The following is a 43,519-nucleotide window of genomic DNA, read 5'->3' as shown; positions in this document are numbered from 1 at the left end:
TGAGGGGCACATGTTGCACATATTAGTATTTACTATTTTATAGTACCATATTCTAAGCGACCTGTGCTAAAAATACAGCGGAAGTAAACGCTTTTATACGAATTTGATAAGTCGCTGTAACACTTCTGTAACATAAAAGGAGGATTTACCATGTCTAAGTTAATTATTCAATCAGAAAAATGCATTGCTTGTGGCAAGTGTTATCTCAATTATCCACAAGTTTTTGATTGTGAAGATGACGGGATAGCCTTTGTGCAAGAAGATGCCACTGAGCAAGATCAGAAAATGGCACGTTCTGCCATCTTCGATTGTCCCACTCGCGCTATTGAAGAAGTCGATCATACCCTTTCTCCATCTCAGTAGCTATAAAACAAAAAAAAACGGCCGGGATTAATACCGGCCTTTCTATTGCTTATTGGTAGCTAGCTAGCAAGAGCCCTCTCTTAATCAGATAAGCCTTGAATTGGTTGTAAACCAAGGCGATGATAATTCCTAAGATAGCTCCCTTAAGTAAGTTAAATGGCACAATGGCTACTAAGACCATTTCTATCATATTTTTGATTGGCCAATGCATAACCTCTACATAGATAGGTAGTGCAATGAAATAATTGAGCAAGCTCATGACCAAAGTCAAGCTAAAGGCCAAGCTGATACATGTGAGCACAATCTGTTCAAGTTGCCAAGTGCCCTTCTTGTGACGCAGGTAAAAATGCAGAATCAACATCATGGTCATGGTGCCAATGAAACTCATGCTGACCCCTAGCGGAATCCCTGCTTCTCCTCCCTTACGTAGGTATTCAATGAAATCACGGATGAAAGCTACCACTGCAGCCCCAATTGGCCCATTAATCAAGAGCCCGATGAAGACCGGCACATCACTAAAGTCGAACTTAAGAAAAGGTGCCGATGGCAACAAGGGAAAATCGAGCAGTCGGAAAACCACTGCCCAGGCCCCTAAAATAGCCAGTAATACTTGACGTGTCAATCGCATGTTTTTCATAGATATTCCTCCTTTTATTCGTCTTCTAGAAGCCAAAAAAATACGCTTACTTGGGAAAGTAAACGCAGCAAAGACAAATAAACTCTATGAATCTATCTGTTAATTAGCTTACTTCTCCCATCCAGACTTTACTGTCGGTACTGGAATTTCACCAGTTCAACCTAGACCCTAAGGTGCCAGGCTCGTGGACTTTACCACCGGTCGGGAATTTCACCCTGCCCTGAAGACTAATTGTATTATTCGATTGATGGCTTTATTATAGCACAAGATGCCCGACTTGACTAGTCGGGCATCTTCTTATTTAAAATTCCGCGTAGGTTTGGTCTTAGGTTGGCCTTTTCTTGGTTTACGAGCAGCGCTTGACGCAGACGATTTACGGGATGCTTTCTGACCATTTGGCCGTCCCATGATACGTTTGGGTTTGGGCTGTACAGCTTGTTGGCCACCCTGCCCCTCACTTTGACTTATTTGCTTGAGCTTATTGACTTCATGAGCTGTTAACTCTCGCCATTCTCCTGGTAAGAGATTACCCAAAGTCAAAAAAGCATAACGCTCTCGCTTGAGCTTGTTGACTGGGTGCCCCACCGCTTCAAACATGCGCTTAACTTGGTGATTCCAACCTTCACGAATGGTCAATTCTACAATTGCCGTCTGGTTATCCAGATTCTGGCTTAAGAGCTGTGCCTTGGCTTTGGCTGTTTTCTTACCATCTAACACGATACCCGCTTCAAGTCGAGCAAGTGACTTTTCAGATGGAATCCCTTTGACTTTGGCCACATAGACCTTATCAATTTGGTGGCGGGGATGCATAAGTTGGTTGGCAAAGGCCCCATCATTAGTCAGGAGCAAGAGCCCGGTCGTATCATAATCCAAACGTCCGACTGGATAAATCCTCTCTTCAATGCCTTGAATATAGTCTAGGATGACTTGTCGATTCTTGTCATCAGAGACAGCTGTAATCACATGTCTTGGTTTATTAATCAGAATATAGCGGGGTTCTTCCCGATAGATTGGAACACCATCTACTTCTATACGGTCCTTACTGGATACCTGGGTCCCTAATTCACGAACTGTCTGGCCATTAACGCTGACCCGGCCTTCTGTAATCAAGCTTTCACATTTACGGCGGCTGGCAATGCCCGCATGGGCCATGACTTTCTGCAAACGATCCATCTAATCTTCCTCCCCTTCTTCTAATACGGGATTAACTAAGGGGGCATCTTGATAAGACACCTCATCATCTAGGCTAATCTGCCATTGCTTTGTATTAAATAATTCATCCGAAGTGACCTCGTCATTGAGGTTAAGTGGTTCAATATTAGGTAGATCTTCCAAGGACTTGAGACCGAAGTAATCCATGAAGTAGTCCGTCACTCCATAGAGGACCGGGCGTCCTGGCGCTTCTAGTCGACCAATCTCACGAATCAAGTCGCGGGCAAGCAACTTCTGTAGCATGGTAATACTGGACACGCCGCGAATCTCGTCAATCCCCATACGCGTAATAGGCTGGCGATAGGCTACAATGGCTAGTGTCTCAACTGCCGCTCGACTGAGCTTCTGGGTAAAGGGCGAGTGAGCATAGGCCTCCACATCAGGAGCTAACTCAGCCTTAGTCACCAGACGGTATTGGTCATTGTAGTTAACCAATTCTACAGGTGACAGTGGGTCTTCCTGTAAATTCAATTGTAGTTGTTGCAAGGCCTCTGTTACTTGACTTAAGGGTAGCTGAAGGCTAGCAGCCAAATCTTTACGACTGACCCCTTCAATTCCTGTTACAAAGATAATGCCATGCAGGCGGGTTATTAATTCCATCTATTCGACTCCGTCTATCTTTTCAATTTCAATTGGTGCCAAGGCCTCGGCCTGGTAGAAAACAATAAACTGCTTACGCACTAGCTCCAGAAGCGCCATGAAGGTTGTGATAATCTCTGGACGACTGGCCTTGTCAATCAACTGTTCAAAAGACAAGCGTTCTTGTCGCTCTAAACGTCCTAACCGTGTCAAGATATCCTCCATCTTCTGCTCAACCGTCAAAGGATCATGATGAATTTGGCGTTCCAAGGGCTGACGAGCTAGTTGGCGGGCCAAGACATCTTGCATACGTGCCACTAGTTGATCCAGGCTAATCTCACCTTCTTGAAGCGGGATCTGCTCCTGATAGTCCGACAAGTCATCAGCTTGTTTAGAGAAGAGCGCTGCCCGAGCCTCTTGACGCATTTCTAGCAAGGAGGATACATCTTGGAATTGTTGATACAAGAGCAGTTGTTGCACCAACACTTGACGTGGGTCACCAGGCTCATAGTCGCCATCCAATTCAGCATCCGGCTCGATAGGTAGAAGCAGTCGACTCTTGATTTCCAAGAGCGTGGCAGCCATCACTAAGTAATCGCCGGCTTGATCTAACTCTAACTCTTGCATGGAGTGAAGATAAGCCAAGTACTGACTGGTAATTTCAGCCATAGGGATATCATTAATATCCACTTTCATCTGTTTAATTAAGTGCAATAACAAGTCAAAGGGCCCCTGAAAAGAGGCCAATTGGAGCTTGAGCTGCTGCTTGTCCTTGGTCACGGAGCTATCTTGCCCCTGATGACCTTTAAGATTCTTGGTGTTCTTGGGCATAACGACTGCTCCATTTGACAAGAAGTTCTGAGGTCAGACGTGACCCTAAGAAGGCTGTATTAGGATAGCGCTCCTTAAGTTCGCAGAAAATCTGATAGCCTACAGACTCATTGCGGAATGATGGTAAGAGGGCAATACGGTCAATGACGACTGACTCAGGATCTTCTGACTCATTGCCAGGCGATTGGAAGGTTTCAACCCCAACCAAGCCAATGAAGTTATCCTGGTCTTGCTCTCGATAGAGATAGATTTCCTTGCTATCAGATTGCCGGTAGGTTTCCAAAATCGACTGCAAGAGGTCGGTTTGGTGCTGCCCTTCCTCTAAGGTATAGGACAGCAGGCCGAGAATAATCTTTTCATTTTTATTTTTAGATTTAATGAGCACGGCGTACTCCTTTCCTCCCTAGCAATCTGGCAAGTCGCTTAAAGTAAAGCTAGGGTATTTTTAATTAAGTTCTTAAAGCGTGGTTTTACCTTAGCAGAGATTTCCATTACTTCCTCGTGGTTGAGGCTAGACTGCATGCCACTTGCTAAGTTGGTAATGCAAGAAATCCCTAAGACTTCCATGCCACAATGTTTGGCCACAATTGCTTCTGGCACAGTTGACATCCCAACAGCATCGCCACCAATGGTCCGCATGTAGCGAATTTCTGCAGGCGTCTCATAAGATGGACCTGTTACCCAAGTGTAAACCCCTTGTTGGAGATGAATTCCTTCTTTGGCAGCAGCTTGACGTAAGATGGCTTGACCTCGCAAACTATAAGTCTCTGTTAAGTCAACAAAACGTGGGCCATGAGCATCTAAGTTTGCGCCAATCAGTGGATTGTTGCCTGCCAAGTTAAGGTGATCCGTAATAATCATTAAGTCGCCTGGTTGGAATGAAGTATTAATCCCACCTGCTGCATTAGTTACAATCACAGTTTCTACCCCAAGTTCCTTGAAGATACGAACTGGATAAGTCACAGTGTTCAAATCATAACCTTCATAATAATGGAAACGGCCCTGTAAAATCAAGACTTTTTTACCTGCCAAGTCCCCATAAACTAATTGACCAGCATGGCCAGCAACTGTAGAGACTGGAAAATTAGGAATATTTTCATATGGAATGCGGATAGCATTTTCCACATCTTCAGCAAGCTCTCCAAGGCCACTACCTAGGATTAAACCAACTTGTGGATAAGTTAAACCCTGGTCTTTTAAGTATTGAATGGTTTCTGTAAACATCTATTTTCCTCCTTGCTGACTATGTCCTAATTTAATTGACTTAAGAATGAAGAACCTTGTTCGGTCTTGGCAACGCCGAAGTTATCAGAAATGGTGGCTGCGATATCACTATAGTAACGCGCCTTGAGCTCACCTGCTTGCGTGAAGGATGGGCTGTAGGCCAGAATTGGCACATATTCACGGGTATGGTCGGTTCCACTATAGGTTGGGTCGTTACCGTGGTCGGCAGTAATTAAGAGTAAATCATCTTGACGTAACTTGCTATAGATTTCTGGCAAGCGGTTGTCGAAATCTTCTAAGGCTTGGGCATAGCCTTCTGTGTTACGGCGGTGACCGTAAATGGCATCAAAGTCCACTAAGTTAGTGAAGGACAAACCGGTAAAGTCACGGTCCATAATCTTCAGCAGTTGATCCACCCCGTCCATGTTAGACTTGGTTCGAACTGCATCCGTAATCCCCTTAGTATTGAAGATATCGTTGATTTTCCCAATGGAAATCACATCATAGCCGCCTGCCTTCAAGAAGTCCAGCGTTGTATCCGCAAAAGGACTTAAGGCATAGTCATGACGGTTGGCGGTGCGAGTCCAGTTGCCAGGTGTCCCAATGTATGGACGAGCAATAATACGTCCCAACATGTATGGATCTTCTAAGGTAATCTCGCGGGCATACTCACAGATACGGTAAAGTTCTTCTAATGGAATAATTTCTTCATGGGCGGCAATTTGTAAGACAGAGTCTGCAGAGGTATAAACAATTAGGTCCCCTGTCTTCATTTGGTGTTCACCATATTGGTCAAGAACTTCAGTCCCAGAAGCTGGGGCGTTGCAGACCACCTTACGACCAGAAAAGGCTTCAATACGCTCGATTAGTTCATCAGGAAAACCATCAGGGAAGACGCGGAATGGTGTTTCAATTTTAAGACCCATGATTTCCCAGTGACCGGTCATAGTGTCCTTACCAGCTGAAACTTCTTCTAACTTAGTCCAGTAACCCTTGGAGGATGCCACAGGTGTCAAGCCAGCCAAAGGTTCAATATTAGCCAAACCTAGCTCTACCATATGAGGGACCTTTAGCCCTGCAACTTCAGCAATATGGCCTAGAGTATGGCTCCCTAAATCGTTGAAGTCTGCAGCATCTGGAGCTTCACCAATCCCAACAGAATCTAAGACGATTAAATGAATACGTTTGAATTTCATACTTTTTCCTCTTTCCCTAGACGGTCAATGAGTGACTGCCATTATTTTTTTAATCCATCTCTGCAGATGGAGGACTACAAATCAAGCACGTGGGAAGTACTTACGGTAGACTTCCTGCAAACGTTGCGTGCTGATATGGGTATAAATCTGTGTCGTTGAAATATCCGCATGGCCCAGCAGCTCCTGGACCATACGCAAATCAGCGCCATTTTCTAAGAGATGTGTTGCAAAAGAATGGCGCAACATATGGGGTGAGACGGTTTGTTTAATGCCAGCTAAGGCCACATACTTATTGAGATTTTTCCAGATTCCTTGACGGGTGAAGGCCTTGCCCCGTTCTGTCAAAAAAACTTCTTGCGGACTAGCAGAGCCAGCTAATCTTAGGAAGCTAGGACGGACCTGTTCCAGATAGGCCTCTAGCCATTCAATGGCTTCATCAATCAAGGGAACTAGACGCTCCTTGTCCCCTTTACCTAGGGTTTGGATAAAGCCTAATTCTAAGTGCAAATCTTCTAATTTAAGCTGAACTAATTCTGTTACCCGCAGACCCGTGGCGTACATGAGTTCAAAGATAGCCCGATCACGCAAACCATGTGGACTGCTGGTGTCGGGGGCTTGAAGCAAGGCTTCAATCTCCCTAGCAGTTAAGACTTTAGGTAGATGTCTCCCTTGTTTAGGCCGATGGACTAGGGACATGGGATTCGTTTCCAGAATGCCCTCTTTGCGTAAAAAGAGGAAGAACTGCTTCAAACTGGATAGCATACGACTAGTCGAAGATACTGCATAAGAGGCTTGGCTGAGTTTTGCTAGAAAGGCTCGAACCGTTAGCTCATCAATCGCCTCTATTTTGTCAATCCCCTGCTCCGTCAGATAGGCCTGAAACTTAGCCAAATCGCGCCGATAACTCTGAATGGTATTAGCGGACCGGTTCATATCTAAGAGAAGATAACGTTCAAAATCCTGGACGGCTTGCTTAAATCTCATGGCCACTGCCTACTGAATCAGTCTCAGGACTTGGGTCTTCCGTCAAATAAAGCCCGTCCCCCTTGACTTGGCGAATGAGGCCTTGTTTCATTAAGTTACCGACGGCACGTTTAAATTGGGCCTTAGAAATACCAAGCTGAGTCTGGATAGTCGCTGGATCTGATTTATCATGAAGTGGCAAATAATGCCCTGGCGATTTTCTTAAGATAGCTTGAATCATACCGGCATCATCATCCAAGGCCTCATAAGCCCGTGGCTTGACCGATAAATTAAGGCCGCCGTCCTCACGAACGCCAATAATGCGAGCTTGCAAGACTTGACCAAGACGTGGAGTATCAAGAGTCTCACTTTCATGTAAGAAAGCCGAGTGTCCACCGTCTGTAATACAAAGTGAACCCGCTAACTTAACCTTATAAACGGTAGCGGTGACATTGAGATTCTTCATAGCACGAGCTGCCCGCTTAAAATAAGCCTGCATAGCTTCAGGTTCAATCAACTTACCCCAGAAACGATTCTTAGCATCCACTTGATAGGTCAAGAACAATCGATCACCCTTCTTAGGCCAGAGAGCTGTATTAAGGGGGAGGTCATCCAATGACACGACCACTTCCTTATCATGCAGACCAATGTCCACAAAGACACCTAAATCCTTACGAGTGCTAACCACGCTACCCCAGCCATAGACTTCAGGCCGAATAGCCGGCAAATCAACTTGAATGACTTTCTTGCGGGCCTTAGTCTCATAGATAAGGCCTTCAAGTTGATCACCAACTTGGTAATTTTGTGTATCTATCTGCCCCGGCAGAACGGTGAAGGTCTCACCTTCATATTGTGCGAAAAAGTGACGCTCATTTTTGTCACTGATGCGGGCCTTGACTATTTGTCCGTAACGAACCACCTCATCGCCTCCTTTTTTTCTTCTACATTTTAACACAAAAAAGTCAAAATATAAAGGAAAGTCCAAGCAATCCGACCAAAGCCTAGCCCTAGTGCCTTAAGGGAAGTCTAAAAATCCCGCTTAATAGTAAGCGCCATCATAAATTGCTTGGCTATTACCTCCTAAGCAAGTATAAAAAGAGAGGCTGGAACAAGTTCCAACCTCTCAATTAATTATTTGGCGTATTCAACCGCGCGCGTTTCGCGAATAACGGTTACTTTAATATTGCCTGGGTAGTTCATTTCTGCTTCAATCCGGTTGCGGATATCACGAGCGATTCGTGAAGCGCCAGCGTCATTGACTTCGTTTGGACGAACCATGACACGAACTTCACGCCCAGCTTGAATAGCAAAACTATTAGCCACTCCTGGGAAACTATTAGAGATTTCTTCTAATTTTTCCAGACGGCGGATGTAGCTCTCCAAGGATTCACTGCGGGCACCTGGACGCGCTGCTGATAAGGCATCAGCGGCAGCTACCAAGATAGCAATAGTCGAAGTTGGGTCAGTATCACCATGGTGGGAAGCAATAGCATTCACTACTACTTCTGGCTCGTTATATTTCTTGGCAATCTCTGCACCGATTTCAACGTGTGAGCCTTCAATCTCATGGTCAAGCGCCTTCCCAATATCATGCAGAAGACCTGCACGTTTGGCTAAGGCCACATCTTCACCTAACTCACCTGCCATTACACCAGCAAGTTTGGCAACTTCAATGCTGTGGTTCAAGACGTTCTGCCCATAACTGGTTCTAAAGGATAGACGACCAATAATCTTAATTAAATCTGGATGGAGAGAATGAATCCCCACATCAAAGGTCGCTTGCTCCCCGATTTCACGGATTTTCTCGTCAATCTCGCGACGCGCCCGATCCACCATTTCCTCAATACGTGCTGGATGAATCCGGCCGTCTTGAATCAGTTTCTCTAGCGCCAACTTAGCAATTTGACGGCGAATTGGGTCAAAACCGCTTAATACGACTGCTTCTGGCGTGTCATCGATAATTAAATCAATCCCGGTTAAGCTTTCCAAAGTACGGATGTTGCGGCCTTCCCGCCCGATAATCCGACCTTTCATGTCATCACTTGGCAAGTGTACTACCGTCACTGTATTCTCAGACACAATGTCCGGAGCACTCCGTTGAATGGCTTGTAAGATAATGTTTTTGGCATTACGATCTGCTTCATCTTTAGCTTTTTGCTCTGCATTACGAATCATAACTGCAATTTCCTGGGACAAAGCTTGCTCTGTCTCAGTCATAATGATGTTTTGCGCCTCTTGACGCGATAGGGTTGCTACCCGTTCTAATTCACTTTGTTGGGCAACGACCAATTCTTGAACCTTCTCTTCTTGTTGAGTCAAGGCCTTTTGACGTTTTTGATAGTCTTGTTCCTTGCTCTCAAGATTGAGTTCACGTTTGTCTAAAATCAAACTCTTTTGGTCCAAGGTCTCTTCCCGTTGAAGGAGCCGTTTTTCCATTCCTGTTACTTCGGTCCGACGTTCCTTCAATTCTTGTTCTAATTCATTACGGTACTTGAGATTTTCTTCTTTGGCTTCGAACAAGGCCTCCCGCTTGAGGGTCTTAGCCTGTGCAATAGCCGCATCAACAATGGATTCTGCATTAGCCTTAGCATTTCCGATGTGCTTTTCATCGCTTTTCTTCTTGAAAATATAGCCAATCACTACCCCGATAATTAAAGCAACGATTACTGCGAAGGTGAGCTGCAATAGGTCCATCGTATCACCTCCTATTAATCTATTCATTATTATCGTTATTCATTTCAAATTTTTAGATGATTTCAAAATAAATAATGTGTCAACCACACCCTCTATCATACGGTTTTATGGGCCGTCTGTCAATCCCTAGGCATGGCCAGATAGACCTAACAAATTGCCTGCAATCCCTATTATGAAAGCCTTTAGACATTCTTAATCAATTTATAGTGAAAACATTTCATTAAAAAGAACACACCAGAAACGCATTTGTCTTAATTAGTTAGTTTCACTAATTAAGACAACAAGTTTGTTCAATGCACTTATCTTAATTAGCATTAACGCCCATTTTCTCTACCAATAATATAAAAAAAGCGCCCCGGAGGGCGCCCTATCCTCTTCTTAGAGAATACCGTCTTTGATAAGTTGTTCTGCGATTTGAATGGTGTTAGTGGCCGCCCCTTTACGGATGTTGTCGGCTACCACCCAAATGTTGAGACCGTAAGGAACTGACTCGTCACGACGAATCCGCCCTACATACACTTCATCATGGTCTTCCACTTGTGACTGAAGTGGATACTTGAGGTTAGCTGGATCATCTAAGAGGATAATACCCTCTGCTTCTTGGAAAGCTTGACGAATTTCTGCTAAGTCAAAGTCTCGTTCCAATTCAACGTTAATAGATACAGCATGAGAGTGCTTGATTGGAACCCGAACCGTAGTAGCTGTTACGCGTAAGTCTGGCATGCGTAAAATTTTTCGCGTTTCCTCCATCATCTTGATTTCTTCTTTGGTGTAACCAGACTCGGTGAAGACATCAATGTGCGGCAAGACATTATCATTAATCGAATATGGGAATTTTTCAGTCGTATGGTTGACCAAGTCATTAATGCCGGCTTGGCCTGCTCCTGATACTGCTTGATAGGTATTGTAGATGACGCGCTTCAAGCCGTATGGTTGTAGAACAGCTAATGGCACGACTGACTGAATAGTCGAGCAGTTAGGGTTGGCAATCAGATGGTCTTCAGCCTTCAAGACATCGCCATTGACTTCAGGTACTACCAAAGGAATCTTAGGATCCATGCGCCAAGCACTGGAGTTATCAATCACATAGATACCTCGACTAGCGGCGATTGGCCCAAAATGCTTAGAGGTCTCTCCTCCTGCTGAGAACAAGGCAATCTCAATCGGTGCCTGGAGGGCATCTTCCGTTAACTCTTGAATAACATAGTCCTTGCCAGCATAACTCAAGGTTTTGCCCGCTGAACGCTTAGAAGCGAATAAGGTTAAGGTCTCAAAAGGAAAGTTTCGTTCGTGTAATACTTGCAGCATTTTACGTCCAACAACACCAGACGCACCGCAGATGGCCACATGATATTTCTTAGTCATGGGGTGACCTCCTCTAAAATTATTTACCCTACTAGCTTAAAGATTATAGGGGCAAAAGTCAATCCCTTAAGCCTAGTCCCCAAGCTAATTTATTGACAATTTAGGTCTTTATTGATAGAATCTAGCTATCCTTTAGGGGATGTCACGGTTTCGACAGGTATTGTTCGAGCTTTTGACGCGTCAGGAGGGTTGCGTCCGCCTTAAAACGCTACAGTTAAATATAACTGCAAACAACCAAAACAACTCTTTCGCTTTAGCAGCTTAATAACCTGCAGCGAAAAATCAGCCTAACATCGCCCATGTGCTAGTAGCTGGTTTTATTTAAGTGGGATACGCGTGATTTATCCGTCTGTTAAATCACGAAGAGATGATCAGACTCGCAAGGATGACAGCCTGTCTAGTGGCGGTCTCTGCGCTAAATCAAATAGCTAGACTATTGGCGTAGACTTGATTGTGGCGAGATATTTGGACAGGGGTTCGATTCCCCTCATCTCCATAACAGACTAAATCCCTCAGCAGACTCTGCTGAGGGATTTTTTGCTATTCATTAGACACCTAGTCTATCTACTTATCATCGCTTGTTTGACGGGGTTTCCGCTCACCCCAATATTGGTAATAATCTACCTTGAGGGCGCCATTATAGAGCTTACGTTTTTTGGTAGCCTTGGCCCCATAGTAGGTCTCGAAAGCTTCGTCACTGGTTAAAATATACTTACTCCAGGTAGGCATTTGGCTATAGAGCTTGCCCATGTCTGCATAGAGGGTGTGAACCTGCTCTTCCGTCAACATACGGTCACCATAAGGTGGGTTAGCAATTAATATACCGTAATCCACCTTAGGCCGGTAGTCTTTAAGTTGCATTTGCTTAAAGGAAATCGTATCTGCTACACCGGCTTCTTGCGCATTGGCCTTAGCAATTTCAACCATACGGTGGTCAATGTCGCAGGCTTCAATGTCCATCATAAGGTCTGGTTTGGCCTGAGCTTGTGCTTCCTGACGCGCCTGCTGCCACACTTGACCACTTGGATCTAAACTAGTCCAATGCTCTGCCGCAAATTCTCGCTTAAGGCCTGGCGCAATATTGCGACCAATCAAGGCTGCTTCAATGGCGATGGTGCCCGAACCACAGCAAGGGTCGTATAGAGGTCGGTCAGGATACCAAGTCGTCAACATAACCAAGGCCGCCGCCATATTCTCTTTGAGTGGGGCTGCCCCCTTCTCTACCCGGTAGCCACGCTTGAATAAGGAGCTGCCAGAAGTATCCAGGGTTAGGCTGACTTGGTCTTTGACTAGAGAAACTTCGATGGGATAGACTGCACCCGTCTCAGGCAAATTGGTCCTGCGATGGTAGTAGGACATGAGTCGGCTAGCAATAGCCTTTTTAACGATTTTCTGGCAGTTAGGCACGCTATGTAACTGGGACTTAACGGATTTGCCGGACACAGGAAAATTAGCATCCAAAGGCAGAATGTCTTCCCATGGCAAGGCGTAAGTCAAATCATATAGGGCTTCAAAGGTCTTGGCCTGAAAACTAGCAAATTCAATCTTAATACGGTCAGCCGTTCTTAGCCAGAGATTAGCCTTAGCAATATCCTGGACATTCCCAGAGAAACGCACGCGCCCATTCTCCGTCTGAACTTGATAGCCTAGCTGCTTCAATTCTTGGGCCGTCACGGACTCAATGCCGGCAGCAACGGTAGCCAATAGGTTATAGTTTTTCATCAGAGGCTCCTCATCTTTAACTTGTCGTTGCGGGCAAGACAATCCTGCCCTTAGAAAAAAAGCCCTCCTCACCAGAGAGGGAGAAGCGCCTTTGTTGTATTAAGCAAAAGCCTATTAAGTAAATTTCGATAAGCCATGTTCTGTCACTTAAGGGAAATAGGCTATGCACCTTAAGTGGGGTAATCATCTGTCTGCCAGTCACTCAGTGACCCGCCTCTTCCATCGGTTCATTTCCCTAGGAAAAGTGCCCCGACCAGTCTCCCTAGAAAACTAGGTTACTATTTGGGTTGCTCGCTCGAGGGGTTTACCGCGTTCCACGCTAGTTGTTTCCAACCAGCCTCGTCTCTGTGGCACCTTAGAGGTTACTCAGTCATAGCCGAAGCCTTAGACCTTTTGCCTGCCGTTAGCGCTAGGCACTACCTTAGCTTATGGTTTCGCTAAGCACGAACACTACAGGCATCTCAGCCTGTGCGAGCATGGACTTTCCTCAACTATTACTAGCCGCGATTACCTAAAATCTACTTGAGGTTCTTTTATTGGAAACGTGTCACGTCTGAATAAGACATGGTGTTGTCTGTGCTACCAATCTTAGATCCAAAGACATGTTTCTCTAAGTTAGAGAGACGCTTGAGGATATCGAAGTTAGTGACACCAGAGCCTGGTGAGGTTGGCACATTGTTCTTCTTAGCCAAGGCAAGTTGCTTGGTCAATTCATCAATTTTGCTGATTAGGCGCTCATTTTCATTCTTCAAAGTCGCCACATCCTTTTGGTAAGAATCGTAGTCACGGATAATGCTATCCAAATACTCATCTACTTCAGATGCTTTATAACCACGAAAATCGCGGGTAAATTCTTTTTGTAAAATATCTTTAGCGGTTAAATTTTTTTCTGCCATATCGCTCATCTACCTCCATCAATGATTGCTTCTTTCTCAGAAGAATTAATGATTCTATCTTAAATAGAGAAGTCTATTCAATTTATTATGCCACGAAATGCCTAAGAATGCTAGCGAATATACGTTCGCACCCTGGTTAATTGTGCACTTTTAGTCACATAATCTAGCCCCATAAATCTGAGATCTGGACCTTGATTAACTATCTCTATTATGCCACGCAAAAGCCAACTTGGCTAGCGAGGCGATGTCCGCGTCCAGCTAACCGCCTTATTAAGGCTCGATTTTGCTAACTGGTCGGCTGCCTGATTTTCCTTTTCAGCTATCCATTTGACATAGAGATTGGGAAAGTGATCCAGTCGACTTAGGATATGATCTAAAATAGGAGCATAACGTGCATCCTTAATATAGGACTTTTCAATGGCTCGAATAGCCACTTGACTATCGGCATGTAACCAGATAAAGTCCTGGGTCAGTCCCAATTCTATCAACCAGTCTAGGGCGTGAAGGATGGCAAAAAATTCTGCTTGGTGATTGTCGGCCACCTCTTGGAGGAAAGCAACTTGTTCATAGAGTTGATCAGGCCCTAGAATCCGAATGGCTAGGCCGGCCGATTGATTTTTATAGGCAAAGGCAGCATCCGTATAAACCTTCAGCATTTTTTCGCTCCTTATCGGTTATTTGTCTACAAACTATTAATGTATTGTGCTATAATATAACTAGTATAGCACGGATTTAAGTATTGACAAGAAAGAGGTGGCAAAATGAGTGATGTAATTGAATTTCCGACCAATGCGGACCAATATTATCGCAAAGCACTCAGTGCCCTCAAGGTCCATGACTTTGGCCGTGCACAAGAATTCCTAATCAAGAGTTATGAGACAGATCCTCAGGTTCATGTCTTCGAGGAACTGATTAAATTATATATTGCTCGGGGACAAAAAGCTGACCTTTTGAACTGTTGGCAAACTTATTTCCCTGATATAGAAGCCGTTAATGATTGGAATGTTCTCCTCTTATATGGAGCTAGTCTGTCCCTCCTTTACGACTTAGACGCTGCCCTCTTGCGGCTCTATCAGCTTCAAGCACGCTTCCAAGCAGCTGGATGGGACAGTGAAGACCTCTTACCATTCATTCATCAACTCAATCATACCCAGCGCTTAGCCCGGCGCTTGGAGCAAGCCCTGGATCAAGGTCAGGAAGCCATTGAGACTTTTATCAATCAAATCTATGACGGCCAAGGATTTGAGTTACTCAGTTTCCTTAAATATATCTACGACCTGCCTTTAGACAAGGCCTTGCCTTTCTTTAAGGCCATTCTGACTCATCCAGACCTACCTCAATATATCAAGAGTGACGTCTTACATTACCTACTCTACCAGAACTATCCAGGTAAAGTGACCTATAACTGGTTTGGCCAAGTCCATGAATTGACGGTAGCCAAACTTCAAGATTACCGTCACCAGTCTTCTTATGTGGCCGGTCTTCAAGTCATCGAAGACTACTGCGAACAATTCAATCCTCATCTCATGATTGAATTTTCTCAGCAGTTCGTCCTTCAAGCCTTAGCCGTTTACCCCTACTTTGAAGAGGCCTATGGATCAGCTAAGGAGTGGTTCCAGCTTTTCTTAACCGAGAACGATTTGCCTACTCCTTATGACCTAGTACCAGAAGCTAAGCATCGCCAGACCTATCAAACTGTCGCAACTGAACTCTATCAATTAATCTACCAAGAACAATAGTCTTCAGACCAAGAGCCTCCTATCGCAAACACGTGATAGGAGGCTCTTATTTAAATGCTGTGAGCTTAAATCCCTTGTTGAGCAGCAGGACTTAGGGGCTCTTCCCCTTCTTCATCATCTTGAATAAGATGCTCACAGTTGATGTAGGCGACAATATCCTTGAAATTGACGATGGTGCGGCTAGTACAAATATCCTTCATAGTCTGATCTGACCGGAGCCAATCGATGTCGACGACAGCGCTGTTGGTCAGAAGTTTACGGATGGTCCCCCGCATATGGACCTGCCGGAAGGTAAAGCGTATTTGGTCACCAATCTCAGGACGAATCTGTTCACGGACTCGCTGAATCATTTGGCAACCCGTCTCGAAATTGACATGCAAGAGGGAGGCTATCCGAGACTTAGTGGTCCCCCGTCTCAGCTCACGTTCTATGAGCTCACGCTCTGACTTAGTGACTTTGACTCTCATACGACCCACCCTTTCTGAATGAAACCGTTTCTAATTCCTATTATAGCACTTTTGGCGGGCTTTTTATAGCTTATCGCTTAAAAATTTACCATTCTGACAAGAATTTGTAAGTTTGTTTCGAATTTTTGTTTGAAACCGCCCCCATTTCCTTGTTATAATGGAAATAGCTTATAAAAAAAGGAGCGTTAACCATGAATCAATCCATTATTACGACCCTTGTTTATGAAACCAAAGTCTCCATCGGTTCCTATTTCCACCTGGTCACTGACTGGTTCGCCAGCGACCAAGAAATCAAGACTGTCATTATCGACCAAGACCATGTTTATTCCAAGATTCTGTCTCTCTACCCTAATGGTTTTGTTATGTACCTCGAGCAAGACCAAGATGGCTCTATTTACCGGACCAATTATCCTCTGATTCAAGCCAAAGATGCTGACTACTATACCGTTCAGTGGGATGACTAACTTACTAGGATAGAGAGTTCTAAACCTACTTGATTTTGCTAAGTGACTCCTTTATACTCAGAGTATTCATTCTGACTATAAAGGAGTCACTTATGCATAATATGACCACTGGGTCCCCCCTCAAACGCATTATTAACTTCTCCATTCCGCTCCTAATAGGTAATATTTTCCAGCTTGTCTATAATATGGTCGACACTTTTATTGTTGGACGCACCATGGGGCGCGATGCCCTAGCCGGAATTTCAGCTTCTTCTAGCGTCATGTTCCTGATTCTGGGCTTCGCACAAGGGCTGACGGCAGGATTAACGATTCCTTTGGCCCAGGCTTTTGGTGCTAGGGATTTCCATAAGGTACGGCGTTCAGTCACCATTGCCTGGACTATCGCGCTCTGCGTTTCCATGGCCTTGACCTTCCTATCTACCTTCTTCCTCCGCCAAATTCTAGAAGTCATGATGACGCCGCCTGAAATCATTCAATATACTTACGATTATCTCATCGTCATCTTCAGCTCTTGTACCGTCACCATGCTCTACAATTTACTGAGCAACATGATGCGGGCCTTGGGAGACAGTCGAACGCCCCTCTACTTTCTTATCATCGCGGCCTTAACCAATATCGTCTTAGACTATGTTTTCATCGTGAACGTGGGAATGGGGGTTGCGGGTGCTGGCCTCGCGACGGTCTTGTCACAAGCTGTCTCGGTTATCCTTTGCCTCTGGGCCATTCACCGTCGTTGGCCACTACTGCAGGTTTCCTGGCAGAAGGCCATGCTGGTAGCTGAAGAAGTCCGTTATCACCTCAATATGGGCTTCCCAATGGCCTTCCAGTCCTCTATTATTGCCATTGGCTCCATTTCGGTCACAGTGGCCCTCAATCAGTTAGGTCCTCTAGCTATCGCAAGTTATGGTGCCGCTTCTAAAATTGAACAGATTGTGATTTTAGTACTCATGTCCTTTGGGATTGCCATGGCAACTTATGTAGGGCAAAACTTTGGTGCCGCTCAATTTGACCGCATCCGCCAAGGAGTCCGCCAAATGACCTTCTTGTCTGTAGGCGTTGCGCTGGTTTCTGGCGTCATCCTAGCTCTGACAGGTGCCCAAGTCGTCACCTTCTTCGCAGAAGGTAGCCAAGGACTGGAAATGGCTCACTACGGTCAAGTCTTCTTCTACTGTTCGGCGCCTGCCTACTGGTTACTTGCTCTGCTCTTTATCTATCGCTATACCTTACAGGGCTTAGGCGATAGCTTGATTCCAACTATTGCAGGCATTATGGAGCTGGCCATGCGTATGAGTGCCGCTCTGATTCTTAGTCAATATTTAGGTTTTGTAGGTCCCGCTATTGCCAGCCCCCTGGCCTGGTTGGGCGCTTGCATTCCCTTGTTAACAGCCTATCATCATCACAAAAACCATCTGCAAGAACGCTTCAACCAAAAGCTGGCCCAGAATTAATCTGGCCAGCTTTTTTGGCATACTTGATCCACTTAGACGGGGATTGTGTAGGGAGGTTACAAGTTTCTTACAGATAGCGCAAAAACCGGCTCAAAAGTTGTCCTCAAGCCTTTTTTGCCGTATAATGATACTATCCATAAATATATGTAGTTTGCAACTACAAGGAGGTAAATTATGACCAAACCAATTCGCGTGCTTCTTTACTACAAGTACGTTAACATCGAGAACCCAGATAAGTTTACAGCTGACCACTTGGCCTTCTGTAAGTCTATTGGCCTTAAGGGCCGGATCCTCGTTTCGAGCGAAGGGATTAACGGGACTGTCTCAGGCGACTACGAAACCACTCAAAAATATATGGACTATGTTCACTCCCTACCAGGTATGGAAGACCTCTGGTTCAAGATTGACGAAGAAGAAGAGCAAGCCTTCAAGAAGATGTTCGTTCGTCACAAAAAAGAAATTGTCCACTTGGGCTTAGAAGATAACGACTTCGATAATGATATTAACCCATTGGAAACCACTGGTGCTTACTTGTCACCACAAGAATTCAAGGAAGCCTTGTTAGATGAAAACACCGTTGTCCTTGATACACGTAACGACTATGAGTTTGACTTAGGTCACTTCCGTGGTGCTATCCGTCCTGACATTCGTAATTTCCGCGAGTTACCACAATGGGTACGCGACAACAAGGAAAAATTCATGGACAAGCGTGTCGTTGTCTACTGTACAGGTGGTGTCCGCTGTGAGAAATTCTCAGGTTGGATGGTTCGTGAAGGTTATAAAGATGTCGGCCAACTCCACGGTGGGATTGCTACCTATGGTAAAGACCCTGAAGTAAAAGGCGAATTGTGGGATGGTAAGATGTACGTCTTTGACGAACGGATTGCGGTTGACATTAACCACGTAGATCCTGTTGTAATCGGGAAAGACTGGTTCGATGGTACCCCATGCGAGCGCTATGTTAACTGTGGGAATCCAGAATGTAACCGTCGTATCCTGACTAGCGTCGAAAATGAAGACAAATACGTTCGTGGTTGCTGCCCAGAATGCCGTCGTCACCCACGCAACCGCTACATTGCGGAAAACAAATTGACTAATCAAGAATGGGAAGCTCGTCTCAATGTCTTAGGCGAATCCCTAAATGATCAAGTAACGGCTTAAGAGCCATACCCCATAAGGAAAGTAGGTGAATGAATGACACTAGACGATGACAAGAAGAAAGTGTCCGAGCAATCGGACCAGCATTACTATGATGTCTCTTTTGACATCGCGCCTGATAAAGAGGATTCAAGGGGTCATTCTACCCCGCCTTCGAACGAGGCAACTTCTAAGCCATCACGCTGGGATAATTTCTATGAAGACTATTCCCGTAAACAAGCACAGGCTCGACAAGAGAGCGCTGAAAGTAATGATCAAGCATCTACTTCAACTAACAAAGGCCAGTCCGAGACTAGTCAGACAACTGAGTCAAGCTCTAGTCAAGGTCAGCAGGATCAAGATAGTTGGCATTACCAGCCTAAGTCGGATGAAAAGACCGTCATGGCTCAATCTTCCGAGTTCATCGATCGCTCTGTCAAACGCGTCCGTGACTTCTTCTCTAACTTCAATCCAAGTATTGATGAAGCCAACCCTTATAAGCAGACTAACCAAGTGTCCGACCAAGACTTCCAATCTCATCTTTTCCAAGAGGAAACAGAGAAAGACCCTGCTAGTCCTGCCAAGGAAAAAGCCAAGAAGAAGAAAGTTGTTAAACCTTCAGAGCCTAAGGCTAAGCCAGAACTAGCGCAGCCGAGTGAATCAGGCCCAGAGACTTCGGGATCATCCGAGTCTGTTGACAAAGGTCCACGTCGGCGTCGGCTCTTTGCCGGCATGGCCAGTCGAGATAATCAAGTCCAAGATTCAGAAGAAGAAGCTAGCACAGACCTAGGCCTAGCAGGACCTGTTGATATGCCAGGCTTATCTGCAGAATCTACTGCGGGTTCCAAGCCTGCTAGTCGCGTTTACCAACCTCGCATTGAGCTCGACCAAGACAGTAGGGCTAGCCAGCCCCTGCCAAGTCCTGCAGAAATCCAAAAAGAACGCGAACGACGTCGTGGTCTTGACCTTGAGCAGGAAACAAGTAATGAGCTCCAGGAAGGAAGCGGGCCAGTTGCAAGCTCAGACAAGAAGGAAGTGTCTCGTGTCTATCAACCTTTAGACGCTGACTTATTAAGACCAAGTTCAGACCAGCCTAAAGAAGTCCAAGTGGGCGAAGTGAAAAGCCCTGCCCCTACTCAATTAGTCACTAACTCAAATGACTACAAGTCAGAATTGGAGCCTAGCAATACGTCACAGGCTGCAGATTCACTGGAAAGCTCTCAAGACCAAGAAGAAGGCCCTCACCTTTCATCACGAGGACGTGCCCGACTCAGTTCGCTCTTGTCCATTTTCGATAACATTACACCAATTAAGGTGCCAAACCAGGCCTCTGCTGTAGATGACTCAAACCAAGGCCAAGAAGCCGAGCACTTAGAGCAAAGTGCTACAGGCTCAAGCTATCAAGAACCTGTAGCACTATCTCAGGATAGACTTGAAATTGAGTCAGAACCTGAACAAACGCCTGTTTCTTCAAACCATCCAGATGAGCCAAATTACTTAGAGCAAGAAGTGGACGACCTATCTATCGTGCCAACAAGTGCCAAAGCGGAAGTTGAGGCTGAAGCTAACCTTAGTCAAGAAAAATCTCTTGATCAGCAATCAGATTATGAAGCGACGTCACTCCTTGCTAGTCAAGAAAACTTGATTACTCAAGCATCTGAACCATCAGATGTAGAGCCAAGCTTAGCTGAGGAGACCTCAGAGCAGCCTGAATCAGACTATTCTGATTCAGACTCAAGTTTAGACGACTATGACTTGGCTTGGACGGCTAAGACTAGCAAGCTAACTAGCTTAGACCCAGATTACTTTGACCAAACTCAAGCTAGCGAGCTTGAGCTCGAACAAAGCCATGATGTGGAAGAATGGTCTCAAGATCAGGATTCAGAACCTGAATCTGGTGACCACGTGCCAGCTGCCCTAGACTTAGCTGCTGCCGGCCTTGGTGCTAGCCAAGATTCAGAGCGCAAGCGTCGCAAATCAAAAGATAAAGGCAAATCCAAGACCAAGGTCATTGATCTGTCTAACTACACCGCTAGAGAAAAGGTCTTCCTCGGTCTTAATGTGGCGATTAATGTTGTTCGTCGTATTGCCCTTTATATCGTCTTGATTGGCCTTCTCTTAGGCTCCTTAGCTGCTGGGGCTGGGGCTGGTTACTTTGCCCACCTAGTCTCTGACACCAAGGTACCTAATCGTGAGGAAATGGCTGCCAAGATTAACAAATTGGAACAGCAATCCACCATTTACTATGCTAACGGGACTCCGATTGCCAACGTCCAAGCCGATGTCATTCGGTCTGTGACGAGCCTGACAGATATCTCGCCTAACATCGTCAATGGTCTGGTATCGACTGAGGACTCCTCCTTCTATGAACATAAAGGGGTTGTGCCTAAAGCAATTCTGCGGGCTACCCTGCAGGAAGTCTTGTCACCAGGTAGCGGGACCGGTGGTTCTACCCTGACCCAGCAATTGGTCAAGCAACGTCTCCTAACTAATGATGTCACCTTCTTCCGGAAAGCCAATGAAATTCTCTTGGCCCTCCGTCTGGAGCAATTCTTCAGTAAGGATGAAATCCTAACTGCCTACCTCAACGTGTCACCATTTGGTCGTGACCATAACGGGGATAACGTAGCCGGGATTGAGAAAGCTTCAGAAGGGATTTTTGGTAAGAAGCCTAGCGAAGTCAACCTGGCTCAAGCAGCCTTCTTGGTCGGCTTACCGCAGGACCCTTACAATTACACCCCTTACCAACAAAACGGGGAGCTTAAGACCGACTTATCAGCCGGGATTGGCCGGATGAAGGACGTCCTCTACTTCATGTACCGTAACCATAAAATTAGTGAGGCCGACTACCAAGCCGCTCTCAACTATGATATTAAGGCTGACTTCTTGCCAGCCGGCAGCCCAAGTGTCACACGACAATCCTACCTCTACCGAGCAATGGAGCGAGGCGCTATCGAGCAAATCATGCGTCTCAATATTGAGCGTGATAAATTAACTTGGACTCAAGTTTATCAAGATGACAACTGGTACAACCAATACTATAAGGAAGCCGAAGAGCAACTTAAGACTGGTGGTTATAAGGTTTACACAACCATTGACCAACAAATCTACGACCTCTTGCAGGAATCCGCTAAGAAACACATTAATGACCTAGGGATGGCCTATGAAGGCGTCTATACTGACCCTGAAACTGGCCAAGAAACCTCCTATGTTGAGAAGGTTCAAAATGGAATGGTGGTCATGGATAACAACTCCGGTAAAGTCTTAGGCTTTATCGCAGGGACAGATTTTGAGAATAACCAAATCGACCATGCTTTTGGTATTCGTCGTTCCCCAGGTTCGACCATTAAGCCATTAGCAGTATATGGCCCTGCTATTCAGGAGAACTTAATTAATCCATCGACGGTCATTCCAGATACGGAATTTACACAAACCTTCGAAGATGGTACGACTTGGTCCCCTACTAACTATGGTAACGTAGTCAGTGGTGGCGCTGAATCGGCTCGGGTTGCCCTCTATAAATCGGATAACCTGCCTGCTGTCCGGGTCTACCAAGAAATGCAAAAACGCTCAGTTGATGTCATGGGCTACCTGGAGAAAATGGGCTTTAACCCAGCTGCCTCCTATACGCCAGAAGACGTCAAGAACTTGGCCTTCGCCATTGGTGGGGTTTCAAGTGGGCCAACTGTCCTAGAAGAAACTCGGGCCTTCGCGACCTTTGCCAATAATGGTAACTACCATGACGGCTACTTCATCGACCGGATTGAAGATGCGGCTGGTAATGTCGTCTTCCAGCACCAAAGCAACCCTACCCAAGTCTTCAGTGAAGATTCCAACTACCTCATGATTGATATGCTACGTAATACCATGACAGAAGGTACTGGTCGGATTGCTAAGGGCTACATGTCTATGGGTGGTGACTGGATTGCCAAGTCCGGGATTAGTGAGAACTCTAAGGACGTCTGGTTTATTGCTTCTACACCAAGTATCACTATCGGTTCTTGGATTGGCTATGACAGCCGTTTCCAAAACTATACCATCAATATCAATGACGGCTACGGTCGTGAAAGTGAACGGAGCCAACGTTATTGGGCTAATGTAGTCAATGAACTCTATGCTGCCCGTCCGGATATCTTTGGGGTAGACCGGAAATTCAGTCGTCCATCTAGTGTCCAAGAAACGGACGTCTTACAACAAACTGGTACTAAGCCAGGGACCATGCGTCTAGATAATGGCGGGACTATTTCCATCACCGGTCCAACCTACAAGGATCTCTTTAAGATCAGCCATCCAGCTCCAGAATTGAACTACAAGTTCTTATTCGGTGCAACGGATGAAGAATTGGCTAACTTCTGGTCCACCTACCGTGCGCAACTAGAAGAACAACGACGCCAAGAAGATCAACGACGTCAACAAGAATCGTCAAGTTCTTCAAGCTCATCAAGTTCTTCAGCAACTAACGAAAACCCGGGTAACGGCAACGAAAACCCAGGCGGTAATAACAATAATAACCAGAATAACAACCAAAACAATACACCAGGCCAACGCTAGGTAACATGAGATAGTCAGGAAGTTTCACTTCCTGACTATCTTTTTCTATATACAAAAAGAGACGGACTCTATAATATAGTCCGTCTACTTTATTAAGCTACTAAGCCACCATTAAGGAGCAAAGATACCTAAAACATAACCAATAATCCCGGCAGCAAAGAGACCGAAGATAATGAGGATTGGGCTAACTTTCTTCTTGAGTAACCACATGCAGAGGAAGGTCAAGAGGACAGCTGCTAAACCTGGAACTAACATGTTGAAGTTGTCTTGCAAGGTCGTCACTTTATTTGGAGTCAGTGATCGGTTGCTCAATTGTCCCAAGATGTTTTGTAGGGTTCCACCATCCACTGCCCCTTTAGGGAAGTGAATATAGGCATCCTCAGCCAATGGTACGTTCGACACCACAGGTGCAAACTTAATAGTTGTCCATCGTGGAACCAGAATCCCCATAACGAACATCCCTAAAATAGATGCCCCCTTGGTTAAAGTCTGTAAGATACCACCTGACAAGTCGTTAGTGATTTCAGAACCTTTAGCATAACCAAATTCTTGCGTATACCAGAGGAATCCTACACGAATGGCATTCCATGCTACGAAGAAGAAAAGTGGTGCTAAGATAGAGCCACCAGTTGCCAAAGAGGCAGCAATTGCCCCAAGGATTGGGCGAACGGTGAACCAGAAGACTGGGTCACCAATCCCGGCCAAAGGCCCCATCATCCCAACTTTAACCCCTTGAATAGCTGCGTCATCAATTGGCACACCATTAGCTCTTTCTTCTTCCAGAGCCAAGGTTACCCCTAAGATTGGAGCCGCAATGTATGGGTGAGTGTTGAAGAATTCAAGGTGACGTTTGAGGGCTGCAGAAGCCTCATCACGTTGTGGATACAATTTTTTGAGGGCTGGAATCAAAGAATATGCCCAACCACCGTTTTGCATCCGTTCATAGTTCCAAGACCCTTGGAGGAATTGGGAACGCAACATTACCTTAAAACGATCGGATTTCGTTAAGTGTTTCTTTTGTTCAGTCATCGTCAATTCCCTCCTTAGTAGTCATTGAGAATGTCGCCTAGTGGATCGCCGGAACTAGCTTGGCCCCCACCTCCACCAGAACCACCAGTGTTTTGGCTGAGACGAATATATACAACCGCCAAGACTACCCCGATAATCCCGGTTGCAATCAAGGTTAATTGGTTAAGTGGTGCCAAGGCAAAGCCTAGGAAGAAGAATGGCCATACTTCAGGTGTTGCCATCATGTTAATAACCATGGCATAACCGACCGCTACGACGAAACCACCACCGATAGCCATCCCTTTAGTGAACCAATCAGGTAAGGACGCTAGAGCACCTTGCACAGTTTCGGTTGGCAAGAAGAGCAAGAAAGTAGCCGGAATGGCAATACGCAAACCTTGACAAGCAAGAGCTACCATATGCCAGAATTCCACGCCACGGAAATCACCCTTTTCAGCGGCAGCGTCAGCACGGTGAACGATGGCCACAGATAAGGTACGTACCACCATGGTCAAAGCCAAACCAACAGTCCCTAGGGTAATCGCTGCTACAATGGCCAAGTTCCGACCTTCATCTGTGAAGGTACCAGTTTTAACATAAATGATGGCAGAAGCCACAGAAGCTAAAGCCGCGTCAGGCGCAATCGCTGCCCCGATGTTAGCCCAGCCCATCGCAATTAATTGCAAGGCTCCACCCAAGATAATACATTCGCTGAGATGGCCAGTTGCTAGCCCTACCAGAGAACAAGCAATAATTGGTTGGTGGAATTGGAACTGGTCCAGAACCCCTTCCATCCCTGCGAGAAATGCTACCACAATGACAGCAAGAATTGACAGAATATTAAAGTCCATTATGATACCTCCTTTTAGACTTTGAGGCCTTCGCTGGCCTTAGCTTGGATGCTCTTGAACAAGTCAGATGGCTTGTCATTTGGCACCTTGCGGACATCGAACTTAACGCCGAGATCACGAAGCTCCTTGAAGGTATCCACATCGTCTTGATCCATTGATAAAACGGTAGTTACTAATACCTTACCTACGGAGTGAGCCATAGAACCTACGTTAAGTTCTTTAATCTCTACTCCAGCCTTGATGACCTTGAGCGCATCCTGTGGATTTTCGAAGAGTACCAAAGCCTTGGTCTCACCGAAGCGAGGGTCTTTAGATACTGCAACAAACTTGTCAAGGGGTACTACGTGAGCACGCACACCTGGGGGAGCTGCTTGCTCAATCAGCTTCTTACGTAAGTCATCTTGGGCAACGGTATCGGACACCACGATAATTCGGTTAGGTTGAGTGGCTTTAGTCCAACCTGTTGCAACTTGGCCGTGTAAGAGCCGTGTATCGATACGAGCCAAGACAAATTTGATTTTGCCGTCGCCTAGGACTGTTCCTTCTGGAATCGCACCTTGTGGCGCAGCTGGTGCTGTTTGAGCCACTGCTGGCGCTTCTTCAGGTTGTAAAGCTTCAGGGCGAACTTTGACACCGTCTTTGGCCGTTGGAATAATGGCTTTGGCGATATCGTGAGCCTTTTCCATAGAGAAGCGACTTGCATATGATTCAATCAACATAGGCAAGCTAAGACCGGCTACAATGGCACGTGTCTCAGGTGCTTCTTCAAAGAGAATATTGGCTTGGTTGAAGGGGCTGCCTCCCCATAAGTCTACCAAGAACAAAATCTCTTCGCTCTCAATACGGTCTACGGCTTCACGTAATTTACGCTGCAAATCATCTGGACCTTCACTTGGCATAAAGGTCACGGATTCAACGTTGGCTTGTTCACCAAAAATCATTGAACCGGATTGCTTGATACCATCAGCAAACTCACCATGACTTGCGATAATAATACCAACCATGATTCTACCTCCTAAATAAAATTTGAAATATATAATTTCAACTTCTAGTATAGTATAACGTTTACATAAATGCAATAGCTAATAGTTATTCTCAAATATTCTTCTAGACATGTAAATAAATTTTTATATCAATTTATGCCTATTAATGAGCATTCTAACCCCCTGTACCCCTTTTTACCAAGTATCGAAACCCTTCACACATAAGCAAAAAAGCTGGGAGCAAGGTCAACTGCCTGCAAAAGTTGTTAAGAGAAGACAACTTTTGACAAGCTTCAGTTTCCTTGTCCCAGCCTTTCAAGGCCTATTAATCAAAGTCATAAAGGTCGGTGACTGGCACCACCTGGTCGAAATCCAATAAAACTAAGTAAACATCCGTCACTTGCTTGCCTTTTGCCAGGCTTAAGGCCCGAGCGTAGAGGCTCATTTGGAAGCGATACTTATCGACAATCTGGTCAATCTGGGCTGACTTAGTCAAGCTTGCCCAAGGACGATAGCGGTCGGTCTTGTAGTCAATTAAGATGAGCCGACCATCTGGCAAATTCAGATAATTATCAACGACCCCATGGACCAAGAGCTGACTACCTGCTAGTTCTTGGAGCTGGTCAGCCCCCAGCTGACGAGCAAACAACTTGGCCGCTGGCAGACGATAAGAGAAAGCCTGCTCTCGATGTAGGGATTTAGCCTGTTTAATCAGGACTTGACCCAAGTCACTAGCTAAAAATTGACAGATGCTGGCTAACTTAACGGCCTCCCACTGACTAGCTTCCATAAAGCCAGCGGCTAGCCAAGCTTGCGCCTGCTCTTGAATGGCAGCCGGATAGTCCGACACATCCAGCCCTTCTAGCGCACTAAAGTCTAGCTGCTGCATAACATAGTGGGTAAAAGTCCCAATCTGGGCAGCTGTATAGGCTTGGCGCTCTCGGACAAAGCGAGGCGCTTGGAAGGTATCGCCAGTAAATCGAATACTCTGAATACCTGCCTTTTGACCTGTCTCGGCCTCTTCCGCCCTTTCCTCATCTTCTTGACTAAGCCAATCCCAACTGATTTGCCCTGGCCGTCGGTCGGTGAAGTGAGATAGTTTTTCATTATGAGGTTCTTCATAGAGACGCTTGAGCTCCGACACAGATTGGTAGCTAGAGGTCTTACTAGCCAGGCCGTAGTCGTAGTGACTCTCTAGGAGACTTTGGATAAAGGCCCCTACCTCACTTGTTACCTCATGTTGATCGACTGTTAATTTCAAATCTGCCAACCAGTTTTGGTCATCCTGAAGCCAAGGTCTAGACGCAGATACCTTGAGAAGTGGCAAAAGCTCTGCTTCCGCCACATAAGTCAGACGCACTTGTTCATTAGTAAAGTCAGTCGTAGATTGAGGGTGACGTCCACTAAAGGCTGTCGCCATGAGCAACCAATCCAGCCAACTTCCTGCTCCCTGGCGGAGGGCGCGATTCATGACCAATTCTTGGCCAGTTGCAGCCACCACTTGCTCCTGTTTAGTCTGGACTTGGTCTTGAGATTTAACACTGCCCACAATCACTAATTTTTGCTCACAACGCGTCAAAGCCACATAGAGCTTACGCATTTCTTCTGATTTCAACTGGCCACGACGTTCTAATTTAATAGCTTCCTTAATAAAGGAAGGATACTGCAATTGATGCTTGATATCCAGATAATCCAATCCCAAGCCATAGCGTTTGGAAGGTACATAAACCTTCTGCGTATCCTGAATGTTGAAACGTTTGCCCGTCTGCATTAGGTAAACAAAAGGAAACTCTAGCCCCTTGCTGGCATGAACGGTCATGACTCGCACAAAATTCTGATCCTCACTCAGTAAGAGGGGCTCAGCCAAATCTTGGTCGTGGGCCATGATTTGTTCAATAAAGCCAACGAAGGCCGTCAAGCCCTTATAGTTACCCGCTTCAAATTCTACTACCCGTTCATAGAAAGCATGGAGGTTAGCCTGGCGTTGATCCCCTTGATCCAAACCTGCCACATAATCTAGGAAGTAGGTTTCTTGATAGAGGGTCCAAATCAAGGTGACTAGGTCCACTCTTTGGGCTAGATGGCGCCATTCTTTGAGTTTGTCCATGAAGGTAGTCAAGCTTTCTTGTAAGGCTACTAGACTCGCTTCTTCTAAGAGCAGCACTTGCTGGCAGGCTTCATAGAAGCCGCCGCTATTAGGTACCCGGATGCGAATTTGACTGAGTTGCTCATCACTTAGGCCCACAAAATGTGACCGCAAAATGGCCACTAAGGGAATGTCTTGATGAGGGTTATCAATCAATTTAAGTAGGGCTAACATGAGCCGAATTTCCTGACGTTGGAAATAGTTCTCAACATTCTGACTTAGGAGTGGAATACCTAGCTGATCAAAGACTTGTTTAACCGGCTGAAAGGGATGGCGGGTCGAACTCAGAATGACAAAGTCCTGATAGGTTACGGGCCGTTGCTGACCTAGTTCCTTGTCATAAATTTGCCATCCTGCTTGGACGCGCGCTTGAATATCCCGGCCAATAAGCCAAGCTTCCGCTTCAAGGCTAGTCTCTAGTCCTTGATCTAAGTCTAATTCCTGGTCTTGATTCTCCCCTTCATCTGCTGCAGAGGACTCATAGAGTAAGAATTCAATATCGAATTCCTGGTCAGGAGCTGCAGGTAAAAAGCTGTGATTGCCTGTTTTGAGCGACTCCATGGCCCCATACTGCATTTCCCCAAAACCTGGGTCCATCAGACGCTGGAAGACGAAGTTAGTAAATTGTAAGATTTCGTCCCGAGAACGATAGTTGGCGTCTAAAACAATCAGATGACCGCCATTGCCCTCTTGATAGGCCTGATACTTGGCTAAGAAGAGGCTAGGTTCTGCCATACGGAAGCCATAGATGGACTGCTTGACGTCCCCTACCATGAAGAGGTTACCACTTAAGTCTTGGCGCCGTTCACGCGACAGAAAACTTAAGATAGTCGCTTGAATGTCGTTAATATCCTGGTACTCGTCCACTAAGACTTCGCGGAAGAGATCCTGATAATAGAGAGCCGCCTCGGAAGGCTGCCGCTGTCCTAAGTCTGCATCATAAGGGGCCAGAATATCGAGAGTCAGGTGCTCTAAGTCATTATAGTCAATACAGTTTTGTGCAACTTTTGCTTGCCAGAGAGCCTGACGGAATTCAAGAGTCAAGTGAGCCAAGTCTTGGATGCTAGCCCCCGCCTGCCCTTCTACATAGATAGTCGTGTCGTAATCTAGGACTATCAATTGTCGCACCCGCTCAATTTGCTCCTTGGCTTGATCTCGTAGGGCCTTTACTTGCTCCAAAAGCTCCTTGTCTTCTTCCGCCTTCTTACCGCTTGGCCATCTATCGAAGGCGACTTTTTGGAAGTGAGCAAAAACTTGGGCTAAATCTTGACCTGTCAGGACTGACTGCAAGGCTTGCACTTGACTTCGCTCGGCTTCTAAGAGGGGCTGTAATTTGCTTATCATTGCATCTGACAGACTTTCTAGGCCAGCCAAGGCCTGTTCTAGCAGATGCTGAGCATGTGACAGACTTGCCTGCCATTCAGGCAAAAGGACTGCCTGATAGAGCCCGGTCTGAGCAAAGTCCTCAAAATGCAAGGCCTGGTCTGCTAGCTGAGATAGCCAGACTTGGGGCTCAGGATGAGACGAAGCAAATTGATAAAGGTCTAAAATCAATTGATAAAGCCCTTGGTCACTAGGCCCAGGACTGAATTGAGCTAGCAGATGGAAAAGTTTTTCCTGCCAGTCAGGATCTTGGACCAGGTCAATCATCAGCTCCTGCCAAACTTCTTGATAGAGCAAGGATTTCTGCGTCTCATCTGTTAAGAGTCGGAAACTTGGGTCAAAATCAATAATGTAGAAATACTGTTGGATAACCTGCAGACAGAAACTATGCAAGGTTCGGATATGAGAGGCTGGCAACAATTGAAGTTGACTGACCAGATGGGCTTGCTCGGCTCTATCGGCCGTCTGGTTGACGGCTTGTTTGAGCCGGTTCTCCATCCGCGCCTTCATCTCACTAGCAGCGGCCTCCGTAAAGGTAGACACAAGTAATTGGTCCATGTTGGCATAATGAGTCAATAAATGATTGAGAATCCGTTCAATCAAGACCGTGGTCTTACCTGACCCAGCTGAAGCGGAGACCAGAATATTGCTACCCCGTTGGTGGATGGCTTCCCACTGGCTATCATTAAATCGCGAATTCAAAGGTTTAGCTGGTAAAACTCCCAAGGTCATAGCTGGCCTCCTTTCTCACTCGTTTCCGTGTTTTCTGTCTTACTTGCTTCTTTTTCGATTTGGGCTAAGACTTGATCCTTAGCCAGGCGTTTATGACGGTAAGCACCATAATGCACGGTTGCATCAAAGCCTGTAATAACCCGATAGTCGGCTTGCAGGCTAGGTGTAAAGCGCTCATCCTTAAAGGGCGCCAAGCTGATATCCCCTCTTTGAATGGCATTCCCTGCCTGGGTCATCAAATGGAGCAGATGTTGATTGATTAGGCTTAATTCCGCTTGATTGACAGCCGGAACATGCTGATAGTAGCTACCATCTTTTTTAAGCTGAACCGGGTAGATCTGACTCTTAGACTGATTGGCTAAGCCAGGCTCAATGGCCACTAATTCAGAGCCCGAGATGGTCATCAGCCCCTTGTATGGATGAAGTTGGTTCTTAGCAAAATCTAGCCCATCCTGACTCAGTAGAGCCAATTGCTTACCATCTACCTTGACGAAACCACCTGCTAAGGATTGATAGAAGGCGCCTACCGCCTGGGCATGAGGATAGCGTTGACTGGCAACTTTCAAGTAGGTCAAGACCTGCAAATCCAAACCATAATAGAAGTCTACTAGGTTAAAAGTCTTCTTACCGGATTTGTAGTCCACTACCTGGTAGTAACTTTTGCTTGGATCCGCATCAATGCGGTCAATCTTACCTCGTAAGGTAAGGTTGCCCTTATCCAAAGGCAGGATTAACCCTGCTTCTTGCTGGCTACCAAAGACCAGCTCGGTCGCAATGGGTTGAACCGTCAAGGCTTGACTTTGCGCCAGACTGACACTTAAAAATTGCCGCAATTGTTGATCCAGCTTGCGCTTAATCAAGTGCATGCGAGGATTGGTGCCAAAGATATTAAAGCGTATGTCTTCCGCCATAAGGGTCTGAATGCTAGCAAAGTTAGTTTCAAAATCAGGCCTAGCCGCTTGTGCTTGGGTAAATTTATCTAGGAAATCATGATAATAATCCCCTGCCCCTGCGGCATTTAACTCTAGCTGCTGACGGGGACGAATTTTTAGCCCATAAAGCAAGAAATGACTATAAGGATCCTGGTAATACTGTTCTAACTTAGAAACTGATGCCGTCATCTTCTGACCGAAGAGGGCCAAGGCTGTCTCTGGTGTCAGATTCTGAGGCAGTTGGTTAAATTGGAAGAGTTGAGCCAAGAGTACCCAAGTATGAGGATTTTGGCTGGCCATTAAGGTCAAAAAGTCTAGAAAGGCAGTACTTGGTCGGTCCTTTTGCTGCGAATAGTGATGGACTAGCTGCAAGAGCGGACTCATTTGGACCGGATAACGACCAAACTCAAGTCGGCTTAATTTGACTTGATTCTGATGAATCAAGGTATGGGTATAGGTCTTAATAGGCAGATGGAATTGCTTAGCCAATTGCTGCAAATATGGAGATAGCTTAACGGTCTGTTGCCCCTTCATAGCCACATAAGAGAGATAGAGTCGGTCGCTGGCGCTGAGCAAGACCTGCTGGGTTATGAGCAGTTCTAAACTATAATTGTGCTGGCTAGACTGGCGCAGTTGCTGGTAAGGCAAAAGACTTTCCCCCAGAGATTGGCGGTTGGCCACACTCAGTAGCGAATCTTCTTGATGATGCTTAGGTAGCGTTAGCTCGTCTGCCCCTATCACAAAACAAACCTTATAAGCTTGAACCTGAGGACTTTCCATGCTAGTAACCATGACTTGGTCTAGGGCTGGTGGAATAATATGGAAGGTGGCTTCATTCAAACCCGTTAGCAGGAGTTCTTGGAACTCACTATAGGTCAGCTCGGCCTCTCCATAAAGTTGATAGAATTCATCTAGACTGGCGGTCAAGGTCTGCCAAACTTGTTCATACTGGCGAGACAGGGCCAGGTCACCTTTTTGGATGGCTTGGTCGCGCCGGGCAATCAGACGGTCCTTAACACCTACCTCTTCCAACCACTGATAGAGCCACTCAGCAGCTTTTTGGCCGTTAAAACTAGTCGCCTGAGCTAAGTCTTGGTAAGTAGCAAAATCAGCCAAGAAGGACTCCCGCAAGGCTTGTACCACCTGTCCATAGGTTTGGCCGGTCACCTGACCAGCGGCATTGACATAAGGACGATCTGCTTGGTCAAAGCGCCATTCAAAAGACAATTGGGCAAAGCGATAGCCCACATAGCCATTAGCTAGCACCACATTTTCAAGTAAGTCAACTTGCGCCTTAAATTCCTCTTCTAGGGCTGGTCCATCCTGGGGATTTTGGACTATAGCAGCTCTCAGGTCAGCCGGTAGCCAGAGACCTGATTTAAGAATGCCGAAGATGTCGGCTAGCTGGTAGCGATAGCGATAGAGCTTGAGCCCCGATTCCAGCCACAGGACCAGGGGATGCTGGCCCATACTTACGGCATGATCATAGAAATAAGGAATATCATTCTGTTCAAAGAGGGCTGTCACCAAGGGACGATAACGGTCCATATCCCGCGTGAGAACTAAGATATCACGGTAACGGTAGCCCTCCTGACTCACCAACTGGTGAATCTTGTTGCTGGTATGTCGGACTTCCGTCTGAATGGCATCGTGCTCCCAAATCACATGAGTCTTAACTTGATTGAGCGGCTGACTCAGTTCTTGAGGGGCCAGTCGCAAGTGATTTTCAAAGGCCTGGGCTAACGTTAAAATATTAGCTTGATAGCCCTCCTCTACCTGGTCAATGGTCCAATCCTCTGCCACAGGCAAATGGAGTGACTGGGCTAGCAATTGCATTTGCCCATAAGTATGACGAGCTACTTCGATGAGTGGATCATAGGCTTTAGAACGAGCCGCTTGCTGGGATAAAGGCAAGGTAATCCAGACAGCCTGACATTGTTGAATCAAGGTGGTCAATAATTGTAGCTGCTGACCATTGAAGAAATAATGGTGGTCCACGACCAAATAGCTTGGCCGGCTTAAGGGATGAGACTTAAGGTAGCTATCCAAACGCTGCAAGTCGTGATAATGTCCTATGACTTGCCCTTCAATTTCTTGGATGAAGCCTTGATAGAGCAGGGCCAACTCAGCTAGACGCTTGGCTTCCTGCTGGTTCAAGTCAGGCACTTGACTCAGATTCTCGGGCTGAATTTGCCCTAGATAGAGTTCATCGAAGAGCTGGGCTAATTTCTCGGCAAAACCCTGATGCTTGACCTGACCACGAAAGACCTGTAATTGGTCCTGATAGCGTGCCAGCAGGCGTTTAATAATCATAATCTGGCCAATACTAGAAATTGGCTTTTCATCCGCTAGGCTGTTAGGCATGAGGAACCAGGCCAGGCGTTTGAAGGAAACTACCTGAATGTCGACTAGAGCCGCCTCATTGGAGCCATATTTGTCTTGGACAGCTGCTAGCAAATAGGACTCCATATCAAATTTTAAGTGTTCAGGTACTAAATAAAATAGCTGGGCCTCAGGCTCCTTGGCTTTGATGTCCAATAATTTATCTACCAAGATTTTTTTCTTAGCACGATCCAGTCCCCCTAGGACAAATTGTAGCATGCGGGGCCCTCCTTTCTCTATCGATGGTAAGGTCTATTTGATAGGGCAAGAAGCTCAGACCTTAGGCCTGAGCGTTTGCTTGGATAATACCGACGATGACTTGGGTTGCTTTAACCATGGATTCAACTGCGACAAATTCATAGCGTCCATGCATGTTCTCGCCCCCGGCAAAAATATTAGGTGTTGGTAAGCCCATGAAGGAAATCTTAGATCCATCGGTCCCACCACGAATGGGTTCAATAATTGGCTTAATCCCAATGGCTTCCATGGCAGACTTGGCCAGTTCAACAGACTTCATGTCTTGCTCAATGACTTCGGCCATGTTGTAGTATTGGTCCTTCATTTCAAGGCTAAGAACTGGGACTGGATAGGCCGCATTCATCTTATCAACAATGCTTTGGACCAGATCCTTCTTAGCTTGAAAGGCTTGTCGGTCGTGGTCCCGAATAATTAAGTCTAACTGGCCTTGATCTACGGTCACTTGGGCTTCCATTGGATGGATAAAGCCTTGCCGGCCATCTGTCTTCTCAGGCACTTGATCTTCTGGCAAAGCAGAGAGGAAGTCCTTAAGCAATTGTACTGCATTAATCATCTTACCCTTGGCAGTCCCTGGGTGGATATTTTTACCGTGGAAATGCAGACGTGCCCCTGCCGCATTGAAGCTCTCATATTGGAGCTCACCGACCGGCCCACCATCCATGGTATAGGCGAAATCACAGCCAAAGTGCGCCACGTCAAAGCGGTCGGCCCCACGACCAATTTCTTCATCTGGACCAAAGGCAACTCTTACCTTACCATGTTCAATCTCAGGATGAGCCGCCAAATAAGCCATAGCCGTCATGATTTCAGCAATACCAGACTTGTCGTCTGCCCCTAAGAGGGTTGTCCCATCCGTTACAATCAAAGTTTGACCTTGGTAACTGCTTAAGGCTGGGAAGTCCGCTACCTTCATGACAATATCTTGAGCCTGATTGAGGACGATGTCTTGACCATCATAATTGGGAATAAGGCGAGGTTGAACATTCTCAGAATTGAAGTCTGCCGTATCCACGTGTGCGATAAAGCCGATGGTTGGGACTGGCTTGTCGCTAGTTGCTGGGAGGGTTGCCGTTACAAAGGCATTTTCTGGGTTGAACTCCACTTCTTGGAGGCCAATGGCCTTCAATTCATCCACTAAGAGATGCAGTAAGTCCAACTGACAAGCGGTTGAAGGCACACTGGTGCTAGCTTCATCAGAGCGGGTGTTAATTTTAGCATAACGGATTAAACGTTCTTGGGTTTCTTGGAAAAATTGTTCTGTCATTAGATGTCTCTCCTATTCATAACGGAAGGGGTTAGTTGATGCTTGAGATGGGATGACTTGATAGTCAAAGCCTTGCTCTTGAGCTAATTGGGTCAGAAAGGCTGGCATTTTTTCTTTGAAGATGCTCTCGACATAGTGACCCACATCGACCGTCATCATGTCTTCTTGATAGCATAATTGCGCCCGATGGTAGGAAATGTCTCCGGTTAAAAAGACGTCAGCCTGGCTTTGCGCCACCGCTTGAATATATTCTGGCTGGGTCCCGCTACCGCCGATCAAGGCAATTCGTTGATAGCTATCCTTAGGCTTTGCTTCTACCACTGGCAATTCCGTCCGGCCATAGGTTGACTTCAAGAGAGCCAATAGGGCCTGCCGATTGAGCGCTTGAGGCAGATTCCCCACTCGCCCTAAGCCAGGCTGGCCTTCTTGAGCGCCAGGTGTTAAGGACGTTACTTCTTCTAGGCCTAGCTGCTCTGCTAGCCAGTCATTCATGCCATTGTGGGCAATGTCAAAGTTAGTATGCATAGCAAATACTTTGATGTCATGCTTAATTAAGGCTTCGTAGCGAGCCTGTTCAGGACTGGAAAAGTCAAACCGTCTAATTGGACTGAAGAGGACTGGATGGTGAACGATTAAAGTATCTACACCCTTCTCAATGGCTTCGGCTAGACTGGCATCATCTAAATCCAAAACCGCCATTAGGCGCTTAACAGGAGCCTCAGGCCGACCAAAGTGGTTGCCGACTTGGTCCCAGGACTCGGCCATTTGAGGCGGATAGTGGGTCTCAAGAGCGGTCATTAATTGGCGAAAACTTGTCATGCTATCATTACTCCTCTTCTTGACATTGGCTTAAGCTTTCCGCAATCCAGCTTAACTTTTCAGCGATTTCGGCTAGTTTAGACTGATCTGGTTGAGGTGCTGCTTGAATTTGGGCTTGAATGGCCTTGAGATTGGCTTCCTCTCGAGCCCATTTTTGTTTATATAAAGGCCCTCTGATTTGGCTTAAGATTGGACCAAGATAGGCCTGGCGTGGACTTAAATCAGAGGCACCTGGTTGATGCTGGGCAACGATAATTTCATAGAGTCGTTGACTGTCTTCCACAATGGTCTCGTGGACAATCTGGTAGTCGTGTTGACTGAGCCAGGTTCTTAAAGTCGCTTCCCCGATATTTGGCTGAAGCACTAGCAATGGGCCATGACTTAACTTATCTTGCCCCTCGTCCAATATAGACCGAATGAGACTGCCTCCCATGCCACAAATACTGATAACATTAATGGCATCGTCAGCTTGGATGACGGCTAAGCCGTCCCCCAGTCTTACTTGAATCATTGAATCTAAGCCCTGACTTTGAACCTCGGCTTGGGCAGATTGATAAGGCCCCTTTACGACCTCCCCTGCTACTGCTGCTTGAATTTTTTGATTGAGGGCCAGATGGCAAGGCAAATAGGCATGGTCACTGCCAATATCCGCCAAACGGATGTCACTTGCCCCATACTGGCAAATCAAGTCTGCCACTGTGGCTAAACGCCGCGATAATTGTTGAGAATTCAAGCTCCCACCTCCTAAAACTACTAGTTCTATTATACCCCATTCTTGTGAAAACGCCTATGAATTTACTAAGACTTTGGCGTCTTTTAGGCAACTTGTTAACAAATGATAAAAAAAACGCCCCTGCCATTAGCAAGCGCGTTTCCTTTTAAGGCTAATTAGTCATTTAAAAGGCGTGAAACTTCCCGACGAGTCAGATAACGACTGCGTTTTGGAATGATGGCGTCAACATTGGTGCGAGCCAGAATCACTAGAATAATGAAGGCTAGCGCCCAAGCCTCTAGACCTGCTAGAGCGGCAGTACCCCAAGTAAAGGGAATTTCTTGTTGCATGAGCCAAAGCATGCCGACCTTGATAGCTAGGAAGCTAGCTACCACTAAGAGACTGGCAGTCCCCATATTCAAGTAAGTTGAGGAATAACGGCGGTTGTTGAGGGTCTTTTGGGTATATTTGGCGAAGAAACCTGCCAAGCCAGCTGCTGTATATGGCAAGACATCAATCAAGGCAGTTGAGACAATATCGCCAAAATGCCCCGCTACAGCGCCCGTGATTAAGCCAACCACCACGCCACTCACAACGGCATTGGCACCCCCATGACGGAGGCCTACCCAAATGAGAGGCAAGACAACAAGCGCAGTATGGAGAGGCAGTTCACCTAGTTTCAGCCAGAGAATGGAAATTGCCAAGCTGAGCACAATGGCTAGCAGAACATCTCGCAAACGACGTACTGTATGTTTATTCATTAGGGCGTCCCTCCTTAGTTCTTATTAGGTTGGTATTGCGACGCTTCCATAATGATTGGAAGCACGACCGGACGACGCTTGGTTTCCTTGAAGAAGTACTTGCTGACTTGTTCCCGCAAATCACTCTTCAATTCAGCCCAGTCGAACTCTTCACTGGCCAAATGTTTATCCAAGATGTCTAAGGTCATGTCCGAAGCAGATTCAATCAAATCGATGCTGGACTTAACATAGATGAAGCCACGGGTTACAATTTGTGGTCCTACCAATACCTTCTTGAGACGGCGGGAAATTGTCGCGACGATGACACAAATCCCATCTTCACTGAGGATACGACGGTCGCGTAAGACGACACTCCCGATATCGCCGACCCCATTCCCATCGACTAAGATGTCCCCTGCTGGCACTTCTTGAGTCATCAGAAATTGGCCCTTACGGTATTCAATCACATCACCAGCGCTAGGAATGAAGATTTGGTCATCTTCATAACCCAATTGATTGGCAATATCGGCCAAAGCTGCTTGTTGACGGTATTCACCGTTTACTGGGATGATGATTTTTGGTTGTAAGAAATTAATCATGAGTTTGAGCTCATTAGGGGTCGCGTGACCAGAAGCTTTGAAGCTGTCGGTCAAGACCTTAACTTGAGCGCCTGCTCGGTAGATCATATCTTGGGTCCGCGCCATAGCAGTCTCAATGGCAATCGAAGGCGTTGAAGCAAAGAGGACCAAATCCCCTTCTTGCATCTTGACTTGACGGTGACGACCTTGAGCCATGAGTTGCAAGGCTTGAATAGGTTCACCTGACATGCCGGTTTCTAAGATAATAATTTCATGGTCCTTGAACTTGCCAATATTCTTCATTTGTCCGAAGGTACGCTTACTTGGCATGATTAGTTTGTCTAACTTGATAGCCGTATCCACGATATCCATGAGCTCCCCGCCTGGAACGAAGATAGTTCGTTTAGAAGTGTGGGCAGCATCCATGACTTGCTGAAGACGCGCGATGTTGCTGCCAACGCAGGCCACAATAACACGACCATGAGCATTACGGAAAGTCTCTAAGATTTCATCCGCAGCCTGTTGGTCACTCACGTTTTCCACATGGCTCTCAGCTTCCGAAGAATCAGCCAAGAGGGCTAAAACACCACTCTCCCCAATATCCGTCAAGCGTCCAAAGTGAGTCTTGTAAAGAGGCTTAGCACTTGGGTCAATGCGGAAGTCACCCGTATAGACAATGGAGCCTTCCTTGGTTTGGATGACAATCCCCACAGAGTCTGGAATGGTGTGGGTCGTACGGAAGAAGGAGACATTAGCATCTTCGAATTCAATTTCTACTTCCTCATCAATTTTGAAGAAGTTCTCCAAACGGTCCGCCAAGCCCCGTTCCTTAGCTAGAAGGGATGCCAATTCAATGGTCAATTCTGTCCCAAAGACAGGTGCTTCAATTACTTCTAGGAGATAAGGTAAGGCACCCACAGCATCGGCATGCCCGTGAGTGAGGAAAATCCCCACGACGCGGTCCGCATTTTCTTCTAAGTAGGAGAAGTCTGGGATAACGGCGTCAATCCCTAGCAAGCCCTCCTCTGGGAAGACTAAGCCACAGTCCATTACAAAAATAGACTCGTTGACTTCTACCACATACAGGTTCTTCCCTGCTTCGCGGACCCCACCTAGGGGAATAATTTTAATATTGCTCATAATTCACCTCAAAATTTCATTTCATAAAGTCGATAAGTGCTGTCGATAACCGGTCCAGCAATTATCACAACTGTTGTAGATGTTCTCCTTATTATATACTGTTTTGCCTGATTTTGCAAAGGCCCAATCGAGGCAAAAGCGTCTATAAGCTAGCTCCTAGAGCACTCCTAATCTATGAAATGGAAAAGAGGCCTATCGGCCTCTTTTCCTAATGCTATTCACCAAATATGTCCTGATAAAGCATGGCTTGACGAAGAGCTTGAGCGTCGCCACCTAGTTGATCCACCAACTCATAGGCAAAGGCCAAGGCAGAGGCTGGCCCTCGACTGGTGATCACTCTATCATCTACCACTACCGATTCTTTGACATAGTGTCCATCTGTAATCTGCTCTTCGAAACCATCATAGCAGGTATAGGTTTTGTCTGCTAGAAGCCCTGCTTGAGCCAAGGCAATTGGCGCCGCACAGATGGCCGCCACTAGCTTACCTTCTTGATGGTGGTGCTTGAGCGCACGCACTAAATCTTCTTGGTCTCGCAAGGTGGCGGCACCCGGCATGCCACCAGGTAGCACCACCGCATCATAAGGGGCCAAGCTAAGTGGCCAGACCTGATCCATTTCCACCGTGATAGCATGGGAGCCTCTTACCGACTTAGCCCATCCTACCATATCTACTTGAATCTGAGCACGTCTTAAGACATCCACTACGGTCAAGGCTTCGATTTCTTCAAAGCCAGGTGCAAAAATTACGGCAACTTTAGCCATTAGCCTACCCCTTTCTCAGAAAATGTGTCTGAACTTACAGTTAAACTAGTCTTCCAAACCAGGAATCCGGTGGAAAATTTTATCAATATTGACTAAATGAACTTCCAACTCGAAGCAGGAGTCAAGTGTTGCGGCATCCATAGTTGCTTGGATGGTTGGGTCTTCTTGCAAGAGTTGCTTGAAAGGAATGGCCTCGAACCATGACTTCATAGCCAGCGGTTGTACCAAGTCATAGGCCTGCTCACGAGCAAAACCGTATTTCTCAATCAAGGTCGACATGGTCCGCTGAGCGAAGATGACACCATGAGTGGCATAGATATTTTTAATCATGTTATCTTCGAAAATGGTCAGGTTTTGGATTACCTTAGTGAAGCGCGCTAACATGTAATCTAAGAGGCTAGTTGCATCCATAGATAAGATACGTTCCGCACTAGAGTGGGAAATGTCCCGTTCATGCCAGAGCGGAATGTTTTCGTAGGCTGCCATCATATAGCCCCGCATGATACGGGCACAACCCGCCATGTTCTCACTTGACCAGTCATATTTTCAGAGCCGATTGGATTGCGCTTATGTGGCATAGCACTGGACCCTTTTTGATTTTTGGAGAAGAACTCTTCTGCTTCTCGCACCTCGGTCCGTTGGAGATGCCGAATTTCCACACCAATTTTCTCAATCGAACTCGCGATTAAGGCCAAGGTGGCATAATAATCAGCATGCCGGTCCCGTTGGAGGGTCTGAGTAGACACATGGCTAGACTCAATACCCAAACTTTGGCAGACATAGTCTTGAACTTCTGGTGGCGTGTTGGAGAAAGTCCCCACAGCCCCTGAAATCTTACCGACTTCTACCATCTTACGAGCAGCCTTGAACCGTTCAATGTGTCGATTAAACTCATCATAGTAGAGGGCGAATTTGAGCCCGAAGCTAGAGATATCGGCATGTACCCCATGGGTCCGACCAATACATGGCGTGAATTTATACTTGAGCGCTTTTTCCTTGAGGGCAGCTTGGAAATCTAAGAGGTCTTGATAGAGAATGTCATTGGCTTCTTTATAGAGGACACCATAGGCCGTGTCTACAACGTCGGTTGAGGTCAAGCCATAGTGGATCCACTTCTTCTCAGGACCCAAGTAGCTGGAGACATTGCGGGTGAAAGCTACGACGTCGTGCTTGGTTTCTTTTTCTAATTCTAGAATACCTGCCAGGTCGAAGTCGGCCTTTTCAAAGAGAGCCTGGACATCTTCTTCAGGGACTACACCCAAGGTTGACCAAGCCTTAGCGGCATATAGTTCAACTTGGAGGGCTGCCCGCCAACGATTTTCATCACTAAAAATACTGCGCATGGGTTCGCGACTGTAACGTTCTAACATCTTGTAACTCCTTTACTTGAGTCTGTGCTTATAATGAGCGATAGCCGATGTCCTGACGGTAGAATAAATCAGGACAATCAATCTTCTTAATCTCATCATAAACTTTCTGTCTAGCGCTGGCAAGTGTGGTCCCCTTGGCACAGACAATGAGGACACGTCCGCCATTTATTGTCAGTTCATTCTCTACCTTGCGGGTCCCCATATGGAAGACCGGTAGACTTAGCTGATCCAAGCCCTTAATGACGCTACCTTTAACACTGGCTTCGGGATAACCTTTGGCGGCTAAAACCACACCAATAACCGCATCTTGATCCCATTCCAAATGGAAGTCCTGGCCATCAATGACGGCATTGGCCACCTGATAAAGGCTAGACTTGAGTTGTAGAAGGAGCACTTCGCATTCTGGATCCCCAAAACGAACATTGAATTCAATGGTTTTGACGCCATCGGCACATTTCATTAGGCCAGCATAGAGGATGCCATAGAAAGGCATGCCTTCTTGAGACATGGCATCTACCATAGGTTGCACGACTTGTTCTAGGCCTTGAGCAACATCCTGGTCGCTGATATGAGAAATAGGCAGATAGGCTCCCATGCCTCCAGTGTTGAGACCACGGTCACCATCTAGAGCCCGTTTATGGTCTTGGGCCACCTTCATAGGCACGACCTTGCGGTCTGACACAAAACACATGAGGGAAAATTCTTCCCCTTCTAGGAATTCTTCAATAACGACGGAGCCACCTGCGTCAGCAAATTTAGCTTCTTGCATCATGGCTTTGAGGGCCTCTTGCGCTTCTTCTTGGTTCTGGGCGATGATGACCCCCTTGCCCGCGGCTAGGCCATCGGCCTTGAGGACAATAGGAGTGGCCTGCTGAGCGAGATATTGTTTGGCTGCCTCATAATCGCTAAAGCTCTCATGCTTGGCTGTGGGAATCTGGTATTTGGCCATCATCTGCTTGGAGAAGACCTTGCTGCCTTCTAGCTGAGCCGCTTGAGCAGAGGGACCAAAGGCCCGAATACCGGCTGCTTGAAGGCGGTCTACGAGACCGTCGACTAGATAGACTTCCGGCCCTATGAAGACCAAATCAATGGGCTCCCTCTGACAAAAAGCAATAAGCTCGGGTTCGGTCAGAGATAGACAGGTTCCAAACTCCGCCACGGCTGGGTTGTCACCCAGGAGAAAAACTTGATGACCTTCTTGGTGGAACTTGTAAGCTATGGCATGCTCACGTCCACCGGCACCTACTACGACTACCTTAGCCATCTTAGTGTTTAAAGTGGCGTGTGGTCGAGAAGACCATGGCCACACCTTTCTCATTGGCTACATCAATGGAAGCTTGGTCCTTGATAGATCCACCAGGTTGCACTACTGCGCTGATGCCATAGTCAGCTGCAATTTCAAGGCTATCAGGCATTGGGAAGAAGGCATCTGAAGCTAGTACTGCTCCCTTAGCCTTGTCGCCAGCCTGTTCTAGGGCTAGCTTAGCCGCCCCAACCCGGTTCATTTGCCCGGCGCCAATGCCTAGTGTCTGGCCATTCTTAGCCACTACAATGGCATTGGACTTGACATGCTTGACAATTTTAAGACCAAATTCTAAATCAGCTTTTTGGTCCTCACTTGGGGCAAGATGGGTTACTTGTCGCCAGTCTTCTGCTAGGGCTTGGTTGGCATCTTGAATCAAGAGACCACCACGCACACTCTTAATTTGAGGCTGCGCCAGGTTGCCACCTTGTGGAATTTGGTAGAGACGCAGATTTTTCTTTTTCTTAAGCAAGTCTAAAGCTTCTGCCTCATAGCCTTCAGCTAGAATAATTTCTAGGAAAATGGCATGTAATCGCTCTGCGGTCTCCAAATCTACCACCCCATTAATGGCAACTATCCCACCAAAGATAGAGACTGGATCCGCCTCATAAGCCTTGTCAAAGGCTTCCTTGACACTGCTTCCTAGAGCTACCCCACAAGGATTCAT

Annotated in this window: 33 protein-coding genes, 2 other RNA genes, 2 pseudogenes and 1 riboswitch (1 of these 38 running past the window's edge); of the genes and pseudogenes, 7 read left to right on the top strand and 30 right to left on the bottom strand. The window is 46.4% G+C overall.

Going from position 1 to position 43,519, the window contains the following annotated elements; all coding sequences use genetic code 11:
• Positions 1-150 precede the first annotated feature (150 nt).
• Positions 151-363: a ferredoxin gene (locus Q0339_RS07970; protein ID WP_298078294.1), complete on the top strand. Its 213-nt coding sequence runs from the start codon at positions 151-153 to the stop codon at positions 361-363.
• Positions 364-412: 49 nt separating this feature from the next.
• On the opposite strand, the gene Q0339_RS07965 is transcribed toward Q0339_RS07970, so the two are convergent.
• From Q0339_RS07965 to Q0339_RS07915, 11 genes and pseudogenes are all read right to left on the bottom strand, one after another.
• A complete protein-coding gene (locus Q0339_RS07965) occupies positions 413-1,000 on the bottom strand; it encodes an ECF transporter S component (RefSeq protein WP_298078293.1) in 588 nt (195 codons plus the stop codon).
• Between the two features lie 105 nt (positions 1,001-1,105).
• A riboswitch (FMN riboswitch) is annotated at positions 1,106-1,232 on the bottom strand.
• Positions 1,233-1,459: 227 nt separating this feature from the next.
• Positions 1,460-2,173, bottom strand: a pseudogene (locus tag Q0339_RS07960) (pseudouridine synthase); the annotation flags it as partial.
• Positions 2,174-2,812 (bottom strand): SMC-Scp complex subunit ScpB, encoded by a 639-nt coding sequence (gene scpB / locus Q0339_RS07955; RefSeq protein WP_298078292.1) that lies wholly within the window; start codon positions 2,810-2,812, stop codon positions 2,174-2,176.
• Positions 2,813-3,622 (bottom strand): segregation/condensation protein A, encoded by an 810-nt coding sequence (locus tag Q0339_RS07950; protein WP_298078291.1) that lies wholly within the window; start codon positions 3,620-3,622, stop codon positions 2,813-2,815.
• Positions 3,597-4,007, bottom strand: coding sequence for a hypothetical protein (locus Q0339_RS07945; RefSeq protein ID WP_298078290.1), 411 nt, complete (start codon positions 4,005-4,007; stop codon positions 3,597-3,599). Before Q0339_RS07945 ends, Q0339_RS07950 begins: the two co-directional genes overlap by 26 nt.
• 38 nt (positions 4,008-4,045) lie before the next feature.
• Positions 4,046-4,846: a purine-nucleoside phosphorylase gene (locus Q0339_RS07940; RefSeq protein WP_070755414.1), complete on the bottom strand. Its 801-nt coding sequence runs from the start codon at positions 4,844-4,846 to the stop codon at positions 4,046-4,048.
• A 26-nt stretch (positions 4,847-4,872) separates the two neighbouring features.
• Positions 4,873-6,042: a phosphopentomutase gene (gene deoB / locus Q0339_RS07935; RefSeq protein ID WP_298078289.1), complete on the bottom strand. Its 1,170-nt coding sequence runs from the start codon at positions 6,040-6,042 to the stop codon at positions 4,873-4,875.
• A gap of 81 nt (positions 6,043-6,123) precedes the next feature.
• Positions 6,124-7,026: a site-specific tyrosine recombinase XerD gene (gene xerD, locus Q0339_RS07930; protein WP_298078288.1), complete on the bottom strand. Its 903-nt coding sequence runs from the start codon at positions 7,024-7,026 to the stop codon at positions 6,124-6,126.
• Positions 7,016-7,924, bottom strand: a complete 909-nt coding sequence (locus tag Q0339_RS07925) for a hypothetical protein (protein WP_298078287.1) — start codon at positions 7,922-7,924, stop codon at positions 7,016-7,018. Before Q0339_RS07925 ends, xerD begins: the two co-directional genes overlap by 11 nt.
• Positions 7,925-8,136: 212 nt before the next feature.
• Positions 8,137-9,699, bottom strand: coding sequence for a ribonuclease Y (rny, locus tag Q0339_RS07920; RefSeq protein WP_298078285.1), 1,563 nt, complete (start codon positions 9,697-9,699; stop codon positions 8,137-8,139).
• Positions 9,700-10,077: 378 nt separating this feature from the next.
• Positions 10,078-11,064: an aspartate-semialdehyde dehydrogenase gene (locus Q0339_RS07915; RefSeq protein ID WP_298078284.1), complete on the bottom strand. Its 987-nt coding sequence runs from the start codon at positions 11,062-11,064 to the stop codon at positions 10,078-10,080.
• 135 nt (positions 11,065-11,199) lie between these two features.
• Here Q0339_RS07915 and ssrA point away from each other — a divergent pair.
• Positions 11,200-11,563, top strand: a transfer-messenger RNA (tmRNA) gene (gene ssrA / locus Q0339_RS07910).
• A 65-nt stretch (positions 11,564-11,628) separates the two neighbouring features.
• On the opposite strand, the gene Q0339_RS07905 is transcribed toward ssrA, so the two are convergent.
• The 4 genes from Q0339_RS07905 to Q0339_RS07890 form a co-directional block, all read right to left on the bottom strand.
• Positions 11,629-12,786 (bottom strand): class I SAM-dependent RNA methyltransferase, encoded by a 1,158-nt coding sequence (locus Q0339_RS07905; protein WP_298078282.1) that lies wholly within the window; start codon positions 12,784-12,786, stop codon positions 11,629-11,631.
• A 124-nt stretch (positions 12,787-12,910) separates the two neighbouring features.
• Positions 12,911-13,305, bottom strand: an RNA gene (rnpB, locus tag Q0339_RS07900) — RNase P RNA component class B.
• Between the two features lie 14 nt (positions 13,306-13,319).
• Positions 13,320-13,682, bottom strand: coding sequence for a cell division regulator GpsB (gpsB, locus tag Q0339_RS07895; RefSeq protein ID WP_070755408.1), 363 nt, complete (start codon positions 13,680-13,682; stop codon positions 13,320-13,322).
• A 233-nt stretch (positions 13,683-13,915) separates the two neighbouring features.
• A complete protein-coding gene (locus Q0339_RS07890; protein ID WP_298078280.1) occupies positions 13,916-14,338 on the bottom strand; it encodes a ribonuclease HI family protein in 423 nt (140 codons plus the stop codon).
• A gap of 105 nt (positions 14,339-14,443) precedes the next feature.
• Here Q0339_RS07890 and Q0339_RS07885 point away from each other — a divergent pair, with 105 nt between their 5' ends.
• Positions 14,444-15,421 carry a hypothetical protein gene (locus Q0339_RS07885; RefSeq protein ID WP_298078279.1) on the top strand — a complete coding sequence of 326 codons (978 nt, stop codon included), beginning with the start codon at positions 14,444-14,446 and terminating at the stop codon, positions 15,419-15,421.
• 65 nt (positions 15,422-15,486) lie between these two features.
• On the opposite strand, the gene Q0339_RS07880 is transcribed toward Q0339_RS07885, so the two are convergent.
• The gene (locus Q0339_RS07880; protein ID WP_298078278.1) at positions 15,487-15,888 is read right to left on the bottom strand and encodes a DUF2187 domain-containing protein; all 402 of its coding nucleotides are present in this window, start codon (positions 15,886-15,888) and stop codon (positions 15,487-15,489) included.
• Positions 15,889-16,079: 191 nt separating this feature from the next.
• Here Q0339_RS07880 and Q0339_RS07875 point away from each other — a divergent pair, with 191 nt between their 5' ends.
• From Q0339_RS07875 to Q0339_RS07860, 4 genes are all read left to right on the top strand, one after another.
• A complete protein-coding gene (locus tag Q0339_RS07875; protein WP_291427242.1) occupies positions 16,080-16,352 on the top strand; it encodes a hypothetical protein in 273 nt (90 codons plus the stop codon).
• Positions 16,353-16,444: 92 nt separating this feature from the next.
• Positions 16,445-17,800, top strand: a complete 1,356-nt coding sequence (locus tag Q0339_RS07870) for an MATE family efflux transporter (protein WP_298078277.1) — start codon at positions 16,445-16,447, stop codon at positions 17,798-17,800.
• A 174-nt stretch (positions 17,801-17,974) separates the two neighbouring features.
• Positions 17,975-18,961 carry a rhodanese-related sulfurtransferase gene (locus Q0339_RS07865; RefSeq protein WP_298078276.1) on the top strand — a complete coding sequence of 329 codons (987 nt, stop codon included), beginning with the start codon at positions 17,975-17,977 and terminating at the stop codon, positions 18,959-18,961.
• Positions 18,962-18,994: 33 nt separating this feature from the next.
• A complete protein-coding gene (locus Q0339_RS07860) occupies positions 18,995-23,488 on the top strand; it encodes a transglycosylase domain-containing protein (RefSeq protein ID WP_298078275.1) in 4,494 nt (1,497 codons plus the stop codon).
• A 111-nt stretch (positions 23,489-23,599) separates the two neighbouring features.
• Here the strand turns inward: Q0339_RS07860 and Q0339_RS07855 are convergent, their stop codons facing one another.
• The 14 genes and pseudogenes from Q0339_RS07855 to purH all read right to left on the bottom strand — a co-directional run.
• Entirely contained in the window at positions 23,600-24,517 is a 918-nt protein-coding gene (locus Q0339_RS07855; RefSeq protein WP_298078274.1) for a PTS system mannose/fructose/sorbose family transporter subunit IID, read from the bottom strand.
• A 14-nt stretch (positions 24,518-24,531) separates the two neighbouring features.
• Positions 24,532-25,347: a PTS mannose/fructose/sorbose transporter subunit IIC gene (locus tag Q0339_RS07850; protein WP_298078272.1), complete on the bottom strand. Its 816-nt coding sequence runs from the start codon at positions 25,345-25,347 to the stop codon at positions 24,532-24,534.
• Positions 25,348-25,361: 14 nt separating this feature from the next.
• The gene (locus Q0339_RS07845; protein WP_298078271.1) at positions 25,362-26,351 is read right to left on the bottom strand and encodes a mannose/fructose/sorbose PTS transporter subunit IIA; all 990 of its coding nucleotides are present in this window, start codon (positions 26,349-26,351) and stop codon (positions 25,362-25,364) included.
• Between the two features lie 304 nt (positions 26,352-26,655).
• The gene (gene addA / locus Q0339_RS07840) at positions 26,656-30,591 is read right to left on the bottom strand and encodes a helicase-exonuclease AddAB subunit AddA (RefSeq protein WP_298078270.1); all 3,936 of its coding nucleotides are present in this window, start codon (positions 30,589-30,591) and stop codon (positions 26,656-26,658) included.
• A complete protein-coding gene (locus Q0339_RS07835) occupies positions 30,588-34,124 on the bottom strand; it encodes a PD-(D/E)XK nuclease family protein (RefSeq protein ID WP_298078269.1) in 3,537 nt (1,178 codons plus the stop codon). Before Q0339_RS07835 ends, addA begins: the two co-directional genes overlap by 4 nt.
• A 61-nt stretch (positions 34,125-34,185) precedes the next feature.
• Positions 34,186-35,427 carry a peptidase T gene (gene pepT, locus Q0339_RS07830; RefSeq protein ID WP_298078268.1) on the bottom strand — a complete coding sequence of 414 codons (1,242 nt, stop codon included), beginning with the start codon at positions 35,425-35,427 and terminating at the stop codon, positions 34,186-34,188.
• A 12-nt stretch (positions 35,428-35,439) separates the two neighbouring features.
• Positions 35,440-36,246, bottom strand: a complete 807-nt coding sequence (locus Q0339_RS07825) for a Nif3-like dinuclear metal center hexameric protein (protein ID WP_298078266.1) — start codon at positions 36,244-36,246, stop codon at positions 35,440-35,442.
• A 7-nt stretch (positions 36,247-36,253) separates the two neighbouring features.
• A complete protein-coding gene (locus Q0339_RS07820; RefSeq protein WP_298078265.1) occupies positions 36,254-36,979 on the bottom strand; it encodes a tRNA (adenine(22)-N(1))-methyltransferase TrmK in 726 nt (241 codons plus the stop codon).
• A gap of 155 nt (positions 36,980-37,134) precedes the next feature.
• Entirely contained in the window at positions 37,135-37,719 is a 585-nt protein-coding gene (locus Q0339_RS07815) for an energy-coupled thiamine transporter ThiT (RefSeq protein ID WP_298078264.1), read from the bottom strand.
• Between the two features lie 14 nt (positions 37,720-37,733).
• Positions 37,734-39,416, bottom strand: coding sequence for a ribonuclease J (locus Q0339_RS07810; RefSeq protein WP_023390867.1), 1,683 nt, complete (start codon positions 39,414-39,416; stop codon positions 37,734-37,736).
• A 214-nt stretch (positions 39,417-39,630) separates the two neighbouring features.
• Positions 39,631-40,179 (bottom strand): DJ-1 family glyoxalase III, encoded by a 549-nt coding sequence (locus tag Q0339_RS07805; protein WP_298078263.1) that lies wholly within the window; start codon positions 40,177-40,179, stop codon positions 39,631-39,633.
• Positions 40,180-40,224: 45 nt separating this feature from the next.
• Positions 40,225-41,549 (bottom strand): annotated as a pseudogene (gene purB, locus Q0339_RS07800) (adenylosuccinate lyase).
• A 28-nt stretch (positions 41,550-41,577) separates the two neighbouring features.
• Complete coding sequence (gene purD / locus Q0339_RS07795; protein ID WP_298078262.1) at positions 41,578-42,858, bottom strand: phosphoribosylamine--glycine ligase; 1,281 nt, start codon at positions 42,856-42,858, stop codon at positions 41,578-41,580.
• On the bottom strand, positions 42,815-43,519 hold the final stretch of the coding sequence (gene purH, locus Q0339_RS07790; protein ID WP_298078261.1) for a bifunctional phosphoribosylaminoimidazolecarboxamide formyltransferase/IMP cyclohydrolase. The gene runs 825 nt beyond the window's last position; only the last 705 of its 1,530 coding nucleotides appear in the window; its start codon lies beyond the right edge, outside the window; the stop codon is at positions 42,815-42,817. Before purH ends, purD begins: the two co-directional genes overlap by 44 nt.

Source organism: uncultured Abiotrophia sp. (assembly GCF_938010525.1).
GTDB lineage: Bacteria > Bacillota > Bacilli > Lactobacillales > Aerococcaceae > Abiotrophia.
The sequence above is the reverse complement of the archived record's forward strand: the minus strand, read 5'-3'. Positions and strand labels throughout refer to the sequence as shown.

Bases quoted from the DNA above. Each gene is read 5' to 3' on its own strand.
- Q0339_RS07970 (WP_298078294.1), top strand. From the start codon at position 151: ATGTCTAAGTTAATTATTCAATCAGAAAAATGCATTGCTTGTGGCAAG.
- Q0339_RS07965 (WP_298078293.1), bottom strand. From the start codon at position 1,000: ATGAAAAACATGCGATTGACACGTCAAGTATTACTGGCTATTTTAGGG.
- scpB (WP_298078292.1), bottom strand. From the start codon at position 2,812: ATGGAATTAATAACCCGCCTGCATGGCATTATCTTTGTAACAGGAATT.
- Q0339_RS07950 (WP_298078291.1), bottom strand. From the start codon at position 3,622: ATGCCCAAGAACACCAAGAATCTTAAAGGTCATCAGGGGCAAGATAGC.
- Q0339_RS07940 (WP_070755414.1), bottom strand. From the start codon at position 4,846: ATGTTTACAGAAACCATTCAATACTTAAAAGACCAGGGTTTAACTTAT.
- deoB (WP_298078289.1), bottom strand. From the start codon at position 6,042: ATGAAATTCAAACGTATTCATTTAATCGTCTTAGATTCTGTTGGGATT.
- xerD (WP_298078288.1), bottom strand. From the start codon at position 7,026: ATGAGATTTAAGCAAGCCGTCCAGGATTTTGAACGTTATCTTCTCTTA.
- rny (WP_298078285.1), bottom strand. From the start codon at position 9,699: ATGGACCTATTGCAGCTCACCTTCGCAGTAATCGTTGCTTTAATTATC.
- Q0339_RS07915 (WP_298078284.1), bottom strand. From the start codon at position 11,064: ATGACTAAGAAATATCATGTGGCCATCTGCGGTGCGTCTGGTGTTGTT.
- Q0339_RS07905 (WP_298078282.1), bottom strand. From the start codon at position 12,786: ATGAAAAACTATAACCTATTGGCTACCGTTGCTGCCGGCATTGAGTCC.
- gpsB (WP_070755408.1), bottom strand. From the start codon at position 13,682: ATGGCAGAAAAAAATTTAACCGCTAAAGATATTTTACAAAAAGAATTT.
- Q0339_RS07890 (WP_298078280.1), bottom strand. From the start codon at position 14,338: ATGCTGAAGGTTTATACGGATGCTGCCTTTGCCTATAAAAATCAATCG.
- Q0339_RS07885 (WP_298078279.1), top strand. From the start codon at position 14,444: ATGAGTGATGTAATTGAATTTCCGACCAATGCGGACCAATATTATCGC.
- Q0339_RS07880 (WP_298078278.1), bottom strand. From the start codon at position 15,888: ATGAGAGTCAAAGTCACTAAGTCAGAGCGTGAGCTCATAGAACGTGAG.
- Q0339_RS07875 (WP_291427242.1), top strand. From the start codon at position 16,080: ATGAATCAATCCATTATTACGACCCTTGTTTATGAAACCAAAGTCTCC.
- Q0339_RS07870 (WP_298078277.1), top strand. From the start codon at position 16,445: ATGCATAATATGACCACTGGGTCCCCCCTCAAACGCATTATTAACTTC.
- Q0339_RS07865 (WP_298078276.1), top strand. From the start codon at position 17,975: ATGACCAAACCAATTCGCGTGCTTCTTTACTACAAGTACGTTAACATC.
- Q0339_RS07860 (WP_298078275.1), top strand. From the start codon at position 18,995: ATGACACTAGACGATGACAAGAAGAAAGTGTCCGAGCAATCGGACCAG.
- Q0339_RS07855 (WP_298078274.1), bottom strand. From the start codon at position 24,517: ATGACTGAACAAAAGAAACACTTAACGAAATCCGATCGTTTTAAGGTA.
- Q0339_RS07850 (WP_298078272.1), bottom strand. From the start codon at position 25,347: ATGGACTTTAATATTCTGTCAATTCTTGCTGTCATTGTGGTAGCATTT.
- Q0339_RS07845 (WP_298078271.1), bottom strand. From the start codon at position 26,351: ATGGTTGGTATTATTATCGCAAGTCATGGTGAGTTTGCTGATGGTATC.
- addA (WP_298078270.1), bottom strand. From the start codon at position 30,591: ATGACCTTGGGAGTTTTACCAGCTAAACCTTTGAATTCGCGATTTAAT.
- Q0339_RS07835 (WP_298078269.1), bottom strand. From the start codon at position 34,124: ATGCTACAATTTGTCCTAGGGGGACTGGATCGTGCTAAGAAAAAAATC.
- pepT (WP_298078268.1), bottom strand. From the start codon at position 35,427: ATGACAGAACAATTTTTCCAAGAAACCCAAGAACGTTTAATCCGTTAT.
- Q0339_RS07825 (WP_298078266.1), bottom strand. From the start codon at position 36,246: ATGACAAGTTTTCGCCAATTAATGACCGCTCTTGAGACCCACTATCCG.
- Q0339_RS07815 (WP_298078264.1), bottom strand. From the start codon at position 37,719: ATGAATAAACATACAGTACGTCGTTTGCGAGATGTTCTGCTAGCCATT.
- Q0339_RS07810 (WP_023390867.1), bottom strand. From the start codon at position 39,416: ATGAGCAATATTAAAATTATTCCCCTAGGTGGGGTCCGCGAAGCAGGG.
- Q0339_RS07805 (WP_298078263.1), bottom strand. From the start codon at position 40,179: ATGGCTAAAGTTGCCGTAATTTTTGCACCTGGCTTTGAAGAAATCGAA.